The organism is Mesorhizobium sp. BH1-1-5 (genome assembly GCF_020165615.1).
Classification (GTDB): Bacteria; Pseudomonadota; Alphaproteobacteria; order Rhizobiales; family Rhizobiaceae; genus Mesorhizobium.
This window is the reverse complement of the sequence record NZ_JAIUIM010000009.1, coordinates 1-57,671: the sequence shown is the minus strand read 5'-3', so window position 1 is coordinate 57,671 and position 57,671 is coordinate 1. Positions and strand designations below refer to the sequence as shown.

General features: G+C 62.3%; 49 protein-coding genes and 2 pseudogenes (1 of these 51 running past the window's edge). 33 read left to right on the top strand and 18 right to left on the bottom strand.

The features are described from left to right. The 3 genes in view from LB572_RS13975 to LB572_RS13965 are tightly spaced (at most 18 nt apart) and all read right to left on the bottom strand, a layout consistent with a single transcriptional unit that may run on beyond the window. On the bottom strand, nucleotides 1–40 hold the start of the coding sequence (locus LB572_RS13975) for a mandelate racemase/muconate lactonizing enzyme family protein (protein ID WP_140804590.1). 1,100 nt of this gene lie to the left of the window's left edge; only the first 40 of its 1,140 coding nucleotides appear in the window; its start codon is at nucleotides 38–40; the stop codon falls past the left edge of the window. Between the two features lie 11 nt (nucleotides 41–51). After that, nucleotides 52–930, bottom strand: coding sequence for an SMP-30/gluconolactonase/LRE family protein (locus LB572_RS13970; RefSeq protein ID WP_140804588.1), 879 nt, complete (start codon nucleotides 928–930; stop codon nucleotides 52–54). An 18-nt stretch (nucleotides 931–948) separates the two neighbouring features. Continuing rightward, complete coding sequence (locus tag LB572_RS13965) at nucleotides 949–1,698, bottom strand: SDR family NAD(P)-dependent oxidoreductase (RefSeq protein ID WP_224668114.1); 750 nt, start codon at nucleotides 1,696–1,698, stop codon at nucleotides 949–951. 425 nt (nucleotides 1,699–2,123) lie between these two features. Here LB572_RS13965 and LB572_RS13960 point away from each other — a divergent pair, with 425 nt between their 5' ends. From LB572_RS13960 to LB572_RS13910, 11 genes are read left to right on the top strand one after another with little or no spacing between them, the layout of a single operon-like run. After that, nucleotides 2,124–3,206, top strand: a complete 1,083-nt coding sequence (locus LB572_RS13960; protein WP_224668113.1) for a tartrate dehydrogenase — start codon at nucleotides 2,124–2,126, stop codon at nucleotides 3,204–3,206. Beyond that, nucleotides 3,199–4,068, top strand: a complete 870-nt coding sequence (locus LB572_RS13955) for an amidohydrolase family protein (protein WP_224668112.1) — start codon at nucleotides 3,199–3,201, stop codon at nucleotides 4,066–4,068. Before LB572_RS13960 ends, LB572_RS13955 begins: the two co-directional genes overlap by 8 nt. Nucleotides 4,069–4,071: 3 nt before the next feature. Beyond that, complete coding sequence (locus LB572_RS13950; RefSeq protein WP_224668111.1) at nucleotides 4,072–4,560, top strand: VOC family protein; 489 nt, start codon at nucleotides 4,072–4,074, stop codon at nucleotides 4,558–4,560. Continuing rightward, nucleotides 4,557–4,889: an EthD domain-containing protein gene (locus LB572_RS13945; RefSeq protein ID WP_224668110.1), complete on the top strand. Its 333-nt coding sequence runs from the start codon at nucleotides 4,557–4,559 to the stop codon at nucleotides 4,887–4,889. The genes LB572_RS13950 and LB572_RS13945 overlap by 4 nt, the downstream gene beginning before the upstream one ends. Nucleotides 4,890–4,899: 10 nt before the next feature. Further along, entirely contained in the window at nucleotides 4,900–5,667 is a 768-nt protein-coding gene (locus LB572_RS13940; RefSeq protein ID WP_224668109.1) for an SDR family NAD(P)-dependent oxidoreductase, read from the top strand. An 11-nt stretch (nucleotides 5,668–5,678) separates the two neighbouring features. Then, nucleotides 5,679–6,449: an SDR family NAD(P)-dependent oxidoreductase gene (locus LB572_RS13935; protein WP_181179431.1), complete on the top strand. Its 771-nt coding sequence runs from the start codon at nucleotides 5,679–5,681 to the stop codon at nucleotides 6,447–6,449. Then, nucleotides 6,446–7,975 carry an acyl-CoA synthetase gene (locus LB572_RS13930; RefSeq protein WP_140804572.1) on the top strand — a complete coding sequence of 510 codons (1,530 nt, stop codon included), beginning with the start codon at nucleotides 6,446–6,448 and terminating at the stop codon, nucleotides 7,973–7,975. The genes LB572_RS13935 and LB572_RS13930 overlap by 4 nt, the downstream gene beginning before the upstream one ends. Nucleotides 7,976–7,985: 10 nt before the next feature. Then, nucleotides 7,986–8,222: a biotin/lipoyl-containing protein gene (locus LB572_RS13925; RefSeq protein WP_073988804.1), complete on the top strand. Its 237-nt coding sequence runs from the start codon at nucleotides 7,986–7,988 to the stop codon at nucleotides 8,220–8,222. 51 nt (nucleotides 8,223–8,273) lie between these two features. Next, nucleotides 8,274–9,281 (top strand): alpha-ketoacid dehydrogenase subunit beta, encoded by a 1,008-nt coding sequence (locus LB572_RS13920; RefSeq protein WP_140804570.1) that lies wholly within the window; start codon nucleotides 8,274–8,276, stop codon nucleotides 9,279–9,281. After that, a complete protein-coding gene (locus LB572_RS13915) occupies nucleotides 9,278–10,312 on the top strand; it encodes a thiamine pyrophosphate-dependent dehydrogenase E1 component subunit alpha (RefSeq protein WP_140804568.1) in 1,035 nt (344 codons plus the stop codon). Before LB572_RS13920 ends, LB572_RS13915 begins: the two co-directional genes overlap by 4 nt. Continuing rightward, nucleotides 10,309–11,517, top strand: coding sequence for a CoA transferase (locus LB572_RS13910; RefSeq protein WP_224668108.1), 1,209 nt, complete (start codon nucleotides 10,309–10,311; stop codon nucleotides 11,515–11,517). Before LB572_RS13915 ends, LB572_RS13910 begins: the two co-directional genes overlap by 4 nt. 6 nt (nucleotides 11,518–11,523) lie before the next feature. Here the strand turns inward: LB572_RS13910 and LB572_RS13905 are convergent, their stop codons facing one another. Beyond that, on the bottom strand, nucleotides 11,524–13,908 hold the full coding sequence (locus LB572_RS13905) for a transketolase-like TK C-terminal-containing protein (RefSeq protein WP_224668107.1): 2,385 nt from the start codon (nucleotides 13,906–13,908) through the stop codon (nucleotides 11,524–11,526). A 118-nt stretch (nucleotides 13,909–14,026) separates the two neighbouring features. Here LB572_RS13905 and LB572_RS13900 point away from each other — a divergent pair, with 118 nt between their 5' ends. Continuing rightward, a complete protein-coding gene (locus tag LB572_RS13900; RefSeq protein ID WP_140804564.1) occupies nucleotides 14,027–14,494 on the top strand; it encodes an Lrp/AsnC family transcriptional regulator in 468 nt (155 codons plus the stop codon). Between the two features lie 71 nt (nucleotides 14,495–14,565). Here LB572_RS13900 and LB572_RS13895 read toward each other — a convergent pair whose 3' ends face one another. After that, on the bottom strand, nucleotides 14,566–15,327 hold the full coding sequence (locus LB572_RS13895; protein WP_181179427.1) for an SDR family NAD(P)-dependent oxidoreductase: 762 nt from the start codon (nucleotides 15,325–15,327) through the stop codon (nucleotides 14,566–14,568). 223 nt (nucleotides 15,328–15,550) lie between these two features. On the opposite strand from LB572_RS13895, the gene LB572_RS13890 reads away from it, so the two are divergent. From LB572_RS13890 to LB572_RS13850, 9 genes are all read left to right on the top strand, one after another. Then, nucleotides 15,551–16,336, top strand: a complete 786-nt coding sequence (locus LB572_RS13890) for an acetoacetate decarboxylase (protein WP_224668106.1) — start codon at nucleotides 15,551–15,553, stop codon at nucleotides 16,334–16,336. Continuing rightward, nucleotides 16,333–17,295, top strand: coding sequence for a C-terminal binding protein (locus LB572_RS13885; RefSeq protein ID WP_224668105.1), 963 nt, complete (start codon nucleotides 16,333–16,335; stop codon nucleotides 17,293–17,295). Before LB572_RS13890 ends, LB572_RS13885 begins: the two co-directional genes overlap by 4 nt. Nucleotides 17,296–17,453: 158 nt before the next feature. After that, nucleotides 17,454–18,497: a rhamnose ABC transporter substrate-binding protein gene (locus LB572_RS13880; RefSeq protein WP_224668104.1), complete on the top strand. Its 1,044-nt coding sequence runs from the start codon at nucleotides 17,454–17,456 to the stop codon at nucleotides 18,495–18,497. 61 nt (nucleotides 18,498–18,558) lie between these two features. Further along, entirely contained in the window at nucleotides 18,559–20,067 is a 1,509-nt protein-coding gene (locus LB572_RS13875; RefSeq protein WP_224668103.1) for a sugar ABC transporter ATP-binding protein, read from the top strand. Continuing rightward, a complete protein-coding gene (locus LB572_RS13870) occupies nucleotides 20,067–21,140 on the top strand; it encodes an ABC transporter permease (protein WP_140810178.1) in 1,074 nt (357 codons plus the stop codon). The genes LB572_RS13875 and LB572_RS13870 overlap by 1 nt, the downstream gene beginning before the upstream one ends. Next, the gene (locus tag LB572_RS13865) at nucleotides 21,137–22,129 is read left to right on the top strand and encodes an ABC transporter permease (RefSeq protein WP_140810185.1); all 993 of its coding nucleotides are present in this window, start codon (nucleotides 21,137–21,139) and stop codon (nucleotides 22,127–22,129) included. The genes LB572_RS13870 and LB572_RS13865 overlap by 4 nt, the downstream gene beginning before the upstream one ends. After that, nucleotides 22,126–22,863, top strand: coding sequence for a FadR/GntR family transcriptional regulator (locus LB572_RS13860; RefSeq protein WP_140810193.1), 738 nt, complete (start codon nucleotides 22,126–22,128; stop codon nucleotides 22,861–22,863). The genes LB572_RS13865 and LB572_RS13860 overlap by 4 nt, the downstream gene beginning before the upstream one ends. Beyond that, nucleotides 22,860–23,906, top strand: a complete 1,047-nt coding sequence (locus tag LB572_RS13855) for a Gfo/Idh/MocA family protein (RefSeq protein WP_224668102.1) — start codon at nucleotides 22,860–22,862, stop codon at nucleotides 23,904–23,906. The genes LB572_RS13860 and LB572_RS13855 overlap by 4 nt, the downstream gene beginning before the upstream one ends. A gap of 215 nt (nucleotides 23,907–24,121) precedes the next feature. Next, the gene (locus LB572_RS13850) at nucleotides 24,122–24,436 is read left to right on the top strand and encodes an L-rhamnose mutarotase (RefSeq protein ID WP_224668101.1); all 315 of its coding nucleotides are present in this window, start codon (nucleotides 24,122–24,124) and stop codon (nucleotides 24,434–24,436) included. Between the two features lie 41 nt (nucleotides 24,437–24,477). Here LB572_RS13850 and LB572_RS13845 read toward each other — a convergent pair whose 3' ends face one another. From LB572_RS13845 to LB572_RS13835, 3 genes are all read right to left on the bottom strand, one after another. After that, complete coding sequence (locus LB572_RS13845; protein ID WP_224668100.1) at nucleotides 24,478–26,337, bottom strand: recombinase family protein; 1,860 nt, start codon at nucleotides 26,335–26,337, stop codon at nucleotides 24,478–24,480. Beyond that, a complete protein-coding gene (locus LB572_RS13840) occupies nucleotides 26,334–26,609 on the bottom strand; it encodes a hypothetical protein (RefSeq protein ID WP_224668099.1) in 276 nt (91 codons plus the stop codon). Before LB572_RS13840 ends, LB572_RS13845 begins: the two co-directional genes overlap by 4 nt. Before the next feature lie 168 nt (nucleotides 26,610–26,777). Continuing rightward, a complete protein-coding gene (locus LB572_RS13835) occupies nucleotides 26,778–27,215 on the bottom strand; it encodes a hypothetical protein (protein WP_224668098.1) in 438 nt (145 codons plus the stop codon). Between the two features lie 244 nt (nucleotides 27,216–27,459). On the opposite strand from LB572_RS13835, the gene LB572_RS13830 reads away from it, so the two are divergent. Beyond that, nucleotides 27,460–27,687, top strand: a complete 228-nt coding sequence (locus tag LB572_RS13830) for a helix-turn-helix domain-containing protein (protein ID WP_224668234.1) — start codon at nucleotides 27,460–27,462, stop codon at nucleotides 27,685–27,687. A 328-nt stretch (nucleotides 27,688–28,015) separates the two neighbouring features. Here LB572_RS13830 and LB572_RS13825 read toward each other — a convergent pair whose 3' ends face one another. The 5 genes from LB572_RS13825 to LB572_RS13805 all read right to left on the bottom strand — a co-directional run bounded on the left by LB572_RS13825 (nucleotide 28,016) and on the right by LB572_RS13805 (nucleotide 33,033). Next, nucleotides 28,016–29,368, bottom strand: coding sequence for a Dyp-type peroxidase (locus LB572_RS13825; protein WP_224668097.1), 1,353 nt, complete (start codon nucleotides 29,366–29,368; stop codon nucleotides 28,016–28,018). After that, nucleotides 29,352–29,870 carry a hypothetical protein gene (locus LB572_RS13820; RefSeq protein ID WP_224668096.1) on the bottom strand — a complete coding sequence of 173 codons (519 nt, stop codon included), beginning with the start codon at nucleotides 29,868–29,870 and terminating at the stop codon, nucleotides 29,352–29,354. Before LB572_RS13820 ends, LB572_RS13825 begins: the two co-directional genes overlap by 17 nt. Beyond that, nucleotides 29,870–30,286, bottom strand: a complete 417-nt coding sequence (locus tag LB572_RS13815; protein WP_224668095.1) for a nuclear transport factor 2 family protein — start codon at nucleotides 30,284–30,286, stop codon at nucleotides 29,870–29,872. The genes LB572_RS13820 and LB572_RS13815 overlap by 1 nt, the downstream gene beginning before the upstream one ends. Before the next feature lie 2 nt (nucleotides 30,287–30,288). Then, on the bottom strand, nucleotides 30,289–31,257 hold the full coding sequence (locus LB572_RS13810; protein WP_224668094.1) for a catalase: 969 nt from the start codon (nucleotides 31,255–31,257) through the stop codon (nucleotides 30,289–30,291). Between the two features lie 99 nt (nucleotides 31,258–31,356). Next, nucleotides 31,357–33,033 (bottom strand): hypothetical protein, encoded by a 1,677-nt coding sequence (locus LB572_RS13805; RefSeq protein WP_224668093.1) that lies wholly within the window; start codon nucleotides 33,031–33,033, stop codon nucleotides 31,357–31,359. A gap of 288 nt (nucleotides 33,034–33,321) precedes the next feature. Between LB572_RS13805 and LB572_RS13800 the strand changes: the two genes are divergently transcribed. From LB572_RS13800 to LB572_RS13780, 5 genes are read left to right on the top strand one after another with little or no spacing between them, the layout of a single operon-like run. Next, nucleotides 33,322–34,191 (top strand): SDR family NAD(P)-dependent oxidoreductase, encoded by an 870-nt coding sequence (locus LB572_RS13800; protein ID WP_224668092.1) that lies wholly within the window; start codon nucleotides 33,322–33,324, stop codon nucleotides 34,189–34,191. A gap of 17 nt (nucleotides 34,192–34,208) precedes the next feature. Further along, a complete protein-coding gene (locus tag LB572_RS13795) occupies nucleotides 34,209–35,189 on the top strand; it encodes an HlyD family secretion protein (protein ID WP_224668091.1) in 981 nt (326 codons plus the stop codon). A 1-nt stretch (nucleotide 35,190) separates the two neighbouring features. Then, on the top strand, nucleotides 35,191–36,408 hold the full coding sequence (locus LB572_RS13790; RefSeq protein WP_224668090.1) for an ABC transporter permease: 1,218 nt from the start codon (nucleotides 35,191–35,193) through the stop codon (nucleotides 36,406–36,408). After that, a complete protein-coding gene (locus tag LB572_RS13785) occupies nucleotides 36,405–37,568 on the top strand; it encodes an ABC transporter permease (RefSeq protein WP_224668089.1) in 1,164 nt (387 codons plus the stop codon). The genes LB572_RS13790 and LB572_RS13785 overlap by 4 nt, the downstream gene beginning before the upstream one ends. Further along, nucleotides 37,555–38,808, top strand: a complete 1,254-nt coding sequence (locus LB572_RS13780) for an NAD(P)/FAD-dependent oxidoreductase (RefSeq protein ID WP_224668088.1) — start codon at nucleotides 37,555–37,557, stop codon at nucleotides 38,806–38,808. Before LB572_RS13785 ends, LB572_RS13780 begins: the two co-directional genes overlap by 14 nt. A 683-nt stretch (nucleotides 38,809–39,491) precedes the next feature. Here LB572_RS13780 and LB572_RS13775 read toward each other — a convergent pair. After that, nucleotides 39,492–40,145: pseudogene (locus LB572_RS13775) on the bottom strand (transposase); the annotation flags it as partial. A gap of 93 nt (nucleotides 40,146–40,238) precedes the next feature. Between LB572_RS13775 and LB572_RS13770 the strand changes: the two are divergent. From LB572_RS13770 to LB572_RS13760, 3 genes are all read left to right on the top strand, one after another. After that, a complete protein-coding gene (locus tag LB572_RS13770) occupies nucleotides 40,239–40,913 on the top strand; it encodes a hypothetical protein (RefSeq protein ID WP_224668087.1) in 675 nt (224 codons plus the stop codon). A gap of 28 nt (nucleotides 40,914–40,941) precedes the next feature. Beyond that, nucleotides 40,942–42,858: a hypothetical protein gene (locus LB572_RS13765; protein WP_224668086.1), complete on the top strand. Its 1,917-nt coding sequence runs from the start codon at nucleotides 40,942–40,944 to the stop codon at nucleotides 42,856–42,858. Between the two features lie 134 nt (nucleotides 42,859–42,992). Continuing rightward, a complete protein-coding gene (locus LB572_RS13760; protein ID WP_224668085.1) occupies nucleotides 42,993–47,846 on the top strand; it encodes a hypothetical protein in 4,854 nt (1,617 codons plus the stop codon). 85 nt (nucleotides 47,847–47,931) lie between these two features. Here the strand turns inward: LB572_RS13760 and LB572_RS13755 are convergent, their stop codons facing one another. Beyond that, entirely contained in the window at nucleotides 47,932–48,630 is a 699-nt protein-coding gene (locus LB572_RS13755) for a poly-gamma-glutamate hydrolase family protein (protein WP_224668084.1), read from the bottom strand. Between LB572_RS13755 and LB572_RS13750 the strand changes: the two genes are divergently transcribed. Continuing rightward, complete coding sequence (locus LB572_RS13750; protein WP_224668083.1) at nucleotides 48,629–52,498, top strand: hypothetical protein; 3,870 nt, start codon at nucleotides 48,629–48,631, stop codon at nucleotides 52,496–52,498. The two genes, LB572_RS13755 and LB572_RS13750, sit on opposite strands and share 2 nt — an antisense overlap. Before the next feature lie 133 nt (nucleotides 52,499–52,631). On the opposite strand, the gene LB572_RS13745 is transcribed toward LB572_RS13750, so the two are convergent. Beyond that, the gene (locus LB572_RS13745; protein WP_224668082.1) at nucleotides 52,632–53,468 is read right to left on the bottom strand and encodes an NYN domain-containing protein; all 837 of its coding nucleotides are present in this window, start codon (nucleotides 53,466–53,468) and stop codon (nucleotides 52,632–52,634) included. A 190-nt stretch (nucleotides 53,469–53,658) separates the two neighbouring features. Between LB572_RS13745 and LB572_RS13740 the strand changes: the two are divergent. Beyond that, a pseudogene (locus LB572_RS13740) lies at nucleotides 53,659–54,536 on the top strand (toll/interleukin-1 receptor domain-containing protein). On the opposite strand, the gene LB572_RS13735 reads toward LB572_RS13740, so the two are convergent. Next, nucleotides 54,533–55,285, bottom strand: coding sequence for a helix-turn-helix domain-containing protein (locus LB572_RS13735; protein ID WP_224668081.1), 753 nt, complete (start codon nucleotides 55,283–55,285; stop codon nucleotides 54,533–54,535). The pseudogene LB572_RS13740 and the gene LB572_RS13735 overlap by 4 nt on opposite strands. Nucleotides 55,286–55,407: 122 nt before the next feature. Further along, complete coding sequence (locus tag LB572_RS13730; protein ID WP_224668080.1) at nucleotides 55,408–56,718, bottom strand: Shedu immune nuclease family protein; 1,311 nt, start codon at nucleotides 56,716–56,718, stop codon at nucleotides 55,408–55,410. Nucleotides 56,719–56,863: 145 nt separating this feature from the next. On the opposite strand from LB572_RS13730, the gene LB572_RS13725 reads away from it, so the two are divergent. Then, entirely contained in the window at nucleotides 56,864–57,373 is a 510-nt protein-coding gene (locus tag LB572_RS13725; RefSeq protein ID WP_224668079.1) for a hypothetical protein, read from the top strand. Nucleotides 57,374–57,671: the final 298 nt, after the last annotated feature.

Below are 57,671 nucleotides of genomic sequence, written 5' to 3'. Positions count from 1 at the left end.
GATAGCTGACCGGGATGGCTTCGACTTTGGCGATTTTCATGCTGATGATTCCTATCCGATCGCACCGCGATAGAGCGGCATGCCTTCGACGCCGAGATCGACCTCGATCAGATAGCCGGTCATCGCCGCTCCCGTCGTGTCGAACGGCCCCATGTCGCAGCAGAACAGCTTGCCGCCCTTGCCGAACACACAGTTGAGGATGGTGCCGCCGGTTTCGAGGAAACCGACCAGCTTGCCGTCCTTCGTGAAATGGTCGACGCCGCCGGCCGCGACCGCCGTGATCCAGAGATCGCCGTTCGCGTCGATCTTGAGTCCGTCCGGAATGTGGCCCTCCGGCATACGGCAGAGCACCGACTTGCTGCCGTCCGGCTTTCGGCGGACGACGTTGAGCGTATAGGACTCCACCCAAACGAGAGATCCGTCCGGCTCGGCGACGATGCCGTTGGGGTAGACGTAATCGAGTTCTTCGAGAATATGCGCGATGCCGTTCTTCTCGATCACGCAGATGCGGCCGGGATGCGGCTTCTCCGCCATGTTCCAGTCGCCGGAATCGGTGAAATAGAGCCGGCCGTCCGGGCCGAACGTCAGATCGTTGGGACCGTCGAACTTGACCCCGTCCGCCTCGGTGACGAGGATTTCGGCCTTGCCGCCGGGCGAGGTTTTCTGGATCGACGGCGGCCTGTGCTCGGGAGCGACCCATTGGCCGACATTCGGCGTCTGCGTCGAATAGACGGCGCCGTCGCTGCCCAGCATGCAGGCATTGGGTCCGCCGCCCACATAGGCGTATTGCCCCTGCTTGCCGCTCTTCGGGTCCCAATAACCGATCTCGCTCGCATAGGTATTGGCGAAGATCACACGCCCATCGTCGAGCTCATAAGGACCCTCAGGATGGCCAAGGCCGGTGGCGCGTATCACTTGCGGTCTTTTCATCGTTCTCCTCCCTTGCGGCTACCACGTGACCAGTCCGCCGGTGAAATTCACCGCCTGGCCGGTCATGTAGCCTGCCTCGTCCGACAGCAGGAACCAGATGGCGCCCGCGCATTCTTCCGACCGTGCCGGCCGGCCGAGCGGCACGGTCTTGTTGCGCGCCTCGTCCATCGCTGAAAGCTCCATGCCCCGCAGCCTGGCCATGCCGGCCAGCACCATGTCCTGCATCGGCGTGTCGACGATGCCCGGGCAGATGGCATTGACGCGCACCGGCCGCGAGGCAAGCGCTTGGGCAAAGGAGCGGGTGATGGAGAGGATCGTCGTCTTCGACGCGGCGTAGGCCGCGACTTCGGTCGTCGTCGCAAGCTTGGCCGAACTGGAAGACAGGTTGACGACCGCTCCGCCCGGCTTCAGCCGCGGACCGATCTGCTGGCACAGGAAGAAGATGGACTCGGCATTTATGGTATGGATCCGGCGCCAGTCGTCGAGCGTGACGTCGAAGATCGACTTCACCACCAGCACGCCGTGCGAGTTGACCAGGTAGTCGGCGCCGTCCGCTGCCTCCGCCACGCGCGCCCGGCCGGCCGGCTCCGAAAGATCGGCGACAAGCGGCTCGCAATCGCCGCCGGCGACCTCGCCAAGCTTCTCCCCATCTATGTCGACGGCAAGCACGCGGACCCCTTCTTGCAGCAGCCGCCGCACGACGGCGCGACCGATGCCGCTGCCGGCTCCCGTCACGATGGCGCGACGCGCATGCACTGCCGAACTCATCCGCTTCGAGCCTCCCAACGCGATCGCACCACAAACAGCAACCTTGCCTTTGCGGCACACGCATAAGCGCGAATGTATTGGTCCGGAGGGCCCCAGCCCTTCCGTAATGGCTATATTGAAACGTTATCAGAAGAATGCAAGCACTTTTTCGCACTGTGGCCAGCGCCGGAAGCCGCTTGCTGTCTTTCCGGCCGTTTCTGACGTCGCTTCGCTGGAAGCCTGGAAACAAATGGAAAAAAACCCGAAAAAGGCCGGATATGCGGTTATCCGGCTCTTTTCCTGAGCAACAACCCTCGCAAATCCAACCGAGCAGCGCCGGCATTTCGAAACTTCATGCGAGACAGCCTTGCAATGACTTTGGTTGCCGATATAATTGAAACGATATTATCCCTGTTCCCGTCAAACTTTCCCGGAGTTCAAGGCGAATGCGCTCAACGAAGATTGCGGTGATCCAGGGAGACGGGATCGGCAAGGAAGTCGTGCCGCAGGGTATCAAGGTCGTGAACGAAGCCGCGCGCCTTTTCGGTCTCGACATCCGCTGGGAGGATTTCGAGTGGGGTTGCGACCACCATGCCCGTACCGGCCGGATGATGCCTGAAAACGGGCTGGACCAGATCGCGGGCCATGACGCGATCTTCCTTGGCGCCATCGGCTGGCCGACCGTGTCTGACGTGGAGTCGTTGTGGACGTTGCTGATGCCGATCCGGCGCAATTTCCAGCAATATGTGAATCTGCGTCCTGTGCGTCTCTTCGACGGCGTGTCCTCGCCGCTCGTCAATCCGGGCAACATAGATTTCTACATCGTGCGCGAGAACAACGAAGGCGAATATTCCGAGATCGGCGGACGCATGTTCCCGGGCATGGACCAGGAAATGGTCAGCCAGGAAACCGTGCTGACGCGCTTCGGGTGCGATCGGGTGATGCGCTTCGCCTTCGAACTCGCCCGCAAGCGCAAAAAGAAGCTGACCTCCGCGACCAAGTCCAACGGCATCATCCATACGATGCCTTTCTGGGACGAGCGCTTCCGCGCCATCGCCCAGGAGTTTCCGGACGTCGCGACGGAACAGTATCACATCGACATCCTCACCGCCCATTTCGTTCGCCGCCCCGCCAGCTTCGATGTCGTCGTGGCGGGCAATCTGTTCGGCGACATCCTTTCCGATCTCGGTCCCGCCGTCACCGGCACCATCGGCATCGCGCCGTCCGGTAATCTCAATCCCGAACGACGCTTCCCGTCGATGTTCGAGCCGGTGCATGGTTCGGCGCCCGACATTGCGGGCCAGAACATTGCCAATCCGATCGGCCAGATCTGGTCGGGAGCGATGATGCTGGAGCATCTGGGCGCCCCCGAGGCGGCCAATGCCATCGTCGACGCCATTGCCAAGGTGCTCGCCTCGGGCGAAAACCTGACCCGTGACATGGGCGGCACTGCTTCGACCGACGCGTTGGGACAGGCGGTCGCCGACGCCCTGTCCATTCACCCGCTGGAGGCTCGGCGCCATGGCTGAACTGCCCTTCGTCGACACCCATTTCCATTTGCACGACATGAAGCATCCAAAGCTGCGCTACGGCTGGCTGGAGCCGGATGCCGTCCATGGCTTCCTCCCGGACACCGATCCGCTGAAGTCGCAGCATTATTTCATCAAGGACTACATCGCCGAAATCCGCTTCGCCAACGTGCCGAAGGCGGTGCATGTGCAGGCCGCGGTCAACACGCCCGACCCCGTCGACGAAACCGAATGGCTGCAGGCCTTCGCCGACAAGACCGGCTACCCGCAGGCCATCGTCGCCGAATGCCATCTGGCGCGCCCGGACGCCGCGCAGGTGCTTGACCGGCACCTGAAATATCCGAACGTGCGCGGCATCCGCAATTTCGGCGAAGGCCGCTATCTGATCGACAAAGCCTGGCGGCGCGGCTTTGCCGAACTCGGGCCGCGCAGCCTGGTTTCCTGCATTGACACGCGCGTCGAGCTCGCCGGCGATATCCTCGATCTCGCGCGCGCCTTTCCCGAAACCCAGATGTGCATCGACCACTGCGCCGTTCCGATGCGACGCGATCCGGCAAGCTTCCGGCAGTGGCGCGCGGCAATGGACGTCATGGCCGCGGCGCCGAATGTGTGGATGAAGATTTCGGGACTCGGGATGGGTGACCCGATGTGGACGGTGGACTCGATCCGGCCCTACGTGCTTGGCAGCATCGAGGCGTTTGGTCCGGACCGGGTCGTCTTTGGCACCAACTGGCCGGTCGATCGCATGTTCAGTTCCTATCCCGACGTCATCAATGCCTATGCCGAGATCATTTCCGGTTTCCCGCATCACGAGCGGGTGGCGATGTTCTCGGGCAACGCCGAGAAGCTTTTCAGGATTTGACCGGTGGGCGAAGAAACGAACGTCGCCGGCGCTGCCGCCACCGCCACTGCGGTCCACCATATCGGCATGAGCGTCGCCGGCATCGACGATGCGCTTGCCTTCTGGGAGGCCTTCCTCGGCGTGCCGGCCCGCTGGCGCACCATGCTCGACCGGCCCTATCTCGGCCGGCATGTCGGCTATCCCGGGATTCGGATCGCAGCGGCCTTCATCGACCTGCCGGGAGGCGGCACGCTGGAGTTGCTCGACTACCAGACCGGCAAGCAGACGCTGCCGGACGCCACCGCCAATGCGGGCAACGTGCATCTGTGCCTGAAGGTCGAGGACGCCGACACGGCCTGGCGGCACGCGGTGTCTTGCGGCGCAAGGCCGATCGTGCCGGACGGCCCTGTCGACATAGACGGCGGGCCGAACATCGGTGCGAAGGTCGCCTATCTTCGCATCCATGACGGCATCACGCTGGAGCTTTTCCAGCCGGCAAGGAGCGGTGCATGATCAAGCGCGTGAGCCTTATTCGCCGCAAGGCCGGCATGAGCCGGGAGGAATTCTTCGCCCACTGGACCGGCCCGCATGCCGCCATCGTGCGGCAGATGCCGGGCGTGCGGGGCCTGCGGTTCGGCAAGGTGCAGAGCTGGAATCCGGAAGAGGCGGCCTGGGACGGGGTCGGCGAGGTCTGGTTCGACAGCATGGAGGATGCGGTCAGGGCCTTCGCCGCGGAGCCTTATGCCAGCCGGCTTGTCGAGGACCGCAAGAAGTTCATGGGCGAGGCGCAATCCTGTTTCGTCACCGAGCATACCGCGGTCGCGCCACCGGAAGGGCGTTGAGGAGGAGACCATGGCATTCAATCTCGCCTCCGGGCTGGAAGGCAAAAAGGTCGTCGTCACCGGCGGCACGGGCGGGATCGGCCGCGAGGTGTGCCTGGGCTTCGCTGCCGCCGGATCGCAGGTCGCCGTGGTCGATCTCGATCAGGCGCGCGCCGATGCCGTCGTCGCCGAATTGGACGGCGGGCCACATATCGCCGTCGGCCATGACCTGCGCCCGGTCGGCGACCAGCATGTAGCGCTCGACAGGATCTTGGCCGCCTTCGGCCGGATCGACGTGCTGGTGCAGACGGCCGCCGTGCTGGTCCGCCGCCACAGCGTCTTCGATGTGACGGAGGCCGACTGGGATGTCCAGCACGACGTCAACCTCAAGGCCTCCTTCTTCCTGGCGCAGTCGGTGGCGAGGATCATGCGCGACCAGGGCCAGGGCGGACGGATCACCAATTTCACGTCGCAAGGCTGGATGAGCGGCGGTTTTGGCGGCTCGGTCGCCTATGCGGCGACCAAGGGCGGCATCGTGTCGATGACGCGCGGGCTCGCCCGCTCGCTCGCCAAGGACAAGATCACCGTCAACGCCGTCTCGCCGGGCGCCGCCGATACGGCGATGATGCGCAGCGGCATGGACGACGCCGCGCTCGCGGCCACCGTGGCGCAGATTCCGCTGGGCTATATGGCCGCCCCCTCGGAGCTTGCCGGCGCCGTGCTGTTCCTGGCTTCCGACCATGCGAGCTATGTGACCGGCGCCACCATCAATGTCAGCGGCGGCTGGCTGATGTATTGAGGAGGAGACACGTGACACAATCTTTCTCTGGCAAGGTCGCCGTAATCACCGGCGCGGCTCGCGGCATCGGCGATGCGATCGCCATGCGCTTCCTGGAAGAAGGGGCAAGAGTGTTCTCCCTCGATCTGGGCGAACCGGACGACGCACGCGAAGGCGTGACTTACCTCAAGGCCGACGTGTCGAATGTCGAAAGCGTCGCTGAAGCATTCGGACGCATCGACGATGCCGCCGGCCAGATCGACGTCCTCGTCAACAATGCCGGCGTGCAGCGGGTCGGGCTCGCCGAGAACATATCGCCGGCGGATTGGCATCTGGTCCTGAACACTCACCTTACCGGCATGCATCTGTGCTGCGCCCAGGCCATCCGCCGCATGCGCGAGCGTGGCAAGGGCGGCGCCATCGTCAGCATCGCCTCGGCGGCCGGCATCGTCGGAATTCCCGGGCGCGGCCCCTACGGCGCGGCCAAGGCCGGCATCGAGGGCCTGACACGGGTCTATGCCACGGAGACGGCCGCCGCCAACATCCGGGTCAATGCCGTCGCACCCGGCTCGACCCGTACCAAGCTGATCGAGCAAGGGCTGAAGGACGGCTCGATCCGCGGCGAATGGCAGCTCGAACGCATTCCCATGGGCCGGCTGGCCGAACCGCGGGAGATCGCCGACCCGGTCGTCTATCTGGCAAGCGACCAGGCGAGCTACATCACCGGACAGACCCTGGTCGTCGATGGAGGTTGGACGGTGCAGGGCATGGTGCACGTCGCCGATTGGCTCCGGGCTTCATGAGCGACGACCTGTTCAATCTGGCGCGGCATTGCATCGCCCGTGCGGCCGCCTCGACGCCGCACAAGACGGCATTGATCGTGGTCGGCGATGCCGACCGGCCGGAAACAGCGGAGCGCTGGACCTATGCCGCCCTCGACCGGGCGGTGCGCAGCGTCGCGGCCGGCCTGCTCGCAGAGGGGCTGAGACCCGGCGACCGGATCATGCTGCGGATGCCGAACAGCAGCGACTATGCACTGATGTTCTACGGCGCAATCGCCGCCGGCATGGTGCCTATTCCCGTCTCGGCCATGCTGACCGAGGGCGAGACGACGTTCCTGCTCGAGGATTCCGAAGCTGCCGCGATCGTGCACGACAGCGAACCCGTCCTGCACGCGCCGGCTGGCTGCAAGACACTCGACAGAACCGCTGTCGACAAGCTCAAGGCGTCCGTGCCGCTCGATGCCTATGCGCGCACTCCCGGGGAGGCGCCGGCCTATATGATCTATACCTCAGGAACCGCCAGCAAGCCGAAAGGTGTGGTTCATGCCCATCGCGTCGCGCTCGGCCGCGTGCCGATGTATGCGGACTGGATGGGGCTGACGGCGGCCGACATCATGTTGCATGCCGGCGCGTTCAACTGGAGCTACACACTGGGTGTGGGCCTGCTCGATCCCTGGGCGACCGGCGCCACGGCGGTGCTCTACAGCGGCCCCAAGGATGTCGAGGTCTGGCCGAAGTTGATCGATGTCTTCGGGGCCACCCTGTTCGCGGCCGTGCCTTCGCTTTACCGGCAGATCCTCAAATACTGCCGCCTGACGCGCGAAAGCCTGCCGACGCTGCGGCGCGCGCTTGCCGCCGGCGAGGCGCTGAGCCCGGCGACCCTCTCGCAATGGCAGGCGACGACCGGCAAGCCGCTGCTGGAAGCCTTCGGCATGAGCGAGATTTCCACCTTCGTCTCCAATCGCGACGGCATGCCGGTCAGGGCCGGCAGTCCCGGAAAACCGCAGACCGGACGGCCCGTTGCGATTCTCGCCGCCGATGGCCGTCCCGCGCCGGCCGGCGAGGTCGGGCTGCTTGCCGTCCATCGCGGCGATCCCGGCCTGATGCTCGGCTACTGGCGGCGGCCGGAAGAGGAGGAACGGGTCTTCCACGGCGACTGGTTCGCCGGCGGCGACCTCGCCTCGTTCGATGCGGACGGCTATCTCTGGCATCACGGCCGCGCGGACGACATCATGAATGCCGGCGGTTTCCGCGTTTCCCCGCTCGAGGTCGAGGCGGCATTGGCCCCCTGCCCCGGTATCGCCGAGCTTGCGGTGGCCGAGCACGAAGTGCGCGCCGGGGTCAGCGTCATTGCCGCCTTCGTGGTGACAAGCGAGGATGCTGCGTTGCGCGCCGAAGATATTGCCACTTTCGCCGAGCAGCGGCTTGCCGCCTACAAGCGCCCGAGAGTGATTTTCTTCGTGCCGACCCTGCCGCGCAGCGCCAACGGCAAGCTGCTCAGGCGAAAACTGACAGGCACTGTCCAAGCTTTGCAAACGATGCCGTAAGGAGAGAGCAATGCGTTCGACACTCAAGATGCCGAAGGTCGGCGACGCGGTGGACGAGGTGGTGATCAGCGAGATCCAGGTGCAAAAGGGCGCCGCGGTCTCCGAGGGCCAGACGCTGTTTGTCGTCGAGACCGACAAGACCACGGTGGAAGTTCCCGCGCCCTTCGCCGGAACGGTAGCCGAGATCCTGATCGCGGCTGGCGACGACGTGAAGACCGGCGCGCCCACCATCGTGCTCGAAGTGTGATCATAGAGCCGTCCTTCCCCGGGCGGCGAAGCTTTTATGTGAGGAGGAGATATGGCCAAGATCTGGGTAAGGCAGGCGGTGCTGCGGGCACTGGACGACGCGATGAAGGAGGACCCGGACGTCATCGTGATGGGTGAGGACGTCGCCGCCGCCGGCGGCCCGTTCAAGGTCACCGAAGGCCTTCTCGCCGAACACGGCCCCAGCCGCGTCATCGACACGCCGATTTCGGAAATGGGCTTTCTTGGCGCCGCTGTCGGGGCAGCCGTCTGCGGGCTGAAGCCGGTCGTCGAGATCATGTTCATCGAATTCATCGGCGTGGCGCTCGATCAGCTGTCCACCCAGGCCGCCACCATGCGCTATCTGTCGCGCGGACGGTTGACGACACCGCTTGTCGTGCGTGCATCCGCCGGAGCCGGCCAGGGCTTCGGCTGCCAGCACTCGCAGATGCTGGATCACTGGTTCCGCGGCACGCCGGGCCTGAAAGTCTGCGTCACCAGCAACGCCCGCACCACCTACGGCCTGCTCCGTTCGGCAATCGACGATCCGGACCCCGTCGTGGTGCTCGAACCACGCATCCTCTATTCCGAGCGCGAGGAGTTCGAGCACGATCCAGCCTACCGTATCCCTCTCGGCCAGGCGGAGATCGTCAGGCCCGGCACGGACGCCACCGTGGTGACGTGTGGCGCGCTGGTCCGCACCGCGCTGGAAGCGGCCGCCAGCAGCCGCGCCAATGTCGAAGTCATCGACCTGCTGACGCTGTGGCCATGGGACAGGAAGACGGTCGCCGAATCCGTCGCCCGCACCGGCCGGCTGGTGACGGTGGAAGAATCGACCGCCACCGCGGGCTGGGGAGCCGACATCGTCTCCACGATCGCGGTCGAGCATTTCGGCAAGCTGAAAGCGGCGCCGCACCGCATCACCCTGCCGGACGCGCCGGTGCCTTACAGCGGCGTGCTCGAAGCCCGTTATCTGCCGAGCGCAACCTACATCGCCGAACAGGTCGACGCGCTTGTCTCGACCAACCAACCGCCCCTGCCCTGGTGGAGGAACGCAGCATGACCAGCCTTTCCAATTCCAATTCGCCGCTCGCCCGCCGCGAGGCGCTGGAGAGCCGGCTCGAGCAGCTCACCCGCATGATCGAGATCCGTTCGGTCGAGGAGCGCATCCAGAAACTGTTCGGGGAAGGCCACATCCGCGGCTCGACGCATCTGGCCAACGGCCAGGAGGCGGTGTCGGTCGGCATCGCCCGTTCGATCGATCCGGATGACATCGTCACCTGCACCTATCGCGGCCACGGCCACGCGCTGGCGCTCGGCGTCACCACCGTCGGCGTGCTGGGCGAAATCTGCGGCCGCACCGTGGGCTGCGCCGGCGGGCTCGGCGGCTCGATGCATCTGGTCGAGCCCGCCGTCGGCCTGCTGCCGACAGCCGCCATCATCGGCGCCGGCCTGCCCATCGCCTGCGGCGCCGGCCTTGCCGCGCGCACGCGTGGCAAGGACCGCATCGCGGTGTCGATCTTCGGCGACGGTTCGAGCAACATCGGCGCCTTCCATGAGGCGCTAAATTTCGCCGCCATCCTCAAGCTGCCGGTGGTTTTCGTCTGCGAGAACAATCTCTACGGCGAATATTCCCGGATCGATCTGACGACGGCGGTCGAGGACATCGCGTTGCGGGCCACGAGCTACAACATGCCGGGCGTGATGGTCGACGGTCAGGATGTCGACGCCGTGGCGGCCGCCATGGAAACCGCCGTCGCCCGTGCCCGCCGCGGCGAAGGTCCGTCGCTGCTCGAAATGAAGACCTATCGCTATTCCGGCCATTCCCGCTCCGATCCGGCAACCTATCGCCGGCCGGGCGAGCTCGACCAATGGCTCAAGCGCGATCCGATCGACATCCTCGCAAGGAAGCTGGTCGAGGAAAAGCTGCTGGCTGCCGATGGCCTCGAGCCCCTCAAGGCGGAGGTGCGGGATGCGGTCGAACGGGCGGCACAGGAGGTGCTGGCGTCCCCGCATCCCGATCTCGGCGAGATCATGTCGCATGTCAGCGCCGCCTCGGCCGATGGCGACCGGAGGTTTGCCTTCTGGCAATGATGACGGAGGGCATCCTTTCCGGCATGAGCATCGTCGAGGGGTCGGCCTTCGTGGCTGCGCCCCTCGGCGGCATGACGCTGGCGCAACTGGGCGCCGACGTCATTCGCTTCGATCCCATCGGCGGTGGTCCCGACCGCAACCGCTGGCCGCTGACGGAAGACGGAAGGAGCCTGTTCTGGGCCGGGCTCAACAAGGGCAAGCGCTCGATCCAGGTCGACGTGAAATCGTCCGAAGGACAGGAGATCGTCGCCCGGCTCATTGCAAGGCCAGGCGCCGACCGTGGCTTCTTCCTCACCAACCTGCCGCAATACGGACTGCTTTCCTACGAAGCGCTGAAAAGCCGCCGCGCCGATTTGGTCATGGTGCAGCTTACCGGCAACGCGGACGGCACCAGCGAGGTCGATTACACGGTCAACGTCGCCACCGGCTTCCCCGAGATCACCGGCCCGCGCAGCGCCCCCGAACCGGTCAACAGCGTGCTGCCAGCCTGGGATATCGCAATGGGCGAGATGGCGGCCATCGGCCTGCTTGCCGCCGACCGGCACCGTAGCCGCACCGGCAAGGGCTCGCTGGTGAAGCTCGCGCTTTCCGACGTCGCCTTTGCCACGGTCGCCCATCTCGGCCGGCTGGCGCAGGCGGAGACGGGCGGCACCGCCGAGAAGGAAGGCAACTATCTCTATGGCGCTTTCGGCAAGGATTTTACGACCGCCGACGGCCGCCGGGTGATGGTCGTGGCGCTGACGCAGCGCCAATGGCGCGCGCTGCAGAAGGCGACGGGATTGGATCCGCAAACGATCTCGGACGCGACTGGCGCGGATCTCGACGGCGAGGGCGGCCGCTTCGCCGCCCGCGAGGCGATCGCCAAGGCGCTGGCACCCTGGATCGGCGCCCGCGGCCTCGACGAGGTGTGCCGCCTCTTCGCCGCCGCAGGCGTCTCATGGGGACCATACCAGACCTTCCGGCAGCTTCTCGACGAGGACCCACGCGCCTCCATTGCCAATCCAATGTTCCAGCGCATCGACCATCCGGGCATCGGCACGTTGATGACGCCGGCCTCGCCGCTGGATTTTTCGTCGGCGCCCCGGCTCGCTGCACGACCCACGCCGCGGCTTGGCGAGCATACCGACGAAATCCTCGGCGAAATCGGCTATGGCGGAAGCGAGATCGGCGCGTTGCATGACCGCGGGATCGTGGCGGGAGCTTAGACCAGCCTACCCTAGCGCCCGCAGATACCGTATCGGCCTTCCCCTCGTGAGGCTTCCCGCCGCCGCCGCGATCGAATTCGCATCGATGCCGAAATGCCGGTAGAGGTCGTCGATAGTGCCCGACTGGCCGAAATGCTCGACGCCGAGACTGCGGGTGCGATGGCCGCAGACCGAGCCCAGCCAGCCCAATCCGGCCGGGTGTCCATCCGCAACCGTGACTATGGCGCAATGTGGCGGCAAGGCCTCGAACAGCCGCTCGACATGGCTCCTGGCATGCACCAGCCCCCGCTCGCGCGCCCTGCTCGCCGCCGTCCAGCCGGCGTTCAACCGATCGGCCGAGGTGACCGCGAGCAGGCCGATGTCGCGCCGATCCTCGGCCGTCATCCCCACCGCCTCGATCGCCTCGGGCGCGACCGCGCCGGTATAGGCGACGACCACCTCGCAATTCGGCCCCGGCGGCCGCAGCCAATAGGCCCCATCGATGACCTGCTGCTCGAGCCCCGGCGTCATGGTGCGGGCGATCTGCTCGACCGGGCGGGTCGATAGCCGCAGATACACCGAGCCGCCGGTTTCCTCGCGCAGCCAGGTGCGCTCCGATTGCACCGACTCGCCGTCGCGCTGCATGTAGTCGAAGGCGAAGCGCATGATCACCGCCAGCTCGTCGACGAAGGCCGGCTCATAGGCCGCCAGCCCGTCCTGCGCCATGCCGATCAACTGGGTCGCGATCGATTGATGCGCGCCTCCCTCCGGCGCCAGCGTGATGCCGGAAGGCGTCGCGGCCAGCAGGAAGCGGGCATCCTGGTAGCAGGCATAGTTCAGCGCATCGAGCCCGCGCTGGATGAACGGATCGTAGAGCGTGCCGACCGGCAGGAGACGCCGGCCGAACAGCGAATGCGACAGGCCGAGCGCCGAGAGCAGGATGAAGAGGTTGTTCTCGGCGATGCCAAGCTCGACGTGTTGGCCGCTCGCGCCGAATTCCCATTTCTGCGCCGAAGCGATGCGCTCGCTGCGGAAGGTGTCGGCAAGGGATTCCTTTGCGAACAGACCGCGGCGATTGACCCAACCGCCGAGATTGGTCGAAACGGTGACGTCGGGCGATGTCGTGACGATCGCGTCGGCCAGCGGACCGCCCAGGCGCGCCACTTCGTCGAGGATGCGGCCGAAGCCGGCCTGCGTCGACATCGTGCCCTTGGTCTCGACCGCCAGCCGCTCGGGTACGGGCACGCGCTGCGCGTGGTGGCGCCGCGGACCGCTTGCGTTGAAGGGCACCGCGGCAAGGAAGCGCTTCAGATCCGGCGTCTTGATGCCCATGCCCTCGAACGGCTCCCACTCGCGGCCCTCGGCGATCCCCATCAGGGCGCGCAGCGCCGCCATCTGGTCGCGGGTCATCAGGCCGGAATGGTTGTCCTTGTGACCGGCGAGCGGCAGGCCGAACCCCTTGATCGTATAGGCGATGAAACAGGTCGGCCGATCGTGCCGGCGCGCCGCTTCGAACGCGTCCAGCAGGGAGGGCAGGTCATGGCCGCCGAGATTGGTCATCAGCGCCGCCAGCTCGTCGTCCGAGCGCCGCGCCAAAAGCGGCCCGACCGCGTCGCCGAGATCGGCCTCCAGCCGCCTGCGCCAAGCCGCTCCACCCTGGAAGGTCAGCGCCGAATAGAGCTGGTTGGGGCAGGCGTCGATCCAGGCCCGCAGCGCCTCGCCGCCGTGCTCGGCGAAGGCCGCCTGCTGCAGCGACCCGTGTTTCAGGATCACCACATCCCAGCCGAAATTTCGGAAAATGCTTTCGAACCGCTCCCAGAGGCCCTCGCGGACAACCGCGTCCAGGCTCTGGCGGTTGTAATCGACGACCCACCAGCAATTCCGCAGGCCATGTTTCCAGCCTTCGAGAAGCGCCTCGAAAATGTTGCCCTCGTCCATCTCGGCATCGCCGACAAGCGCGATCATCCTCCCTTCGACGAGGTTCTCGTCACGCGCCTTGAGGTAGTCCTGCACCAGGGAGGCGAACAACGTCTGGGCCACTCCCAATCCCACCGAGCCGGTGGAGAAATCGACATCGTCACCGTCCTTGGTGCGCGACGGATAGCTCTGGGCGCCGCCGAGCGCCCGGAAGTTCCGGAGGCTCTCCAGGCTCTGGTTGCCGAGCAGGTACTGGATGGCATGGAAGACGGGCGAGGCATGCGGCTTGACGGCCACGCGATCCTGTGGCCGCAGCGCCGAGAAATAGAGCGCCGTCATGATGGTTGCGACTGAGGCCGACGAGGCCTGGTGCCCGCCGACCTTCAACCCGTCGGCATTGTCGCGCAGATGATTGGCATTGTGGATCATCCAGGCGGCAAGCCAGAGGATCTTTCTTTCCAGCGCTGCCAGTATCGTCAGTTCGGCTTGGTTCATGGAAGCCCTCCGGTCGCCCAATCTATTTCAGCTCACTTGACGGACGCAGCTAAACTTGCATACGGAAACGATATTATTTGGGTGATATCGATAGGCATCGATCGAAAATTGGTGGATTATGCCAAAAATGGAACTGGACCCTATCGACCGGCGCATCATCGCCGCGCTGCAGTCCGATGGGCGCATGACGGCCCAGGAGCTTGCCGACCGCGTCGGCCTGTCTTCCTCCCCCTGCGCGCGGCGCGTCCGGCTGCTGGAGGAGCGCGGCGTCATCACGGGGTACACCGCGGTCATCGACCAGGATCTGGTTGACCTGCCGATTTCGGTCTTCGCTTCGATCAAGCTGGAACGCCAGCGAGAGGAGGAACTGGAGCGCTTCAACACCGCCATTTCCCGCTGGCCGGAGGTCGTCGACTGCTATCTGATGACCGGGCAGCGCGATTACCTGCTGCGCATCGTGGTGCGCGACCTGCATGCCTATGATCGCTTCCTGAAGGAGAAGCTGACCCGTCTCGACGGGGTGGCGTCGATCGAATCGAGCTTCGCGCTGTCGCAGATCAAGAGGTCGAACCAGTTGCCGATATGAGCCGGGACCCGGCGCCGGAATGACCGGAATGGCGCTGGAAGCCGCCCGCCCGGCGGCGCCTCATACCGGCATCAGCGCATCATCTGCCTGAAGCGCTCATCGCGCACGTCGAGCACCACCTCTTCAAGCAGCCGCGCGTCCGGGCCGCAAAGCCAGGCCATCACCGTGGCCGGCACGCGCACCGGCACGAGGTCGGCCTGGGCGATCCGGCTCACCGGATTGAGGCCGGACTGGCGGATGGCGGCCTGCATGGCCGTGTCGGTCGGCGGCACACCGAGAAAGAAACTCTTGATCCCGCCTCCGGATAGTTCCAGGTCGAACATCCGCGTCAGCATCAGGGCGGCCGCCTTGGACGTGCAATAGGCTGTCCAGCCCTCCATCGGCGTCGTCGCGGCCCCGGTCCCCGCATTGATGATCACCCCTTTGCTTTCCCTGAGCAGAGGCGCGGCCGCCACCGTCATGCGGTGGACGCCGGCGACATTGACGGCGAAGGACGGGAGGAGATCGTCGCTCGAAAGCGTCGCGAGCCGGCCGATCGGATCGATGACGCCGGCATTGTTGATAAGCACGTCGAGCCGGCCGGCCTTGTCCGCGATCGTGCGGATGGCGGCGTCGGTCTCCCGCTGCGAGGTGACGTCGAGGTCCACCAGCTCCGTCTCCGGCGGCAGGGTTTCGCTGCCGCGCCGGCCAAGCTGATGGATGCCGGCAAATACCTTTGCCCCATGCTCCACGAGAACACGCAGCAGCTCCGCGCCGATGCCTCTGCCGGCCCCCGTTACAAGGACGATCTTGCCCGACAGATCGGGAACCGGAACCGGCGAGAGATTGAACACGGTGCTTGACTCCTCCCCGTTCAGCGTAGTTAATTGGCCTGACCAATTCGGAGTAGCGCAGGGAGAGAATCCTGTCAAAGGATTTGCGCTGGAGGAGGAGCATGGCGATGGGTAGCGCCCCGGCCGCCGAGCCAGCGGCAATCGGATATTGCGGCTCCCACGGGCCCGGACCGTCGACGTCCGGCTCGAAGCTCCCGATCATGTCGCCGACAGGGTTTGCGTGATGGTGAACGAAGCCAGGTACGGCGTGAAGCGCCCATCGATCGCGGATATCTGCGCCGGCGGATTTTCGACGCCCTGGGATGCGCCGATGATCCCGCCCTTCCCATTCCGCTTCCGCAACGCCGAGATCCTGACGCTCTACTGGCGCACCGATCCCGATGCGATGGCTTTCCTGCTGCCGCCGCCGCTGGAGCCTATTGGCGATATCGCCTGCGTCCACATCTACCGGATGAACGATACCGACTGGATCGGGCCCTATTGCGAGGCGAACGTCATGTTCGGCGCCAGGCTGCCCGGCAAGGCGGAGGGCGGCTACTCTCCCTACCTGGTGCTTTCGACGGATATAGGGGTCGCGCATGGGCGTGAATTGCACGGCCAGCCGAAGAAGTTCGGTCAACCCTCCGTGGACTTCCGCGGCGACCTGATCGTGGGCCGCGTCGAGCGCAACGGCATCGACGTCATCACGGGGACGCTGCCATACAAGCAGAAGCCCGCCGCGCCGGGCGACCTCAAGCCCTATTTCGATTTCGCGACCAACCTTAACCTCAAGGCGATCGACCACATCGACGGCCGTCCCGCCATCCGGCAACTGACGTCGCGGCGCCTTGCCGAGGTGACGATCCACGAGGTCTGGCGCGGACCAGGCACGGTCGAGCTGCGGGCCAACGCCCAGTTGCCGGTCGTCCGCCTGCCGGTTCTCGAGCCCTTGGAAGGCTTCTATTGGCGCGCCGACTTCACGCTCGTCGCCGGCGACATCATCCACGACTATCTGGATGGCAGCGCATGACACGCAAGGTGGTGATCACCGATTACACGTTTCCCGAGGTGTCGCGGGAAGAACAGGCCGCGCGCGCGGCGGGGGCCGCCTTCGAGGCGCTTCAGTGCAGCACAGCGCAGGACGTTGTCGCGGCGGTTGCCGGCGCCGACGTCGTGGCCGTGCAGTTCGCCCCTTTCACGGCGGCGGCGGCACGCGCCGTGGCGCCGGGCGCCACGATCATCCGCTATGGCGTCGGCTACGACAATATCGATCTGGCCGCGGCGCGCACCGCCGGACTCAAGGTCGGTTACGTTCCCGATTATTGCGCGGATGAGGTTGCCGACCATACCGCCGCAGCCGCGCTGGCGCTGCTGCGCAAGCTCGTGCCGCTGGACCGCTCCGTGCGGGCCGGCGAGTGGGCGGCGGTGCGCCATGCCCGCCCGATGAAGCCGTTCGACGAGACGGTCTTCGGCTTTTTCGGCATGGGGCAGATCGGCCGGGCGGTGCACGCCAGGCTCAGGGGTCTTGGCTTCCGCTTCATCGTAGCGGATCCCGCCATGTCGTCCTCGGACGCGGCCGCGCTCGATGTGGAGCGGGTGGACTCCGACACACTTCTGAGGCGCGCCGACATCGTTTCGCTGCATGCGCCCTCGACGCCTGAAACCGTGGGATTCCTGAATGCGGACCGGCTGGCGCGCATGCAACCGCATGCGATGATCGTCAACAGCGCCCGGGGGCAATTGATCGTCGAAGCCGACCTGGCGGCGGCGCTCAAGGAAGGCAGGCTCGCCGGCGCGGCGCTGGATGTCTTCGCGGTCGAGCCGCTGCCCCTCGATTCACCCCTGCGCGATGCACCGAACCTTCTGCTGACGCCGCATGCCGCGTGGTACTCGGACGGGGCGATCGGCCGTCTGCAGAAGCTTGTGGCGCAGGACATATCTCGGGCCTTGAACGGTGAGCCGCCCCGCAAGCCCGTCCGGACCGACTAGGGGCGAGAGCGGCAACGGCATTCGCTTCGAACCGACCGCGGATGACGACGAACGGGTTCGAGGCCGAGAGGAGCAATGAGGACGGGATCGCGCATGCGATCCCGGAATCGAAGCCTGGCGCGAACAGCGCCGAAACCGCAAACTGGGAGGATTTGACAATGAAATGGAAGATGCTTGCGACGCTGGCGGCAGCGACAATGCTTGCGACCGCCTGGATGGCTCATGCCGGGCCAAAGGTGCTGGAACCCGGCAAGGAGGCGAACCTCGTGCTTCTGCCCAAATTCCTTGGAATCCTGGTTTTCGACCAGGCCCATGACGGAGCGGAGGAAGCGCACAAGGAACTGAAGAATTCCGGCAAGCTGCTCTTCGAGGGCCCGACGCCGGAAAACTCCGTCGCCGGCCAGATCGAAATGGTGACGACGGCCGCCACGCAGAAGCAAGGCGCCGTCATGATCTCCAACAATGCCGGCGACCAGATCGTGCCGTCCGCCAAGGCGGCGCAGGCCGCGGGCACCAAGGTCGTGACGTGGGACAGCCCTATTCCGTCGGGAACGGCCGAGGACGTGTTCGTGGCGCAAGTCGACTTCGGTTCGATCGGCAAGGTTATGGCCGACATGGCCCATTCGATTCTCGGCGGCAAGGGCAAGATGGCCATCCTGTCCGCTTCTCCGGACGCAGCGAACCAGAACGCCTGGATCGCCAGCCTCAAGGAGGTCATGTCCAAGGACGAGAAGTACAAGGACATCCAGATCGTCGACACCGTCTACGGCGACGACCAGTCCGAGGTCAGCTACAATCGGGCGCTGGCGCTGGTCGACAAATATCCGGATCTCGGCCTGATCATGTCGCCCACCACCGTCGGCATCCAGGCGACCGCCAAAGCGATGCAGGACGAGAACCTGTGCGACAAAGTGAAGGTCTCGGGTCTCGGCCTGCCTTCCGAGATGGTTTCCTACACCATGAAGGGCTGCGCGCCGCAGTTCGCACTCTGGGATTTCCGCGACCTCGGTTACCTCACCTACTACACCGCCTACGGCCTCGCCACCGGCCAGCTCAAGGGCGAGATCGGCGAGAGCTTCAAGGCCGGCCGCATGGGCGACTACACGATCGAGGCGGATCCGGGCCGCAACGGCGCCAAGCGCATTCTGATGGGACCGTTCACCATCTACACCAAGGACAACGTGGAAGCAGCCGCGAAGTAGCGCATCTTCATGGCGGGTGGCATTTCGGCGCCGCCCGCCGTCAACGGCAAGGAGTTTGATCATGACGGCCCCGGTGCTCGCGCTGCGCTCGGTCTCGAAGCGTTTCGGCATGACGCTGGCGCTGGATGACATGACCATGGAACTCCATGCCGGCGAGGTTCACGCCATCGTCGGCGAGAATGGCGCCGGCAAGTCGACGATGATCAAGATCATGACCGGCATCCATCAGCCGACGTCGGGCGTGCTGGAGATCGGTGGTCGGCCGGCCTTGGTCAACGGCCCCCAGGCCGCGCGTGCGGCCGGCCTTGCCGCCATGTACCAGGAGCCGATGGTTTTTCCCGACCTCGACGTGGCCGAGAACATCTTCATCAGCTCAACCCGCGAGGGCTGGCTGCAGAACCGCGGCAAGCTGCGCCGCAAGGCGCGCGAACTCATAGAGCGCATCGGGATGCATGTCGACGTCGACCGCGTCGCCAGCGGGCTGACGCTGGCCGAACAGCAGGCCGTCGAAATAGCGCGGTCGCTCAGCCAGGATGTGCGTGTGCTGATCATGGACGAGCCGACGGCATCGCTTTCGGCGCATGAGGCGGCCCAGCTCCGGGCCGTCGCCGCCAATCTCGCGCGCCAGGGCGTCGCCGTGGTCTATATCTCGCACCGCCTGGAAGAGGTCTTCGAGATCGCCCACAGGGTGACCGTCATTCGCGACGGCAGGCACATCTCGACCCGGCCGATCGCCGAGGTGACGTCGCAATCGATGATTGCCGAAATGGTCGGCCGCGACGTCAGCAACTATTTTGAAAAGGCTCCGTCGCACGCCACCTCCGAGGTCGTGCTTTCGGTCCGGGATTTCGGCCGTGAAGGCGTTTTCGAAGACATCAGCTTCGATCTGCGTCGCGGCGAGATCATGTGCATGGCCGGGCTCATCGGCGCGCGCCGCACGGATGTCGGACTGGCCATCTTCGGCATCGCGCCGGCAACCTCTGGCACCATGACCTACAAGGGGGCGCCCATAAGCGTGACCAAGGCAGCGCAGGCCATCGATCTGGGGATCGCCTACGTTTCGGAAGACCGCCGCAAGCTTGGACTGGCGATGTCGATGTCGATCCGCTCGAACATCTCGCTCGCCACGCTCGCCCAGTATCTTTCCCCGGCCGGCATGCTCGACCGCAAGCGCGAACGCGAGACCGCCGAAGCCTACCGCAAGCGGCTGAACATCCGCACGCCGGACGTCGAACTGGCCGTGGGGCTGCTGTCAGGCGGCAACCAGCAGAAGGTCATGCTTGCAAAATGGCTGAACCTGAGGCCCGACCTCCTGATCTTCGACGAACCGACACGCGGCATCGACGTCGGCGCCAAGGCCGAGGTCCACGATCTGATCCGCGAATTCGTGGCAAAAGGCGGTGCGGCACTGGTGATCTCTTCGGATCTCCCGGAGGTGCTGGCATTGGGCGATCGCATACTGGTCATGCGTGAAGGACGGCAGATGGCGATCGTCGACAACGCCGGTGCCACCCAGCATGGCATCATCGCGCTCGCGACCGGCCAGTCGGGCATGAGGATGGCAGGGTGATGTCGACGCTGCTCAGCCGTATCAGCCCGCAGACCCTGCGCATCGTCGCGCTTCTGACAGTGCTGCTGCTCGTGGTCCTGTTCTTCTCCACCCAGATCGACGGCTATCTGAGCGGCCGCATGTTCAACCGGATCACGAGCTCGGTGGCGATCATGGCGCTGGTCGCCACCGGGCAGACACTGGTCATCCTGACGCGCAACATCGATCTCTCCGTCGGATCGATCGTGGGCTTCGCGGCTTTCGCGGCCGGATTGCTCGTTTCGCGACACCCCGATCTCAACCCGCTGCTGCTGGTGGCCTACTCGGCGCTTGTCGGCACTGCGCTGGGCGCGGTGAACGGCTTTCTCGTCGCCTATGCACGCGTGCCCTCGATCATCGTCACGCTGGCGACGATGGCGATCTTCCGCTCGGCGCTGGTCGAATATTCGGGCGCCCAGTCGATAACCTCGCAAGAGCTGCCGCAATGGCTGGTCGACTTCCCGAACCTGCAGCTCTTCTCGATCGGCAGCTTCGATTTCCGGGCCGGTTTCGCGATGGCGCTCGCGGTCGTGGTTCTGGTCCACATCGCGCTCAACAGGCTGAGGCCGGCGCGCCGCTTCTACGCGGTGGGCTCCAACCCGGAAGCGGCCGAGATGGCCGGCGTCAACGTCGCCGGCACCGTGTTTGCGGCGTTCCTGCTTTGCGGCGCTCTTGCGGGGTTGGCCGGCTTCATGTTCCTTGCCCGCTTCGGCAACATCACCGTGGTCGCCGGCCTCGGCTTTGAACTGAAATCAGTCGCGGCGGCGGTGCTGGGCGGCGTCAATATTTTCGGGGGCTCGGGCACGGTGATCGGCGCATTCATCGGCGCGATCCTCGTCGACCTTATCGAGGCAAGTCTGGTGCGCTGGCATCTCGTCAGCGAATTCTGGCGCGAGGCTGTGCTCGGCGCCCTGATATTGTTGTCCGTCGCCATGGACGCCGTGGTGATGCGGCGCCTCGTCCGGCTTCGGATCGGCAGGGAAGCAGCCAGGAAGAAGACGGACAAGGAGAGCTCAGGCGAGGGTCCGAAACTGCGTGCGGAGACGGCGCCATGAGCATCCGGAACGGGTTCGGTCGTTTCCGCATCCAAGGCTGGGAGCTTTTCCTGCTCACCGCTCTCGTCGTCATCATGGCGACCAACAGCGCGCTGTCGCCCGACTACCTGCGCGTTTCGAACCAGATCAATCTGCTGCAGCTTTCCATCGAGAAGGTCATCGTGGCCCTCGTCATGACCTTCGTCATCATCAACGGCGAAATCGATCTCTCGGTCGGCTCGATGATGGGCCTCGCAGCCTGCAGTTTCGGCTGGCTGTTCCAAAGCGGCGTCCCGGCCTCGCTCGCGATCGTCATTGTGCTGTTCATCGGGGTGGCCGGGGGAGCGTTCAACGCGCTTTTCGTGACCCGGTTCGGCCTGCCTTCGCTGGTCGTGACGCTTGCGACGCTGATCGGTTATCGGGGACTGGCGCGCGTCCTGGTGGAGGATCGCGGCATCTCCGGCTTCCCGGAATGGTTCAACGCGCTGGGGCAGCAAGGCCTCGTAGGGCCGGTTCCCTTCGCGCTGATCGCTTTCGCGATCCTCTTTGCAATCAGTTGGGTCATCCTCCATCGGACCGGATTCGGCCGCAAGACCTACGTGATCGGCACCAATCGCAGCGTGGCGGACTTCGCGGGCATTGACACGGCTCGGCACAAGGCGATGCTGTTCATCGCATCCGGCACGATTTCCGCCTTTGCCGGCCTGCTTTACACGGCTCGCGTCGGCGCGGTGCGCGGTGACATCGCCTTCGGTTTCGAACTCGACATCATCACCATCGTGCTTCTGGGCGGGGTGAGCATCTTCGGCGGGGCGGGCACGCTGGTTGGAACGCTGCTTTCCATCCTCATCGTCCTCAACCTGCGCAACGGCATGGCTCTGATGAACATTACCGGTCATATCCAGACTGGCGTCATCGGCGTCCTGCTGATCGCCTCGGTCCTGGCACCGCGCATCGACATCGCACGGCTGTTTGGCCGGCGCGCACCTCTGAAGGAGGACGTCTCGTGAACCGGACAGCCGCCGCGGACGAATTCGACAAGCCCATCGTTCGTGAATCGATAGCGGAAATGGTGGCTCGCCGGGTGCTCGACATGGTCAAGGCCGGCGTTCTCAAGCCCGGCGACCAACTGCCCCCGGAGCGCGACCTGGCGCAGTCGCTGAACGTATCGCGCCCCAGTGTCCGCGAAGCAATGCGGGGATTGTCGATCCTCGGCGTCGTGCGCACCCGCCAAGGCGGCGGCGCCTACATCAGCGAGCTTGATGCGGATGCCCTTCTGGGACCGATCCAGTTCTTCCTGTCGCTGGAGGAGATGAACATCCGCGAGCTTTACGACGCCCGCAGCCTGGTCGAAAGCGCCGTTGCGAGCCGAGCGGCGGAGCAGCTGACCGACGACGAATTGCGCCAGCTCGAAACCATCCTCGACGAGCAGGCCGGCGTGCTCCACGACGCGCTGGCGTTCCGCATGTCGGACTACAGGTTCCACGAGCTTTTGTGGACGGGCGCCCGCAACGCCTTCCTCAGGCGCATCGGCCAGAGCCTCAACGTCATCGGACTGGAGTTCCGCAAGCGTGCTTCGGAGACCGAGGGAGTGCTGCAGCAGAGCTTTCGGGATCACAAGAGGCTCCTCGACGCGCTGAAGGCCCGCGATCCCGAGGCGGCGGCAACGGCCGCTGCGCGCCACATGCGCAACGTCTACAAATCGACAATCGGCCAGGGCAGCAAAGGCGGATACGAGCCATGACGACGAGGATCGGTGTGGTCGGTATCGGCTGGTGGGCGACCACCAACCACATACCGACCGTCCAGTCATGCCCCGATGCGGAGGTGGCCGCGATCTGCGACCTCAACGCGGATCGGCTGCGGGTGGTCGGCGAGAAATTCTCGATTGCGGGCCGCTATACGAATCTCGGTGAAATGCTCGCCAGGGAAGCACTCGATGGCGTCGTGGTTTCGACGCCGCACGTCGCCCATGCCGGCCCGGCGATTGCCGCGCTCGAGGCAGGCTGCCACGTGCTGGTGGAGAAGCCGATGGCGACCACGGCCGCTGACGGTCGCGCTATCGCGGCTGCGGCGAAAAAGTCCGGGCGCGAGGTGCTCGTGCCTTGCAGCCTCAACTTCACCGACTTTTCCGCCAAGGCCGCGAGCATGGTGCGCGCCGGACGCATCGGCACGGTCCGTCACGCAGTCTGCCAGATGGGATCGGCGCTGGACGATCTGTTTGCCGGCGAGCCGATGCTGGAAACCGCGGATCACCTCTTCCGTCCGCCAGCTTCGACCTGGGCCGATCCCGCCAAGGCAGGCGGCTATGGATGGGGACAGATGTCGCATTCGCTCGCGTGGCTGTGCTACGTCGCAGATATTCGTTTCGAAAGCATCTTCTGCATGGACGGCAAGTCCAAGACGGGGGTCGATCTCTACGATGCTGCAGTGGGGCGCGCGATCAATGGCGCGACCGTGTCGCTATCGGGATCGGCGACCGTGCCGAAGCACGTCGGCATGCATGTCGACGTGCGCATCTACGGCACCGAGGGGTGTCTGTTCTTCGACACCGAACGTGCGCGGCTCGAGTTGCGGCGGCTCGACGGCGGCGACGAGACCGTCGCGCTGACGCAGGAGCAAACCACCTATGACGGCGCGCTTCCGGTCCGCAAGTTCGTCGCGCTGTGCTCGGGTCGGCCTATCGTCAACGGCGCCGACGGCGAGAATGGCGCCCGCGTCGCCGAGGCGCTCGATGCCCTCTATCGTTCGGCCCGCAGCGGCCGGCTGGAGCAGACAGGAGGCTGAACGTGGGATGTCCCGATCGCCTGGAGCAATCCCAGGAAAAGTGTGAGCGGTTGGGCTCGGCGACTTCGCCGTAGCCTGCCGTTCGGAATTGCGTAAAAACAAAGAGATAGGGCGTTTGACCGTTGCGGTGAAACGGTGAACGCACTGGCCTCGCCGCCCCGAGACACCGGAACCTCGCCAGGTGCTGAACCGCTTCATGCAAGGGAGTAGATCGGATGACAGGATATGCGTGGGTGCTCGAAGTCCGGCCCGGCTACGAGGAAGAATACAAGAGGCGTCATGACGAGATCTGGCCCGAAATGCTGACGGCGCTGCGGGTGGCTGGCATCCGCAACTACAGCATCTTCCGCCACGGCTTGACCTTGTTCGGCTATTTCGAGACCGACGATCTGGAAGCAACCAAGGCCAGGCTTGCCAGGGATCCCGACAACGCCAGGTGGGGCGAATGGATGGGACCCATCATGCGTATCGAGATCGATCCGGCGACTGAGTTTCCCTATCTTCTGCCCAAGCAGTTCCATATGGATTGAGCGACCGCCTGCGGCAGGTGCGGCAGACGCCATCTGCAGCCTCATCGAAAAGATCGAGAGACGAATGGCGGGTTACAAAAAACAACACCTCCGGAGCTGGCTCTCTGGTGTTGTTTGTGAATGGTTTTGGGGGGAGGATTTGGCTTGTTTTTCGGGGGCGTGGGCTTCGCCTGGCTGCGGGCGGCTGATGGCAGCTCCAATTGGCTGACCCCTGGAGCCAGATACGAAGACGCCCGCGCGAGGCGGGCGTTTTTTGTTTGGTTGCGGGGACCCGCAACCCCTTTTGTCATAACATCGTCGGACGCTTGATTTTGGTCGGGTTTGGCGAGTTCGAGGATGCCGAACAGCTCGCCGCGTAGCTCGGCATGCACCTCGCCGCGCTTGTCGCCGGGCATGAGCACGATCTCTCCTATCAACGAGCGCAGCGCCTCGGCGGCTCGGCGTCCGTCCTCGCGGTCGGCAAGCGCTTGCGTCAACTGCTCGACCCGCTTCTTATAAAGAGTGGCGATGTTGGGATGCAGGTCGGGCACGTCAGTGGGCGCCATTGCCAGGCGCGCGGTGATCTCCGCCTTCTGCCTCTCCAGGTCTTCCATTCTCGCTTTCATCGAAGGTTGGTACAGGCCATCCTCAATCGCGGCCATGATGCCGGCGATGGCTCGCTCGATCTTGTCGAGTGCTTTGCGGTCCTGTTCGCCTTGCGCGCGACGCTCCTGATTCAAGCGGTTGGTCTCCTGGGCATAGGCTCGGATCGCCTCGGCCACGGCATCAGCCGAGACGAGCCTTTCCTTCAGGCCCGCGAGGACGCGCTGCTCGATCTTCTCGCGGGTGATGGTGCGGGCGTTGTCGCAGATGCCCCGGCGCTGGTGGTTGAGGCAGGCAAACCGATCGCGCGTGAACAAGCCGTAGCGCCCGCCACAGGAGCCGCAGGTGAGCAGGCCGGAAAGGAGAGAAACCGGACGCTTCATGGTGTGCAGCATCCTTGCCCGGGCCTTGCGCGTGGCGACGGCAACCGCCTCGAACTGGCTGGCGATGGATTTCTGTCTCTCCTTCACGGCTTGCCACAATTCGTCCTCGACGATCCTGAGGTGCGGCACCTCGATGCGAATCCATTTGGCTGGTGGATTGGCGCGCGACACGCGCTTGCCGGTGGCGGGATCCTTGACAAAATGCAGGCGGTTCCAAACCAGCACACCGGTATAGAGTTCGTTGTTGATGATCCCGGTGCCCCGGATGACATGCCCGCGCACGCTGGTATCGCCCCAGTGTCGGCCAAGCGGACCAGGAACACCCTCCTTGTTGAGGTCGACGGCGATCGCCTTCGGGCTCTTGCCGGCAGCAAATTCGCGGAAGATGCGGCGCACGATGGTCGCTTCCTCCGGTACGATCTCGCGATCGCCCCGGACGGGCTCGCCTGCGGCGTCCAGTTTCTTCACCACTCGGTAGCCATAGCAAAGCCCGCCCCCGGCCTTGCCCTTCTCCACCCTCCCCCGCAGGCCGCGATGGGTCTTGAGGGCAAGGTCCTTGAGGAACAGAGCGTTCATCGTGCCCTTGAGGCCGACATGTAGTTCGCTGATCTCGCCCTCGGCCAGAGTGACGATGGCAACGCCAGCGAATTTGAGATGCTTGAAGAGGGTGGCGACGTCTGCCTGGTCGCGGCTGATGCGATCGAGCGCCTCGGCCAGCACCACCTCGAAGCGGCCGCGCTGGGCATCGCGTACCAAATGCTGGATGCCCGGCCGCAGCACTGTGCTGGCACCGGAGATCGCCGCATCCTCATAGGTTCCCGCCACGCCCCAGCCCTCGCGCGCCGCGTGCTCACGGCACAGCTTTAACTGGTCCTCGATAGAGGCGTCCCGCTGGCTATCGGAAGAATACCGGGCATAGAGCGCGACACGGGTCATGGCGGCGGATCCTCTCTCCTGTTCTGAGCGGGTTTGCCATCCGGCTCCCTGCCCTCTCCCTTTCGGCCGCCCGGACGATTGTCGTTGGCCGCCGACCCTGCCTCGAATGCCTCCCGCGCCAGCCCCCGGCCGATCAGCCGGGCGATATCCAGCACCACCCGATCGAGCCTGGCCGCCGACGTGAGTTCGGGGCAACGCTTCGGGCTGCCGAGGTCGCCGTTGTCGTTCGCCGGAACCAAAGCCTGTGGGCCGGTCCTGGTTTCCTCTGCCATTGCGGTCGCTCTCCCAATGGTGGATCGACCCACCATCAGAGGCCCCCGGATGACGAAGAAAAGAACGAAGTTCATGGCGTAGGGCCGCAGCGTGCAATGACTTGCGCCCTGCGGTTTCGTCTTAGTCGTCAAGGTCGGGCTGCAGGCGATAAGTGGTGAGGGAACGGGTTACAAGACCGCTACGTCGCCACGGTGCTCCGCCGCGCCTTCCTCTTCCAGCGCCTCGACCAGCTTGACTGCGGACTCCCAATGTTTGGCAACATCGCTCCGCGTCGTTTCCCGGCTCCGGCGACCAGCCGGCAAGTCTCCCGCGATCGCCTTTAAGTCACGCAGTACGGATGCGATATGCGGCCACGGAAAGTCGGTAGGGTCACCAATATCCCGATCGGCGCCGACGATCATTTCTAACTTAGCCACAATGCCGGCAAGGGAGGAGGCAGCGTGCTCCGGGATTGCGTCCTGAAGTCTGAGGGCCTCGGTCATGGCGAAGACTTCAGCTTCACAAGCTACTGCATGCCTTAAGTCGACATCAAATTGATCAACTGCCATTCGCGCCGGGCGGGATCGACCTGCAGTCAATACCTGGATTCCGGTATTGGCGATCATTCGTGCCTCTAACCGCTGCTGCACCCGACACAGCAGCAGCGAGGTATATCGAGCCTGTAGCCAGTCGACCCATAAGACAAAAGCGGGATCTAGGGAGCTACTGCTACCGGCTGAAATCTCAGAGGTGCCCTTCATTTTCAATCACCGTGTGCTGACGACGGGGTGTCGTTCTATAGCATACTCAATGACGAATAGGAACTATCGTTCCTGGAATGATCGTTCCATTCACGAGTTATCTCTCGGGATGGATCTCAGAGAGAATCTTGCTCTTAATTTGCGCCAAGCCAGAAACAGCCGGCACATGACGCAAGAGGAATTGGCAGAGCGCTCCGGTCTGAGCGCCCGCTACATAGGTGCCATTGAACGCGCTGATGTTTCGGCAAGCGTCACGGTTCTTGGGCGCATCGCCGACGCGCTAGGAATGGAGCCGGAAGCACTCATTCGCAAAGCGAAAAGCAGTCGTTCAGAATAGGTCCGCGCGAAGCCGCTCGCGAGCGCGCCATAAACAGCGCCGTAGCGAGCGAGCGGCGGGTTTGCGCCTGTTCTCCGCCGTTGAAATGAGTTCGGTTGGTTCCCGAAAGCTGATATCGCGCTGGTGGGCCGTGAATACCCACTACGTCGGCCCAATCGCGGCAAGACCGTTTGGCTTATTGCAAACTGTGCTCCCGCACGCCTTTTCAGCCGGCAGGTGGACCCACCGACCGAAATCTCACCCAGGCACCTCGATGCAAGGTTGTAACTGGCGGTTACAACGTGAATGACACTTTTGGGATGACCCTGCCGGCTCTGGCGGCGGCCTCTCAGGAAGGCTGATTTGCTAGCCAGCGCAACCCCGTCAGGCTGGGCAGGAACACGTGTTCGCCACCCCTGACGGCGGTGAATTCTGGAAGGCCGGCGACTCGCTTTCGCACGGGCCGCGCCGGAAATTGGTAGTCGTCGGCTTTATCCCTGCGGCCGACGATAGGATCGGTCCGCGCGCCCTGCGAAACGAAGTCACCGTCGTTAATCCACTGGGCTTGGACAAACTCGAACTGACGGCCGGGATTGGCGTTTATCAGGGCCAGCACGATGCCACGGTCGATGCCGTCGTCCGTCGTGGCGCCGGCGGGCAGCGAAGGCCCATAAGAAAAGCCGCGGCGGAGAACACGGTGAAGGCGGATATCGGTGAGGGATTCCTTCAGGGCATCTCGTGGATTCACACGCCGGATATGACTTCCGACCGGGGTCCTTTTCCCGTCCGGGTCGGCAGCGTGGTACTTGAAATCATTATTGCGTTGCGGGTCTTTGGCCAGTTCCAGATCATCGCGGTCGGGTGTCAGTGCGAGTGGCGCGCCGCTTCGCCATCGCCCCATCATCTTGGCGGCAAGAAATTCCTCGCCTCCGTCCATGCCGCTTCCATTGGCACGCAGAAAACCGCGGAAGTTCGAGACGTCCTGCCAGATTTTCCTGATCGCGATGAACGTCCCGTTTCTCCAGAGCGCTTTCGGCGCTTCGAGGGCTGCGGTTATCCCAAGCTCGTTTTCATAGCCGAGCACGAACTCACCCGGTTTGACGATGTCCTGCCCCGGAAAGGGCGCGCCGCCCTGTCCCTCGATAAACGGCCGACTGATACCGTCGGTAAATCCGAAATGCTCGCGCAATGTTGGAGGCACGCCGACATCCAACTGCTTGATCAATTGCACGCCGGCGATGCCCTGAAGAGCCGATTGGCCGAGCGCTAACTTGGCCTCTTTGAGAACAAGGCTTCCAGCCATGACCAAAAGACCGATGTCGAATCCATTGCCTCCATGCGGGAGATCCCAGTTCTCGGGCGAGCTTTGACCAACGTCCCCCAGATAGCCGGCACGCGCGGCCATGCCCTGGCGAAATTCGGGAGGAAAGGCGTCAAGCACCGCGCTATCCGCGACAAGCTTCGCTAGGCCGGAATGCGTAAAGACCACGTTGATCCATGCATTCTCGGGTGGATCATCCCAGTCTGCAGCAGATGTGACATGCGGCACGAGCCGTTCCAAAAGCATGCGTGCATCGGACGCGTCATGGATGGTGAACATGAGGTATGAGCCGAAATACGGCATGGGACGGTTCCTTAGAACCGTACCTTGAATGTCGGCGAGTTCGAGCAAAGCAGCCATCGCTTCAACCAGCTGCGTCAAGCATGTCGCCGACGGCTTTGGACAGTTTCTCCATCCTTTTGATGTCGCGTACTGTTGAATCTGGCGCGCCGACGTAGAAGAACTCGGCGGGGATAAGCAGGCTTTTGACCCATTCGGCGGCCTTGGGGCTGCTCATGCCTGGATACCCCTCGAGCACCCCCGTGCCGATTGCGTCCAACCACGGCCCCGCTTGCGTGGTGATGTCGACCAGATAGGGTTCGAAGTCGCCATCATATACGAGCGAGAGAATGAAACGCGTATCGTTGTCGAACAACAGAATGCGGAAATCCTGAACCGTTCCGACCCGGCCCTCCCAATAGCCGGCCTCGGCCTGGAACTGCGGCAAGCGCTCGCGGAACAATGCGGCCCCTCCCGGAACGACATTGCCGATCATCGTCAATTCACCGCGCTTCCCGATACGCCTGCCTGGGCCGTCGGGCTGATTGGTAACGGTCTGCGCCATGACCAAACGCTCTTCGACGGGTGCAATATCTGTAGTCATCAGTGGTCTCCTTTGGCTTCGCGTGGAAGTGTAAGTTGTCTTTCGAACAGCTCACGGTCGAAATACTCTCGCTGCTCTACGATCCGGCCGTCTCGCCACTTGCAAATGACAGCAAAGGATACATCGAAGCTCCGCCCATCCGATGGCGCGCTTCCTGTAAGCCGCGCAATGGAGCAGGTCTTTTTGCCGTCCAGGCTCAGAAAGATGTCGACATAGGATTCGCTTACCAGGCAATCCGGGAACATCGCGCAGAAACGCTGCGCTCTCAGCACATGCTCGGCCTTGTCGTGTGGATCGACATCGCCGGACATCCAGGCAATCAGGTCATCGTCCAGAAGAGCTGCATAGTCCGCCCATTGCCGGCGATTCCAAGCGGCGTCTATGGAGCGCATGCTTTCAAGGTTGCGCCTGCCCACGATCAGCCTCCGGTTTGCGCGCCTTTGGCAGCTTGCGCTTGCCAACCGCCACTTCGCTGTGCCGCCGACGCCTCGTAGACGCCTCGCCTGATCTGCAGGATGGGATCGTCGGTGGCTTCGATCCCATCGACGAGCATCGTTGGATCATGGTTCATAAGCAGGTCGCCGATCTCGGCTTCCGTGGTAGGAGTGGTCACTGTCAGGCGCCCGATACGCACACGATCGCGACCGTCTGGCCAAAGCGCAGTCGCATCGTTCAGTGGATCGCCGTCCTGGCCAATCTCTAGCTCGAGTTCGAACTCGGCGGATGCAGACTTGAGCCGCTCGCTCATTTCGTCGAACAGCACATCCACGCTCTCATGAGTGAGGCTTTCGGGATCTTGCCCCTTCACACCGTCGAGCGGAATCCAATGACATCGGACATGGGTCACTTCCCCGCTGGCGTTGATGTAACGGAAAACGTGGACGGCGTGGAACTCGGTGTTACCGAAGCTCACTGGCGCCTGTGCGGCGGCCCGCATTTTAAAGACGTTCATCACATTGGGGTTTGCGGCAAGGAAAGCATCTAATCCCGCCTTGTTGATGCCGCCCCCGGGCTCGCTCGGCTGGGCGGAATTCACCAAGCCCACGAACTGTTCGATCGTATTGGCGAAGAATAGCTTCTGACTGAGCATCACGATATTCGTGACGCGTCCATCAGGAAGGTAGAAACGTGTGGCCATCCCGACCGTGGCATTGAAAAAGGCATGTGGATTGCCGCCGCCTTTGGAGAAGCGCACGGTAATCGGGATTTCCTGCCCTTGCAGATGGATCGCGCGAGTAAAGCGTTTCGCAGCGTCGTAAGCCCTGAACACACCCTTATAGAGCCGTCCGTCGGCGTGGAGTGTCCGATAGCCCGGATAGTGACCAAGCACTCCGTGAATGCGATCGACTATGGTATCGGCGCTGCGGTACTGGCTGTTCTGGCTCACGTCGAGGTTCCCTGTGTTCGATGGAACCATAGAGACGCCAAACCTGCGGCGGGAAGTGAGCGCTGCTTCCGCTAACTGTTAGCGGGTGAGGCGAGGCGGTTAAGAAATACGCATCGCCTCCAGCCGGTCCAGCAACGACTTGTATTCCCTGGCATTCCGCACAAAGTCGAACCGTACGTCGGTCCGCATCCAGACAGTTGCAAGCTCTCGCCGATCCAATGCTGACGTCAGATGTTCGAATACGGATGCTTCGTCCGCGACGGAAGCAGCTAGCGAGGCGTGCGCAAAGTGGCTGGCCTTGTGATTTCCCGACCTCAACAAACTGACCGCGCGATCCGGCCTGCCGAGCCAGGCTTCAATCTCGACGTCCGCAAATACGATCTGCGGGTGACTCGCCAGAACGTGGCTCAACGGCTTGGCGCATTCTCGTGCCCCTTCATCGTTCTTGCCGAAATGGTTGCCAAGCGCCAGATAGAACAAGGCTTCGATCGGAGCATTGCGCAACGCGACCGTCTGGCCTTGGATGCGCATGCTGTCGAAACGCCTCGACTGGAATCGGCTCACGGCTTCCGCAATGTCTTGCTGCTGGGAGAATGGTTCGATCCGTCGCGCCTCGCGAAACATGCGCTCGGCGTCGTCCGCCAAGCCGAGTGCGGCGAGATAGGACCCATATACGCGCGCCGTTCGAGAGCTGTAGCCAAACTGAAGCGCTGCCTCGAAACTTGCTTCGGCGGCCTTGCGGTCGCGTTCAAGCCAAGCTTGGACGGTGGCAAGAGCAGTCAGTGCCTCCGTGGATTGAGGGTCGATTTCCAAGGCGCGCGTCGCGGCGGGTCTAGCCCGGGCAAGGGCGGACTTCGCGTCCAGGATGCCGATCCGGAACATGTCACAATGGCAATCGGCAATTCCCGAGTGTCCGCGTGCGTAGTCGGGCGCGGTCTCGGCAACATCGGTAAAAATCGCCAGGGCCTCGCGCAAGGATTCAGGCACCTGCCTGTCGAGCAATTGGCGGGCGCGGTAAACCTTGGCGTGCGATTGAATCGCGACAGGCCCCGGGCTGATCTCCCGAGCCCGCATCTTGGAACTGTCGAAGCGGAGGCGGCTGACCAAGGTCGTCGCGATACGCTCCGGCAGGACGATTCGATCCTCAGAGGCGCCCTCGAACCGGTCGGACGTGACGACGAATCCCCGTGGATCCGCCACTTCGATCGTAACCCTGATTGCACCCGCCTGATCCCGCACGGTGCCCTGCACCACGGCATTCACCCCCAACTCGGTCGCCAGTTCTGGAATTGACAGCTGCTTGTCCTTAAAGGCAAACGTCACTGACCGCGACTGGATGCTGATGCCGGGTTCAGACCCCAAGGCATACATCAGTTCATCGGTTAGACTGTCGGCAAATTCCATCGTCGAGGGGTCGGGAGAGATGGGCCGCATCGGCATGACTGCCACCAAAGTGCCGGGACCGCGACGAAAAATCGCTTTCGGGCTCTGATCCGAATCGGCCGGCCCGGGTCCCTCGAGGCCATCGTTCCAGCGGAATACAGGCGTGTAGCTTCCGGTCGGAATCGATATGGTCAAGCTGTCAGACTGGCCATAGTTCGAGATATGCTCCAGGAGCTTGCGCCTCAGACGTCTGGCCTCGACCCTTACCGTTGAATCGACCCGAGGATCGTAGGGCGGCTCACGCCGGTACACTGTATTACCAATCACGGCTTCTTTCAGCTCGCGGCCGCGCCCAGCCAATGTCTCCTCGACGACATAGGTAAGCAATGCCACAAGCCGCTCCGATCCAAGGAAAGCGGGACTTTTTTGCAGGACACTTAGCTGTTCTCGGACAACTGAAGCCGAAGGCTCAGTTTTCATTTCCGCCAACCCCCGATTTGCTCCTCAAAGTGCGTCTCCTGTCGCCGATCGTCAATGCGTCCCGGCGCGTCAGAGCAAAGCATCACCGAACGGACTAACGTCGCACAGCTGTTAGACCCGCCCAACTAACATGCGGCTAACTTCCATCAGTGCAGTAACAGTCTACGCTCCCCCAGCAATTGAAGCAGCACGGAACGGAGCATGACGGACCAATCAGAAATCGACCTCGCTGGCAAGGTGGCGGTGATCACCGGCGGCGCCAGTGGAATTGGGCTTGCGCTTGCAGTTGCTGCGGCCCGCAAAGGAATGAAAGTCGCACTAGCCGATCTGAGTGAGGAAAGGCTCAAAGTCGCCAAGGAGACGGTAGAGGCAGCGGGCGCACGGACCATCACTGTGCGAACCGACGTCAGCAAACTTGACGACGTCGTCGCGCTTCGGGACGCTGCGTCGCAGGCGCTCGGCGATCCCTGGCTGGTCGCCAACAATGCCGGCATCACCAAGCTTGCGCTTAGCTGGGATCACAGTGAAGCGGACTGGAAGCGGATGTTCGACATCAATGTCGGCGGTGTCGTCAACGGCCTTCTCGCCTTTCTTCCGGGTCTGCGGGAGCGCAAGTCCGGCCACATCCTCAACACCGCATCGGCCGCCGGACTGATCACCATCCCGGCCGCGTCCGCCTATGTTGCGAGCAAGCATGCCGTGGTCGGCCTGTCGGAGACGCTCTATCGCGAATTGCTGGCGAGCCATTCGGGCGTCGGGGTCTCCGTGCTCTGCCCTGCGCTGGTCAAGACCAACATCATGAAATCGGAGACGACAGGCGCGGCGCCGTCAGCGGATGCAATGAATTCCTCACATGCGATGGAGCCAGGCGATGTCGCCAATCAGGTCTTCGACGCAATAGCCACCCGACAATTCTGGATTTTGACGCATGCGGCCCATATGGAGCCTTATATCCGCTCGCGGACGATCGAGATTGTGAGCCAGCTCAATCCCAGCCGCGCCAGCATCGACCCCGATGTCGCCCGTTCCTCGACCGCGATCACGGGCGTCGATTTCCTCGCGTCGACTTAGACAGCTGGGATATCGATATGGCCAGGGTTCTAAGGATACTTATCGGCCTTGGCTGCCTCGGCGGTCTTGGCGTCCTCTTGTGGTTTGCGACGCTGCCCCCGCCACTCGTCATCCAAGGCGAGGTGTCCGCCGACCGTGTCGATGTGAGTCCGCGTGTATCGGGCCGTGTAGTTCAGTTGAATTTTGATGTCGGCGATATCGTAAAGCGTGGCGACATCCTCACGATGCTCGAAAGTCCGGAACTGCTCGCGGCCATGCACTCGACGGAAGCGGCACTTTCGGTGGCAGAAGCGGATCTCATGCGGGTGAACAGCACTCGTTTCGAGGTGATCGCTGCGCGCAAGGCTGAGGTCAAGGCGGCTTCGGCCGATGTCCTCCTTTATCAGGCGGATCAGGAACGACAGGCAAAGCTCGTCGCGACAGGGGCCTCTCCTCAGGCTCGCGCCGATGAGTCCAACCGCAATCTCGAAGCGGCACTCCGGTCACGTGAGGCCGCGCAGGCAAATCTGGACCTCGCGACGGCCGGGGCCAGCAAGGAGGAGCGTTCGCTTGCCGCGGCAAAGGTCGAGCAGGCCAAGGCTACGCTCAATCAACAGCAGACCGATCTGAAGGAATTGACTGTTTTCGCCCCGATTGACGGACAGGTGACCACTCGCGTCGCGGAAATGGGCGAGAATTTCAGCGCCGGATCGCCGCTCTTCTCGATCATCGACGTCGATCATCCCTGGTTCACGTTCAATATGCGCGAGGACCTGCTCAAGGGCCTCCACGTGGGCGAAACCTTCCAGGTCACGGTCCCCGCGCTCAAGAATGCAGCGATCGACGTCAAGGTCACCGTAATAAACGCCCAAGGCCAGTATGCGACCTGGCGCGCCACGCGGGCCACCGGAGATTTTGACCTCAGGACCTTCGAGGTCAGAGCGAGTCCCGTCTCTGCAGTCGTGGGACTTCGACCCGGAATGAGCGCTATCGCTTCCTGGCCCAGGGCGGAACAATGACATGTCGGCGACAGCTCATTTCAAGCCGAGCTTGCTTCTCGTGTTTGTTCGAGAGGCGGCGCAGTTCAAGAAACAGCCTTTCTTGCCGTTTCTGACAATCCTCCTACCGCTGATCCTGATGGGTGTGCTGGCTTTGGTGTTCAGCCAGGGCTTGGCAACACGACTGCCTGTCGCGGTTCTGAATCTCGATGGCAGCGACCTGTCGCGCACGATCGTAAGAACCGTGGATGCCACGCCCGACACTGCCACGGCGATCAATGTCAGTAATTTGGCGGAAGGCCGACGGCTGATCCTGTCCGGGAGCGTGCATGGCCTGCTCATGATCCCGCAAAACCTCGAACGCGATGTCCTTGCGGGTCGGCGGCCTGAAGTCGTGTTCTTCTACAACACCCAGACCATGACGACCGGCAATCTCACGCTTCGCGGCGTCAACGCCGCACTGGCAAGCGTCGAGGGGTCAATAAGGCTGTCGCTGCGGACGTCTAACGGGCAGCCCGCCGATATCGCGCAGGCATCGCTCTCGCCTATACCCGTCCAAGTCAACCCGCTATTCAATCCAACTCTGAACTACAGCCATTTCCTGCTCGCCGCCTTGTTGCCCGCGGTCCTCCAGATAGTGATCGTGACGACAACGGCGTATTCAGTCGGCCATGATGCCGAAACGCTGCATCGGTTGCGTGTCTTGCGCCGTCTCGGGGGTGGCCTGTGGTCGGCCATGCTAGGCAAGCTTTTGCCCTACACCCTTGTCTTCCTGTTCGTTCTGGGCGTTGCCGATGCCTTCATGTTCATGGTCTATCACCTGCCGCTACGGGGCGACCGAACGGTGTTCCTCTGCGCGGGTGTCCTCTTCATCCTCGCCAACCAGCTCTTTGGCGCGCTGCTCGCTCTAGTCCTGCGCCCAATGCCGATGGCCATCAGCATCGGTACGCTGATCACTGCCCCTGCGTTCGGCTTCATGGGCGTCGGCTTTCCCCGCATCGGCATGAACTCCTTCGCCTATCACTGGAGTGAAATCTTGCCGGGCACCTGGTACCTGATGGCCCGCGTGGACCAGACGCTTCGTGGTGCGCCGCTCGATCTTTCCCTCAGGCCGTTGGCGATCCTGCTGTTCATGGTGGTGTCGCTCGCGTCACTCACGGCTCTTCGTCTCGAAGCGATCCGGCGCCGTCGGGAGCGATCGTCAATGGCGGCTTCCGCTGAAGCAAAGGTCTCTTCATGACTGGGGTGTTCGCGGTCTGGATAATCGAACTCAAACGCATCTTCTCTCTGCGCCCCGCCTTTTCGGTGCTGATCCTTGCGATCATTCTTTATTCGATCTTCTATCCTCAGCCCTATCGCAACGAGGCGTTGCGGGATGTGCCGATCGTATTGGTAGACTTGGACGGAACGGAGAGCAGCCGCCAGTTCGCACGTCGGCTGGACGCCTCCGCCGACGTCGCGATCGCCTCCGTCCTCCCGGATGAAGCAAGCGCGGAACGCGAAGTGTTCGCCCGAAATCTCTACGGCATTCTCATCATCCCGCACTATTTCGAGCGCGACCTGCTTCACGGCCGGGCATCTCCCATCGCGCTTTACGCCGATGCAAGCTACTTTCTCATTTATTCCAGGATTTCGGGTGCGGTCACCGCGCTTGCCAAGACGGTAGGCGCGGAAGTGGAAACCGGCCGATTGATGGCTGCCCATGTTGATCCGGCGATCGCCATGGCCGCGTCCGATCCGATGCCTTTGGTTGCCATCCCTCTCTTCAACCCGCAGGGTGGATATGCAACCTATATCCTGCCGGCAGCCTTCGTGTTGCTGCTTCAGCAGATACTTCTGATCGGTGTCGGCTTGCTCGGCACCTATCCCAATCCGGAGCTTGCCAGGCTTCCGGCGGAAGGCGCCGGGCCAGGCTCACGAGTGGTCGGAAAACTGCTCGCCTATTTGACCCTTCAACTCGCAGTGTTCGGGTTCTACTTGATCGTCCTGCCTTACCTCTACGGGATACCGAGGCTCGGCTCTGTGGGGAGTGTCGCTGTCGTGTCGTTGCCATTCATCGTAGCTGTGGCAAGCCTTGCCATGGTGATAGCGAAACTTTTCCGAAGCCCTGTCGTGGTGCAACTCGTGGCCGCCGCGATCGGCATGCCGTTTCTGTTCCTCGCCGGCTTTTCTTGGCCCACGGAGGCGATCCCGGAACCCATCAGATCGGCCGCGCTGGTCATTCCCAGCACAAGCGCAATCAACGCGCTGGTGAATGTCGGCCAACTCGGCGCGACGCTTTCCGACGTCCGGTCACAAACACTGACCCTGGGAGGCCTGGCGGTGGGTTATCTGCTGCTGGCGATCCTGCTTGAAGCACTCCCGGGGCGTAAGAGGAGAACACCCCATGTCACGGCATAGGATAGTGGTGATCGGATCTGGCTTTGGCGGCGCGACCCTGGTGGATTCGCTCAGAGGGCTCGACGTCGAAATAACCCTGATCGACCGCAGGAACCATCATTTATTCCAGCCTCTGCTTTACCAAGTCGCCACTGCCGTCCTGTCGCCCGCCGACATAGCCTGGCCGATCCGACGGCTATTCCGCGACCGCGGGAATGTGACGACGATCCTCGGTGAAGTCGCGAATGTCGATACCTTGAACCAGAATGTGATATTGGCCGACGGAAACGAACTACCTTACGACACCTTGGTTCTGGCCACTGGGGCCACCCACGCCTATTTCGGCCACGAGGACTGGGCAAGCGCGGCCCCAGGGCTGAAGACGGTGGAGGATGCGCTGGAAATCCGCAGCCGCATACTCGAAGCGTTCGAGGCAGCCGAAAAGACCGGCGATCCCGACGAACAGGATGCATTCTTGACCTTTGCCGTGATCGGTGGCGGTCCCACTGGCGTCGAGCTCGCCGGCATGATCGCGGAGATCAGAAGCGGGCCAATGAGGCGTGAGTTTCGACGCATCGACACGCGACGGGCAAGAGTGTTGCTTGTCGAGGCGGGTCCGCGGCTGCTTGCGGCTTTTCCGCCGAAGCTCAGCGACTACGCCCGGCACGCCTTAGAGAGGTGTCGGGTCGAAGTCAGAACGGGTCAGCCGGTGACGGACTGCAATCGCGATCATATCGTCGTCAACCAGTCGCGGATCGCGTGTAGAACGACGATCTGGGCGGCTGGCGTGAAGGCGTCGTCTGCGGCGCTCTGGCTTGGCACAACGGCCGACAAGGCGGGGCGCGTGATCGTCGACGAGCAGCTGAGCGTGCCGGGCCGGCCCGGGATTTTCGCCATCGGCGACACCGCCTCGGTGAAGCAGAAAGACGGAAGCTCGGTCCCAGGTGTCGCGCCAGCCGCCAAGCAACAGGCAAAATATCTGGCGAAACTGATCCGCGGCCGCCTACGGGGGAAGCCTGGAAACGAACCAGCCTTCGTCTACCGCAACCAAGGCAGTCTGGCCACGATCGGCAAGCACGCGGCCGTCGTCGATTTCGGGTGGCTGACGGCGAAGGGTTGGATTGCCTGGTGGTTATGGGGGGTGGCGCATATCTTCTTTCTGATCGGCGTGCGGAGCCGGTTTTCCGTCGCGTGGAACTGGCTTTGGGTCGATCTGAAAGGCCAGAGAAACGCGAGGCTTATCACCGGCGGTCCTCGATAGGGAATTGCATCCGCGCCGTCGGAAAATCATCCTCCGATGTCTGCTTCAGCCTCCATCCCGTATGAGCTGTCAGTCCACTTAGGCCCCAGTGCAGACGTTAGAAGGACAACGGCAAACCCGCTATTGGCCAGCGGATGCACGTCGCACCTTGCAGATTCCCGCACCGAATCAAACGCTTAATGTGAGATCGCACATTGCAGCAAAAGCTAGCAATGTCCGAGAAATGGCTAAAACATGAGCAAAAACAGCCCACCGACCGCCGCGCAATGTGCGCCTTTTATCTTGCCGTCTTAATCGGTCGTACTTTCTGTGAATTGCTTGCAATCGTCGCTCATACTCTAATCTACGATAATACACTATTATATACTCCATGCAACGATTCCCTATTCTGACGTCGAGTTCCGATGCGCCGTGCAGTCTTCCGCGCTCTGCGACGGGGTAGCAGCGCTGCTTATTTGCAGCACGGGAACCGTCGTGGCGCACTTTTCCATCGGGCTGACGGAGCAGCATCACAGGCAATCCGGCGCGGCCCGGCCGTCTCGTGATCAGCCGGCCGCAGGCAGGATAATGAGCGTTTCGTCGTTCCTGGTCTGCATCGGTTCCCATCCGCCGGAGCGGGACTCTTGTGTCAGATGGCACCCGTCCGCGCGCCGTCGCCATGCATTTTGACTTCCGTCGCGCGCTCATCGATGCGCTCCCAAGAGCATTCGATCCCTGCGATGAGCGCGCCGGGCGGTATCGCTTCGGCTCGCCCCAGAATCGCCAACATAGAACGTACCGTCGGCCCGCATGGCGTGCCTGGCCCACGGCGACACGGGCCCTCTGGTGGCAGGAACGTTTGGCGAGCGCCTGGCCCCCCAATTCTTGAACTGTCGGGGCCCTTGAAGCACGTCATCAGCCCGAAGCCGCCTCGTAAAGCGAGCATCGCACGTCAGCATCGTCGACCTTCGATAAGCGGCCCTGAACGTCGATTGAGGTGGCCGACTGCCAACGCCGCGACGTCAGACGGAGGTACGCCGCGACGTCGCGTGAGCGGCGAAAGCGCGACGGATCATCGCTCGCCGTCATGAACGAAAGTGCTGTGACCGGACCGACGCCGGGAGTCGCCGTGAAACGTCTGCAGAGTTCGCTGTGTGCCACCATTTTGACGACGAGATTGTGCAGCCGGCAGTACTTTAGCCACAGCGCTGCACGCGCCGACAGCATGGTGTCCATCAACTCAGATGACAGAGGATCTTCCGCTACCGCGGTGTGCACCGGCTGCTCTAAGGCCCCTCGCCCGACCTTGCTCAGCTAGAGGCGAATGCCTTCAGCGAATGGCGATGGGCGTTTTCAAGTCAAAGAACTTGGCCCTCAGATTGCGAGAAACTGACCGATCTTTGGCCAGAGTTCGCCGATCGGCGGGACTCAGATAAGATGAGACAGGACGAATGAAGGGCGCTCCAAACATGGTTTCTGCAGAGCTGGTCGAAGCGCGCGAGTTTGCAAACAGGCTGCGCGAAAATCTGCCGGCTCGTATCGACGCTGCCGCTTTAGGGGTTTGGTCCAAAGCGCCGTTCCAATTGCTGTGCGCACGCGAAGCGCTGATCTGGCGGAGCGAAGAGCTGGCGCGCAATGCGTGCGATGCTCTTGAACGAGAGGATCTGAGCGTTGCCGCTCTCTTGACCCGGGCGCTTACCGAGAATGCAGCCTTGGTGTGGAAACTATGGGAGATTCTCGATGCGCGGCATAGCCATTCACCGCAAGAGCTGAACGATCTGCTGATACGGCTGCTCGTGGGCTCACGCAAATGGCCGGATGGCCCACAGGCCATGCAAATCCTGAGCTCTATCGACCGCATGGACAAAGCTGTACCGGGGGTGCGCGCCAGCTACGATAGCCTGAGTGAAATCGCACATCCGAATTGGTCCGGCGTTGCCGGACTATATTCCAAGCCCGACCCTCCACGGTATTTGACAGATTTCGGACGCGGATTGAGGGATACAAAGGGCACCGCCGACATGATCGCTAATGCGTTGCTTGGCTCGCTCGGCTTGTTCGAACTTGCCTACAATCGAATATCCGAAGCGATGCCGGAATTCCTGGCGGAACTTGAACCCATTTGATCGAATGAAACGCTCCCAGGTCGCAAGCATGGATCACGAGCAAGTGCAGAAGTCCTACGGCATCGATCAAGCGCAACTCGTCTATGGAAAGCGCCCCGACGGGACATTCGCACGTATAGGCGAGGTCGCGCGCGGGCTGGCTTGCGGCTGCGTCTGCCCAGCCTGCGATGGGCAACTGGTGGCCCGGCTGAAGGACGATCACCGGGTGGCGCATTTCGCCCACCACGATGTTGAGGCCTGTGGAGGCGGTCCGGAAACGGTTTTGCATTTGCTGGCAAAGGAAGCTTTTCGCAGCAATCCGAAGCTGATCCTGCCAGAGCGGCTTGGGCTCGATAACAAACGCGTGGTGAGGAAGCCCAGCCTAGAGGTCGAAACCGAATTCCTTCGCATTGAGTACACAGACCCCAAGAAGGTCATTCCAGACCTATACGTGCGCGCGCTCGGCTACGATCTGTTCGTTGAGGTAGCCGTCACCCACTTTGCGGACGCCGCCAAAATCCAGCTCCTCAGGGAACATAAGATCCCCGCCGTCGAAATCGATCTGTCCAAGCTTCCGCGTGACTCGCTAAGGGATGCCATCAACGAGGCGGTGCTGAAAACCGCAACTCGTCGGTGGCTTTATCATCCAGGCATCGAAGCTGCGCGGGCCAAGCAAGACGCAGACGAGCTCAAATGGCAGCAAGAACGGGGCAGGCGCGAGGCTGCGGCGACGGCCAAATACCGAAGCCGGGTCGAGCAAACAGAGGCAGCATACAGAAAGGCATTGGCGAACCCGGTCAGCCGAGACTTTGTCATCCCACGCGAGGGCGAGCTTCAAGCGATCGGTCTTGCAAAGTTTGTCGGCCGCGACGTCCCGGGCTTTGCCTGTTTTTCCGAACCGCCGGCGGTATGGCAAGCCATCATCCTGGCCGAGGTCTTTCATGATCGCTGCCTCGGCAACGCCCAGTGCAAAGCCGTGCCGATCGTCAACCATTTGGAAAAACGCCGGCTGATCCAAAAGGCCTTTCTGCGTGTGTCTGGCGAGGTGGCAGACGATGTCACCGCGATCGATGCCCGCTTCGCTCCGGCGTGGAAAGCGGTCGACAATTATCTGAAGTATCTGCTCGGCGAGGGTGTTCTTGCCCCGCAAGGCTTCGGCGTCATACTCGCCCCGGCGTTCGCCAAACCATGGAACGCGAGGACCCTAGCTGAAAACCAAAGAACCGCGTTGATTCAGGAGACCGTGCGGCGGGTAGGGTGGATACTTGGCGAGCTTCGCGAAGACGAACGCGCCGGCACAACGGTCGAGCGGTGGCTGCAATCGATCCACCAGGAATCCGGTTTGACCTATGACAAGGCACTGCGCTCAGAGGTCGAGGCGCCCAAGATCATCGGCGAAATCGAAACCATTGTGGCGATGCTGGAAGGAAACGGCCCTCTTTTCTATGGGAGCGCAGGGCTACCTATCGGCAATGCGATTTCCCGCCGCAAAGCCAAGATGGAAGAACAGGCCGAAATACGGCGCCAACGGCAGCTACTGGAAGCAAGTCGCCTTCGTCACTCGCGGCGTGATCGTTTATGTGTCGATGCGGAAACGGAGTTGAACGGCGCGGATCGAAGCGCGTTCCTGCACACCAAACGCGCGGACATGAACGATATGACGCCTGTCGAACTGGCGGAAGACAGCGAGTCTGGATTGACCCGCGCGCGGGAGGCTCTGTCGGTCTTTGTGAATCAGCGCCGCAGGGAAACCTCGGCTGCGGCCGAGAAGGCGGAATATCGAGACAAGATCACCGCTCGGGCAAACAGCTGTCTTCCTCCCAAACACGCATTGGCGTTTTTGAATGCCCCTGACGACGAGTTCGATCGAAAGTCGCCACTGCTCTATGTCAAGGACGAAACCACCTTCCAAAAAGCCTGCACGATACTCAAGCAATGGGAGAATGACGTCCCAAGCCCGTTCTGAGATTGCCTTCGCACTAGGCATAGAAATGTTGCCTCCCGGCGCGGGTCTCGCAATCATTCCACTCACTAGCGAGTCGCAAGGATGCTATGAGATCGCATGCCCGTTTTGGGGCGGTTAAGGGCTGACCCGATATCATGGAGTTTCTCCAAAAGCAGATTACACCTCCGGCAAATTGGGGAACCTTCGAGGATCTGGCTCGGGCGTTGTTCGCGGCAGTTTGGAACAACCCTCTAACTCAGAAGAACGGCCGCACTGGGCAGGCGCAACACGGGGTCGACATCTACGGCGAACCAAACGGCACGCCGGGCAAATGGCACGGGGTCCAGTGCAAAGGGAAGATGCGATCCTACGGTGCGAGGGCGACCAGAAGAGAATTCGACGCGGAATTGAAGAAGGCCGACGAGTTCTCGCCGGGGCTTAGCTACTGGGTCTTTGCGACCACCGCGCCGATTGACGCTCCGCTGCAAGAACATGCCAGGGAAGTATCGGTGACGCGTATCGCGGCCGGCAAGTTTCCCGTCGATGTCCTAGGTTGGGATTCGCTACTCGCACTGCTTGCGCAACACCCAAAGGTCCTACGACAATTCTACCCAGAGCTGGTCTCCACCCTTCCCGACGATCTTGGAAAGCTTGACGCCGCCGGCGCCGCCGCACTCGCGTCAATCGACGACAGCCTTCGCCATGGCGACACGGCTTTAACCTTGGTCCGGCCCGACCTTTGGCTCGCGATGCAAGAGGCATTGTCTCAGTCGACAATCGTGCGGATCACCGGCGATGGCGGTGCGGGCAAATCAGGCCTACTCAAGCGGTTGGGCTCAACCTTCGACGGCCCCTGTCTGATCCTCAAGGACAACCGCATCACGGCGACGAGCCTTCAGCAACATCTCGCCCAGCTCGGTATCGCCGGTAGTGTCGAGAGCTTATTGCAAGATCTGGCCGACGCTCGCCGCGCCCTGTGCCTAATAGACGGCGCAGACCGCCTGCTAATGTCCGATCGTCGCGGCGTGGTTACCGATCTCTTCGCTAGCATTGCGCGCAGCGCCGCGCGCGCAAATTGGACGATAGTGACGACCGCACGTTCGTTTCAGGACCAGGATCTGGTCACGACTGCACTCAGGGAGGTCGGCTTCGAACATGCCGGCACCACGCTCGAAGTCGGAGCGATCGATGATGCGGACGCGGACGTGCTTGCCGCCGCCTTCCCGGCTTTCACGCGCCTCGTCGAGCGCAACGATCTCGCCGGCCAGAATCGCTCGCTTTTTCTGCTGCGCGAACTCCTCAAGTACGATAAGTCGGCTGCCCGTTCCTTCACCGAAGTCGACATTGCCGGCACTTGGGCCACTGCGCCGACCGCCGATCCTTCCCTTTCCCCCAGACGCAGCAAGGCGCTATCGGAACTCGGCCAAAAACTGCTGTCGGCTCCTAGTCAGCGGCCCGCGCGGGCCGATTTCGACCCGCTAGGGCTACAAGCGCTAATCGAAGAAGGTTCGGTTCTCATCCTCCCGGCGCGCGATACCGTGGCGCTTGCCTATGACGTGCATGAAGATTGGCTACTGGCACGTAGCCTGGACCGTGAGCGCAGCAGGCTAGCCGAGGTTTTGAGAACTGCTGGCGAGCCTCTCTGGTGGCAGCGCGCAGTACGGCTGGTTGGCCAAATCCTCCTCGAGGCCGAAGACCGCACGGGGTGGCGGAAGGTCTTAGCGGTGATTGATAGTGCGGGCGACCTAGATCCAGCCTGGGCGCGCGCGCTGCTCATCGCCCCGCTCTATTCGGAACGGGTCGCAGACATCCTGCCTAGGTTGGAGGAGGCTTGGCTTGCTGACGAAGCAGCCCTGCTCAAGCGGCTGATAGACACGTTGATTGTCTTTGAGACCGGTATCGACCAGGAATTTTTAGCGTCGCCAGCTCTAGCGCATCTCGACGAAGCACAGCGCTACACGCTGGCTGCACATTGGAAACAACCGATCCTGCGGAGCTGGGTCGCCTTCCTGCGCTGGTCGCTCCCGCTTTGGGAGACATGGCCCGCCAATCTCATCCCGCTGCTGGCTGAAATGGCTGCCATTTTCACGCGCGCTACGGCGCGTGTGCCGAATGTCCATAGCCGCGCCATCGCTCGCATCTGTGCCGCTTGGCTCAATGAGATCGAGGACGCCCAATATGGCGAGAACAGGGCCGATCGGCGCGCGCCCTTCGGACTCGACTTGGCGCGTGATCGCTGGCGCGATGTAGAGAAGCGGCTACGCGAGGCATTGTCCTATACGGTCGATTCCGCGCCCCGCACGGTCGGGGCCTATGTCGAGCGGCTTGGACGCTCACAGCGGCTGGCCGAGCCGCGCGGAAAGCTCATCGAGGCGCCGCAACGCATTCCAACGCTGCTTCCGGGTCCATGGGTCGATATGTGCTTATCACATTTTGTTCCCCATCGCCGTGTCCACCGTCCCAGCCCCGATTCCTTGTTCGGCCTCGAACTGTTTCCATTCCACAGCTATCAAAACGCCGGGATCAATGATGCGCACGGATTCTTTCCGTCATCACCGCTCCGCGGAGGTTTCGCTGACCTTTTCGAAGCTGATGAGCGCGAGGCACTTCGTCTCCTGCACCGGGTGGAAATGCGGGCGGCGGTGTACTGGCGATGGCGTAATAAGTGTCAGGATCGGCGACGGCCGATCCCCACGATCTTGTACCTGCCTTGGGGCAAAGTGACATTGTGGGGGGACGAAGCCGTCTACCGCTGGTCGCGCGGGGTGCTCGGCTCGCACGTTCTGGGATCCGCTTATCTCGCCCTCGACCAGTGGATGAGTGATCAGGCCGCCAAGGGACGTTCGCCTCAGGAACTTGTGCGCTTAGCACTCCAGAACAACGGTCTTGTCGCGTCGGCTGCCGTTTGCATTGGCATGCTTTCGGAACATGTGAACACCAAGGGCACAATTGATTTGGCCGGCCCGTTTCTGGCCGAGCCGAGGCTGTGGCAATTTGATATCAAGCGCCATATCGACGATCGAGGCAGTGCCCATCGAATTGGTTTCTGGTCGCCAGAGGACGTCCATTACCAAGCTGTCGAACGCCTGCACCAGCGCCGCCGAGCGCAGCAGCCGCTGTCACATGCCTTGTTGCTGCCGTTTCGGCTCATGGCCGAGAGCGACGTGCAGCACCAGTTTGATGCTCGGCGCGTCCAATGGCATGCCCGCGACGCTGCAGTCTACGAAGACGAACTGAACGACGCGGCAACGCTTACCGAACTCGACCGACGTATCGAGCGTTGTCGTTCCGACGGCGACCCCTCGCAGATCGAAATGATTCGCGGAGCTGAAGATGGGCAGATCATAGCGAGCATCGCGCCGCCTATCGCAGCAGCTGAGCAGATTGCCGCGGTCTCGGCACGGCAACAACGCCTTGAGCGTGCCAGCCTTCTGGCGAACTGGGTAAATGCCACACGCGAGAGAGGCCAGTTGAGTGATGCACTGTCCATCCCAGACGCGATTGCACAAGCCAAGGCCCTGTTTGCCGAGGTCGAAGCGGGGCAAGATATGTCTGATGATGGCCTGTCGGAGCGTATTGCCAGCGCGGGAATCGTCGGCACGGCTGCGGTCACGGTGCTCTACGGGATAGATGAGCTCGTGCAAGCAGAGCGTACTTGGGTGGAGCATTGGCTGTTTCAGGGCGCACGCCTGAGCCGTACAGGTTGGGAGTTAGCGGTCACAGTGGATGAGGCCATTCTCCCCTATGATGCCCAAGTGCTCGCAGCCTGGGGTCTCGCTGGCCTGGCCTGCCGCTATCCGGACTCACCGCATGTGGACGGAATGGTATTTACCTTGACAGTGCAGCGCCTGCACGCCGTGACGGAGGCGGTGATTGAGGGGCTGCGTTGGGACCAAAGAGCTGAGTTTGCTCGGAACGTCGTTGTGACAGCGCTGGACAGCTGCGTGATCGACGTCGGGCACTGGTGGTGGGGCGACAAGGAGAAACGACGCGCCGCCGCGCGTACCGAGCGGCTCCGCAAGCGCGCAATCAGGCGAGCCCGCCGCTCTGGCGCAGCGGACAGAGCTCCACTGTTCCCTCCCGCTCCGTTCGAGCGGCGATGGATCTGGTCGTGGCGGAAACTTGAGTTGCCGCAATGGCTCAAACTTAAGTCTCGCACGGTCCTCGACTGGAACAAGGCGAAAACCGTTCTGCAGCGAATCGATTGGGCTGGACTGACCAAAGACGAAGATGGAGTTCGCCGATTTGCAGCCTATCTCAGGAGGCTTGTCGAGTGGACCCAAGCCTATTCGGAAGAAGAAGCGCAGCGCTACGACAGCCAGTTCCCTTATGAATGGGGACACGCGCTGGCACGTGTGCTTGGCCGCTTCGCCGCCAAACATGGTCGGAGCAACGACTGGCAGGCCTTGCGAAATTTTACCTACCGCGATCGCGCCGAGGAACTGATCGGCGAGTATCTGGAGGCGATCGCGCATGAGCTCGTCGAGAGCGGACGGGAGCCCGACGGACGCTTTTGGGACGCCTGGAGGCCGGCAGCAGAGTGGATTATGCAGACGTCGGTACCCCGCCGCCGCGATAGAAACGCCCCCCTTTCGCAGTTTGTGCAGGCCGCCGGCTTTGTGGGGCCATATATGACACCCCTTCCTCCCGATTGGCCCTATCTCGAAACACTACTGGACTGGATCGACGGCTGGGTCTTAGCAACTTGCCATCTACCAAGCGCGGCATATGCCGTTCTTGCTATAGGTGAGCGCATGACGCCCGATCAGCGCCTACGCTGGTTTCTGCCTTGGTTGCTGCTCTTCGTCGAGCGGCATGGCGCGGACGAGAGTTTCTGGTCCTATGACGGCCTAGGCAACAAAGCGGCCGCATTGATCAAGCCGCTGTCTAGTGCCGATCCAGACCGACGCCTGCAGGCTCGCCAGTGCTTAGCGATTATCGCCGATGCGGGCTCGCCGGTCGCCCGGGAGCTGCTGCCCCTATTCGCGGCTCCCCGACCAGCTGCTTGAACGATAGAGGGGAGATGCGTCCTCGCAAGCGATGATGTCGGATAGTCGGCTAACAGGCGAGATAAATTGTCAGATGCTCCGGCAGTTACGGGCGGTTAGGAGGTAGCCCCTCGCGTCGTACCAAGTCGAGCGCGCTAATGGCGCCCCGAACGGCACTGCTAAACGTCTCCAACAGCTCCGGCTCCTTGGCGAGCCGATTGCGCAAAGATTGGGGCAATTCCAGTTGTGCCCCTCTGCCCGTCGATCCACGATTGACGATGTTCGAATCTTTCATGCCGGGGAACCGATGTCCGCTGCCTTTTGTCTTCAATCCCGCAGCGCGCAGACCCTCATCGATGGCCGCTACCAGATCGGCATCCTTGCCGCCAAGATAGATCGTATCCACGTCACCCTCGTCGGCACGGCCGTGGATTGCGACGACGGTGCTTTTTGTTCTCAGCAGCTCGATCGCGCGATCCTCGTCAAAATTCTCTGACGTAATGTGCAATTCTGCATTTCCGTCACCCATCGTCCCCTCGAAGCAATACATATCGAGGTCGCCGCCTGCGACAGCTGCGGTGACCATCGAAACGTGACGCTCGATCCCGCCGCCATGCGGTGTCATCACCAGGGCGCCGCCAGTATTTGATCCCGATCGGACCACGACACGATAGTCCTTGTTTTCTTTCTTTGCGCCTTTTAGCGCGGCGAAGTTCGGAACCTCTTTTTCCATAAGCCTATCCAATGGGTTATATAAATCGGCGCGTTGCGCGCATGCTTGTCCCTGCTGGTAGTAGAAGCGCATGATATTCGAAGCCGACCCAGATTTCATCAAGACGCTCGACAGCACGAAGCTTGTCGAGCTGATGAAGCGCTTGCTGCTCGCCGAATGCCGTCTCACAGGATTGCCATTGCGAGCCGCCTCTGTTCCCCTTCAGGTGACCGTGGCTGACGGGGGCGAAGATGGCCGCGTCGAATGGACGGACGGCCCCGCCGCGACCGCCTACTTTCCACACCGCTTTACACTGTTTCAAGCCAAAGCAACCAATCTCACGGCGACCAAACTTCGTAGCGAAATTTTGAAGAAAAAGAAGGACGGCCCGGTTGTACTCAACGAGGCTATATCGGACGTCCTCGCGCAAGGCGGGGCCTATGTCGTCTTCTGCTCCCACCCCTTTGTCGAAGTAACGAAGAAAAAATTTGTAGCCGCCATAAGGGCGGCGATTAAGGACGGTGGCGCCGATCCGGCGGAAGCTGTCGCGATCGAATTCTTCGATGCGAACAAGATTGTCGACTGGGCAAACTCACATCCAGCAGTCGCCCTCTGGCTGATGGCGCAGCAGCGCGGACGCTCCCTCGCCGGTTTTCAAACCCATGATGGTTGGGGCAAGCAACCTGCCATAGCAACCGTTCCGTGGGTTGCTTCGGAGGCGCCGCGCTACGTCCCCGTCGATCGAACTATCCCAGATGCTCAGCGCAAGAACATTGCCATCAATGCCTGGAATTTTGACCAGGCAGTGCGTGCCTGCCGCGCAGGCATGGACGGCAAGGACCGCGTCGTCCGTGTTGTCGGTCCTTCCGGATTCGGAAAGTCGCGGTTCGTTTACGAACTGCTGAAGGATGGGCTGACGGTAGCAGATCAGAGTGCGATGCGGTCGGTCATTTTTGCCGATTTCCTCGTCGTCGGAGACGAACTCCTGAAAGTCGCGCTAGAGATCGCTGATTCAGGCTCGACTGTTACGCTGGTGTCAGACGAGTGTCCCGATGATGTTCATCGCAAGCTCGCTGAATTCGCCGGTCGCGAAGGATCGCAACTTCGGCTGATCACTGTGAATGTCGAGACCAAGTTTACACAAGTGAAAGGAACCTTGACGATCCGCCTTGACCGGGCGGACGACGCGACCATCGAAGCGATTGCAAAAAGCGCGGCTCCCGCCCTCCGTCAGACGGACGTGCATTTCGTCGCGGAATTGGCCAATGGCTTCCCGCAAATGGCCGTACTAGGGGCGCAGCAAAACGGTGACGGACGCGACACGATCCGGTCCGCCGACCAGGTTCTGGACCGTGTCATCTGGGGGGACCGGCCCCACAACGACGAAGCGCAAAAGGCGCTGGAGGTGCTCAGCCTTTTTGAATTGGTTGGCTTCAAGGGCCAGCCGATAAGCGAGGCAGCGTTTGTTGCTGGCAAACTGGCCGGTATGACAACAGACCAATTTATCGACCAGATCTTGAGCTTCAAACAGCGCGGCATTATCGAAACTCGCGGCAGCTACTTTCAAGTTCTACCCATTCCGCTGGCAGCGCGGCTTAGCGCGCCACGGCTCGGTCGCCTTTCATCGGACGCCCTTGTTCGAATTTTTTCCGATGCGCCGGAGGGATTAAAGGCAAGCCTCCTGGGACGCATGCGTTGGTTGGATACTTCCCCAACGGCAAAGGCGTTTGCGTTGGCGTTGCTCTTGCCCGAAGGTATCGGCAATCTCGCTGCGCTCAATACGGAATTCGGGGCAAAGTGCTTCGACCGACTGGTGCATGTAGATCCCGATCGCGCCGCTGCAACGATCGACCGGGTCTTGTCCCCCTTAAGCCACGGCGAATTGCAAGCCATCCGGGATGGCCGCAACTATCTCGTATGGGCGCTGCAAAAGCTGGCATTCCGCAAGGAGAGCTTTGATCGCTCGGCCGTACTCCTACGGCGTCTGGCTGCCACCGAGATCGACAACGGTCATTCGACCGGCGCCGGAGAAACGTTCAAGCAATTGTATCAACTTCATCTCTCCGGCACCGAAGCCGAACCGGCAGCGAGATTGCGGGTACTAGATGAAGGGCTCTCGTCGCTCGATGCTGGGGAACGCCAAGTCTCGATCGACGCATTGGAACAGATGATTGCGACGAGCCATTTCTCCAGAGGGGGCGGAGCCGAAGAAATCGGGAGCGCCCAGCCACTTCAAGATTGGTCCCCCAAAACCTACAGCGAGATTTGGGACTTTCACCGCGCTGGCATGGAGCGCATGACGGATTTCGCGGTATCCAGCGGTCCGTATGCCGAGCAGGCTAAGACGGCGATTGCTCGGCATATACGCGGGCTAATCAGCTCAGTTCCCTTCGAGGACGTCAGTGCCATGATCGATCGGATTGTCGCCCATTCTGGCCTTTGGCCGGATGCGATCGAGGCGGTGACCGAATGGCTTTACTTTGATGCACGTGGGACCAAGCAGGAACACGTCGCCAAGGTTCGTGCCTATTTTGACGAACTCATGCCGGATGATCCCGTCGACAAGGTTATCGTATACACTCATGGCTGGCCCGCGGACTTTCACGCTCCCGACACACGCTACGATCGGGACTCGAATAGTAACCATGATTTCGAGTATTCAGGCCGGGAAGCCGTGAAAATCGCGCCGGTCATTGCCGCAGACCCCGATGCCCTCGATCGAACACTGGCTGCCCTTTGTTGCGGTGAAGCTAACAACGTTTTTGCCTTCGGGCGCGCGCTGGCCGTCTCCGCAGCCGATCCGGTTGGGCTTTTCGAGCACGCGCTCACAAAGCTCGATGGGGTTCCCGCAGCGGTCAACCGACAGCTCTTTCGCGGACTGATCGCTGGAACCGATGCGCGCGATCCCGTTGCCGCGCGCGAGTGCATTCGCGCGGCGTTGCGCGCGCCGAAGCTCAAAAACGATGCCATCTCGATGATCGGATCCGGCAAACTCCAGCCGGGCGACTTGGAAATGGTCATTGCGCTGCTTGAGAGCGGCGACGTGGAGCCGTGGCGCTGTGCGGCGCTTTCCTACGGAAGCGGCCTGGACCATCTCTCCAGCGCCGAGATCATGCCACTCCTCGACGCGCTACGCAAAAAGGGGGCTGCCGGACTATGGGCCGCGCTCGATGTCGTATTCATGTACCTGTTCGGCGGCAAGCGTCCGTCGCCTGGGCTTGTCCGGACAATCAAATCCGTGCTCCTGGCGCCCGACCTCTATAACAAGGTCAATCAAGCGCCGATGGACGGATATCATTTTCATGAATCGGTTGAGCTGCTGGCCAAGCACGGCGCCGTCGATGCCAAATTCGCGCGCGCCATGACAGCTCAGATCGTCAAGCTTTCCCGGGCCCCCAATAGCGACGTATTCTTTGCACTGGACGATCCGGCACGCGTGGCATTGTTGCAGCTTCTGAAAAGCCATCCCTCTGAGGCATGGGAGGTACTCTCAAGCGAACTGGAAAATGAAGACCCGCTCCTCCGTCACCGCCTGAACCGTCTAATCGAGCAGGATCGCGAAGATTGGCTTGGAGCTGGCATTTTGTTTGAGCTCCCGCGCGATCTCTACCTTGGCTGGGTGCGAGCGGAGCCGACCAAGCGCGCTTCAATCATGGTGCCGTGGCTGCCACTAGCCGTAAAGCAGAATGACAGCTCATTGGTCTGGCATCCGGCGATGGCTTCATTTGTCGAAGAATTTGGCTCACAGCCGGATGTGTTGCGTGGCTTGTCAAGCCGGCTTCGCCCAAAGATGTGGTCTGATTCACTGGCCTCGTATCTTGAGCCGCTTATACCGATGGTTTCCACATGGCAAAATCATCCCGCCCCAGCGATCCGAGCATGGGCCAACTCTGCGATCGATAATCTACGTCGCTGGGTCGATGAGGAGCGTGAGGAAGACGACGACGATACCCATAGGTAGATACATCCGCCAAGTTATCCTAACCGCCTCGTCCGCGGCCGTCCCCGGAGGGCGGCAGCTAGTCTAGCGCACGTTTGTGAGTAGGCACCGCCGGCGCTTTTGCCATCAACGGCAACGATGGAATTCCTTGTCCCTATCGGCTCGGCTTTGGCGATCGGTCCTTGTTCCGCTTGTCTGCGACATAGCTCTGTCCACTCTCCATTTTCATTATGTCGAAGAGGCCAGTCGCCGCGAAGAGTGCAGGAAAGTTCTTCACTCCATAGTTTCGTGGGTCGATGGGCGCCTGTCGTTTCGCCGCGCTTCCTGCCGATGACATAGCCGCCCATCCATCGTCTTGCGCCGTGGCTTCCACAGCGCCACGCAGGATCGTCACGAGGGTCGTATCTTGCGACAGAGATTTGCCCGTTCGCTTGTCGGCGGACTTTTCGGCGGGCGTTTTAGATTTGGCCGCCGATTCCGCTTTGGTCTTTGGTTTCTCGCCGGGGGCTTCAGGAGTTGTCGGTGGCTCAGCATCGTCCAGGCTATCGAGATAGAGGAAAGTCGTGCAGGCATTGACAAACGGTGTAGGCGTTTTGCGTTCCCCAAATCCGTAGACGTCGTGTCCGTTGGCCTTTAACTGCATGACTAGTGGCGTGAAATCGGCGTCGCTGGAAGCCAAACAGAAAGCGTCGAGCTTTTGCGTGTAGAGAAGTTCCATTGCATCGATCACAAGCGCGATATCGGTGGCGTTTTTGCCGGCTGAATAGCTGAACTGCTGAATGGGCCGGATTGCAAAATTGTGCAGCTTGTCTTTCCAGTTTCTGAGATTGGCGCTTGCCCAATCGCCATAGGCGCGGCGGATATTGGCCGTGCCGTATTTTGAAAGTTCCGCCAGTATCGCTGCGACGTTGCCGTGGGACACATTGTCCGCATCGATGAGCAAGGCGATTCGCCGATCAGATGTGGTGCGCGACCGGTCCTCGTTTTCCATTCGATTTTTCGCCCTCGCTGCGCATCTCCATTGATAGCATCTATATGCGATGTGCGCACGATTGTGGTTCAAGCAGCGCCGCTCCCGCTGACGTGCCCGTTGGCCGGACCAAAGCCCGAAACGATGACGCCCTCGAACGCACGGCTTCATGCGTGCTATAGGGCCGCGCGATATTCACACGGACGACGCGATGTACAACCTTCTGGTATCCGGCTGGGAAGAGGAATGGCAAGGGGCGCCATGCACCTTCGACCTATCGCGTTGCGTCAGCCAGCACGAATACACCGATCAGAAGGTTGCCGAGAGGTTCGGTAAACTCGACGGGACCGCCCTGGCCGAAATGACGCGGCTGCCCACCATCTTCGCCGACGAAGATGGTGGGCAGCCGACCCCAAGTTCGGGCTAATCCGCGAGGTGACTGTGCGGCGCGGCCAGGTGCGGATCGAATACGAGTTCATCCCGGTACAGCCCTTCCTGACGGCGGCCGACTTCGACGCTCTCGCCTTCGAGCTCGACATCGGGACATGGGAGAGGAATCGCACGCATTGGGCGATCAAGGATGTCAACCTGCCGAAAGAGCTGCACGCTGCGCGGGGCATCATCTTGCCGTCGTGGACGCGGCAGGCCAGCCGCGCCGTCGACATCACCCAACACCATTTCGATGTTGGCCTCTCGTTTCCAGGCGAAGCCCGCGGGCTGGTCGAGCAGGTGGCCCGCGAGCTCGAGGCGCGTCTCGGTCCCGACGCCTATTTCTACGACAACAACTACGTCTCCCAGCTTGCCCGGCCGTCGCTCGACACCCTGTTGCAGGACATCTATCGGAACCGCTCCAAGCTCATCGTCGTGTTCATCGGCGCCGACTATCGGCGCAAGGACTGGTGCGGCGTTGAGTTCCGCGCGATCCGCGAAATCATCATGGCTCGGGACGAACAGCGCATCATGTACGTGCGCGTCGACGACGGCGCCGTCGATGGCGTGTTCCGCACCGACGGCTACGTCGACGCGCGACGTTTCAATCCCGCTGAAATCGCCGAGTTCATCACCGAGCGCCTTGCCCTCATTCCCTAATCGTCGGTGAGCCAGCCCGGCGTCACGGCGACCGCCCGGCGGTCGACCATGACGTGGCGACGCTTCGGCGCGCCGGGATCGGTGAGGCGTGGCGTCACCGAGACAATGGCGACCTTCCAGTCGGGCATGCCCGGCTGCGGCGCGGCCATGACACCGGACAAGACCGTCAGCCCGCGGCGCTCCAGTTCGGACACCGCGGTTAGAATGTCGTTGTAGAGCTGGCGCCGCCCGCGCCCTGACGACAATGGCTCCTCGTCGAGGTCGGAGAGGATGAACGAGGCGAGGTCGAGCCATTCGCCAAGATTGGCGATGTCGTCGTCATAGGTGTCGGGCACGCCGGGACGGTGGATGAGGTAGGCGTCGCACTTCGCGGCATCGCGGATGGCCTTGTGCGTCTTCATCGGCGACACTGCCACCGGTTCGAGATGGCCATACCTCTCGACGAGGTGTTCGGCCGCCTTGTCCGGACCGATCGGCAGGCGCGGCGTGGTGAACGCGCCCGGCTCGTGGCCGAGCGCCTGGGCGATGCGGTCGAGCGCTTCTACGCTGACCTTCTCGGCGCGTTCGACGCGCTCGACCGTCGACAGCGAGACACGCGCAAAGTCGGCAAGCGTGGCGGCTTTCCACTGCTTGAGATGGCGGCCCCAGCGTACCACCATGGCGACGAGCTCGATAGCCGGCGGCGTGGGCACATCGACCGGCTTGTTGGGCAGTTCCTTGATCTTGCCGAGAAGTTCCGAGGCATTCATGAACGAAGTCTCCTTTCGTGCCCACGAACATGCCTCAACTCCGCCGAGCAAAAGAGGTCGAAACGCCCTTCACCACGCATCAGCTCCCGACCCATCCCCGCCGACCCGCACACCTGTTCGGTTCAATCCCGCCGCTCAATGACGCGCTTGTCAGCGCGTTGCCCCAGTTCGGCCGAGCCTGCGCGCGCCGTCAGCGAGTCGATGATTCTGTCGAGGCGGCGGAGCAAATCGTCGTAGGTGACGATGTCCATCATATTCGCATACTTCCGCTTGATGACCTCTAGGTCGAACGATTGGTTCTCGGTGAGCGCGCCTGTGCCGTCCGTTCGGCGATCGCGGCCGAGCAGAAGCAGCGCCTTGGGATTGGTCACCCGGATCTGGAGGCCGGCGGGGAGCGCTGACCCGTATCGCTTCGACAATTCGCGCTCCCCCTCAACGCCCCATTTGGATAGGTGGAACAAGTATTTCTCGGCCTGCATGATGGTGCCTGACAGCTCCTTGGTTGGAACGCTGTTGCCGCGATAGAGGCCTCTGCTCAGCAGAATGTCGTCAAAAGGCTTCTTGATCTCGATGACGTCGATATTGCCGTTGGCGTCGACCACGCACAGGTCGACGTATCGGTTCTTTCGCTTGCCCGGGGTCGAATAGAAGTCGGCGATCCGGACATTCTCCAACACCGCTACATACTTCGGGAACAGCAGCAGGATGACGCCGACAACCATCTTCTGCCACTCCTTCTCGGAGTAGCTAGCCGCCCTGGCGAGCCAGGAGGATAGCGTCGCGCGCAGATAGACGAACTTGTCGATCTCGGCGCGAAGCAGCTCATCCCGTCGCAAGGCGCGGCCGCGCGCACCGGCGTTCCGGCGATTCAGGTAGCTTTCGTAGTGATCGCGCGCGCTGGTCGTGCCGTCGAAGAATTCGCCGAGGATGGTCTCCACGCGCGCCGCGGCATAGCGGTCGACCTCGATGCTGTTCGGGAACCTCTCGAGCAGTTCGCCGAAGGCCTCGATAGCGATGCTGTCGGCCCGGTCGCCGCCAACGACGATTTCGCTGCCGGCCCTCAGCTTTGCAATGCGCCGAAAGATGCTGATGTTGCGCTCGGCGACAAAAACTTTCCGGTCCAGCGCGATCCCCTCCGCGACGATCAGCACATCGCTGTCGATCCCCAGGATCCGCCCGGGAATGCGGTGATATCCGTGTTTCGTAGTCGCGAACCGAAACCGATAGAGCGGGCGCTCGTCTTCCTCCGCCTCATCGTCATGCGTCACACCGTGTGCCATCCCCGCCACGAGGTCGGATTTGCGGAAGAAGAACACTCGGCCCAGCATCACCTTGCCCGCCGCCTTGAGTTCCCGTGTCACCCAGGCATTGCCACCTAACTCCGGTTGGTATTCGAGCGTCACGCCCTTGCTGTCGATCTCAAAAGAAATCACCGCACTTCCTCCTGAACTAGCCGGCACCACGTCGACCGCCCGATCCTTCCTCCGCAGGTCAGCTATCGCGCCGTCATTTCCGTCTGGAACGAAGACACCACAATGCCACCTACCAGCGGTACCGACATTCAGATACAGGGATGGCATGACCGATGTCACCCACTGGCTTCGCGCCAAAGCGCACGGCTTCAATCACCTCTCGAACGAGGAGGTGGACGCCATCTCGGACTTCTCGTTGCTCTGGGCTTTATTCGAGTCGCGCCTGCTCAACAGCGAAGGAAGTTCCCGAGCCATTTGCGATCTGGTCGATGGCTGGCAAAAGGACGGCACGCTCGACGCGACATCGCTGGACCCGGAGCTCGGCTACTTCCGTCAGCGCTACTTCGACAGTGGCGCCTTCACCGATCACTTCGGCCATTTGCATCTGCGCAGGAACGATCAGGAGCCGCTGGTCCGGGCTGTGGTTGACGGCAGCGACAACGACCCACGCAATCGCGTCGCCGCGGTGCTGATCATCATCTTCCGTTACCGCAACAACCTCTTCCATGGCGTGAAGTGGCAGTACCAGCTCGCCGGCCAGCTCGGCAACTTCGCCACAGCGAACGCCGCCCTGATGAAGATGCTTGACAGGCACGGTGCGCTACTTGAGGGCTGAGATCGCTAGCAACGCCTGAGAGGTGCGTACTTCGATCAGACTGTGCTCGAACTCCCTCGAGGCAGAGAACGTGCAGGAGGGTACCCGCGCGCGCTACCGCGAGGCGCCGACTAGCTGCCGGCCACAGCCGCGCACCGAACGTCGATATCGGCGATTGCGTGCCGTTCCAAACGCAAAAACCGCCCCGGTTAGACCGGGACGGTTATTGATTTATGACAAAATTGGTTGCGGGGACAGGATTTGAACCTGTGACCTTCAGGTTATGAGCCTGACGAGCTACCGGGCTGCTCCACCCCGC

Coding starts and splice junctions, on each gene's coding strand:
- LB572_RS13925 (WP_073988804.1), top strand. CDS start 7,986: ATGCGTTCGACACTCAAGATGCCGAAGGTCGGCGACGCGGTGGACGAG.
- LB572_RS13750 (WP_224668083.1), top strand. CDS start 48,629: ATGATATTCGAAGCCGACCCAGATTTCATCAAGACGCTCGACAGCACG.
- LB572_RS13795 (WP_224668091.1), top strand. CDS start 34,209: ATGGCCAGGGTTCTAAGGATACTTATCGGCCTTGGCTGCCTCGGCGGT.
- LB572_RS13940 (WP_224668109.1), top strand. CDS start 4,900: ATGGCATTCAATCTCGCCTCCGGGCTGGAAGGCAAAAAGGTCGTCGTC.
- LB572_RS13870 (WP_140810178.1), top strand. CDS start 20,067: ATGTCGACGCTGCTCAGCCGTATCAGCCCGCAGACCCTGCGCATCGTC.
- LB572_RS13835 (WP_224668098.1), bottom strand. CDS start 27,215: ATGATCGCCAATACCGGAATCCAGGTATTGACTGCAGGTCGATCCCGC.
- LB572_RS13790 (WP_224668090.1), top strand. CDS start 35,191: ATGTCGGCGACAGCTCATTTCAAGCCGAGCTTGCTTCTCGTGTTTGTT.
- LB572_RS13875 (WP_224668103.1), top strand. CDS start 18,559: ATGACGGCCCCGGTGCTCGCGCTGCGCTCGGTCTCGAAGCGTTTCGGC.
- LB572_RS13770 (WP_224668087.1), top strand. CDS start 40,239: ATGAAGGGCGCTCCAAACATGGTTTCTGCAGAGCTGGTCGAAGCGCGC.
- LB572_RS13945 (WP_224668110.1), top strand. CDS start 4,557: ATGATCAAGCGCGTGAGCCTTATTCGCCGCAAGGCCGGCATGAGCCGG.
- LB572_RS13850 (WP_224668101.1), top strand. CDS start 24,122: ATGACAGGATATGCGTGGGTGCTCGAAGTCCGGCCCGGCTACGAGGAA.
- LB572_RS13820 (WP_224668096.1), bottom strand. CDS start 29,870: ATGACTACAGATATTGCACCCGTCGAAGAGCGTTTGGTCATGGCGCAG.
- LB572_RS13910 (WP_224668108.1), top strand. CDS start 10,309: ATGATGACGGAGGGCATCCTTTCCGGCATGAGCATCGTCGAGGGGTCG.
- LB572_RS13755 (WP_224668084.1), bottom strand. CDS start 48,630: ATGCGCTTCTACTACCAGCAGGGACAAGCATGCGCGCAACGCGCCGAT.
- LB572_RS13970 (WP_140804588.1), bottom strand. CDS start 930: ATGAAAAGACCGCAAGTGATACGCGCCACCGGCCTTGGCCATCCTGAG.
- LB572_RS13920 (WP_140804570.1), top strand. CDS start 8,274: ATGGCCAAGATCTGGGTAAGGCAGGCGGTGCTGCGGGCACTGGACGAC.
- LB572_RS13965 (WP_224668114.1), bottom strand. CDS start 1,698: ATGAGTTCGGCAGTGCATGCGCGTCGCGCCATCGTGACGGGAGCCGGC.
- LB572_RS13765 (WP_224668086.1), top strand. CDS start 40,942: ATGGATCACGAGCAAGTGCAGAAGTCCTACGGCATCGATCAAGCGCAA.
- LB572_RS13865 (WP_140810185.1), top strand. CDS start 21,137: ATGAGCATCCGGAACGGGTTCGGTCGTTTCCGCATCCAAGGCTGGGAG.
- LB572_RS13800 (WP_224668092.1), top strand. CDS start 33,322: ATGACGGACCAATCAGAAATCGACCTCGCTGGCAAGGTGGCGGTGATC.
- LB572_RS13735 (WP_224668081.1), bottom strand. CDS start 55,285: ATGAATGCCTCGGAACTTCTCGGCAAGATCAAGGAACTGCCCAACAAG.
- LB572_RS13890 (WP_224668106.1), top strand. CDS start 15,551: ATGGTGAACGAAGCCAGGTACGGCGTGAAGCGCCCATCGATCGCGGAT.
- LB572_RS13915 (WP_140804568.1), top strand. CDS start 9,278: ATGACCAGCCTTTCCAATTCCAATTCGCCGCTCGCCCGCCGCGAGGCG.
- LB572_RS13880 (WP_224668104.1), top strand. CDS start 17,454: ATGAAATGGAAGATGCTTGCGACGCTGGCGGCAGCGACAATGCTTGCG.
- LB572_RS13785 (WP_224668089.1), top strand. CDS start 36,405: ATGACTGGGGTGTTCGCGGTCTGGATAATCGAACTCAAACGCATCTTC.
- LB572_RS13745 (WP_224668082.1), bottom strand. CDS start 53,468: ATGGAAAACGAGGACCGGTCGCGCACCACATCTGATCGGCGAATCGCC.
- LB572_RS13780 (WP_224668088.1), top strand. CDS start 37,555: ATGTCACGGCATAGGATAGTGGTGATCGGATCTGGCTTTGGCGGCGCG.
- LB572_RS13725 (WP_224668079.1), top strand. CDS start 56,864: ATGACCGATGTCACCCACTGGCTTCGCGCCAAAGCGCACGGCTTCAAT.
- LB572_RS13845 (WP_224668100.1), bottom strand. CDS start 26,337: ATGACCCGTGTCGCGCTCTATGCCCGGTATTCTTCCGATAGCCAGCGG.
- LB572_RS13960 (WP_224668113.1), top strand. CDS start 2,124: ATGCGCTCAACGAAGATTGCGGTGATCCAGGGAGACGGGATCGGCAAG.
- LB572_RS13955 (WP_224668112.1), top strand. CDS start 3,199: ATGGCTGAACTGCCCTTCGTCGACACCCATTTCCATTTGCACGACATG.
- LB572_RS13840 (WP_224668099.1), bottom strand. CDS start 26,609: ATGGCAGAGGAAACCAGGACCGGCCCACAGGCTTTGGTTCCGGCGAAC.
- LB572_RS13905 (WP_224668107.1), bottom strand. CDS start 13,908: ATGAACCAAGCCGAACTGACGATACTGGCAGCGCTGGAAAGAAAGATC.
- LB572_RS13855 (WP_224668102.1), top strand. CDS start 22,860: ATGACGACGAGGATCGGTGTGGTCGGTATCGGCTGGTGGGCGACCACC.
- LB572_RS13900 (WP_140804564.1), top strand. CDS start 14,027: ATGCCAAAAATGGAACTGGACCCTATCGACCGGCGCATCATCGCCGCG.
- LB572_RS13930 (WP_140804572.1), top strand. CDS start 6,446: ATGAGCGACGACCTGTTCAATCTGGCGCGGCATTGCATCGCCCGTGCG.
- LB572_RS13830 (WP_224668234.1), top strand. CDS start 27,460: ATGGATCTCAGAGAGAATCTTGCTCTTAATTTGCGCCAAGCCAGAAAC.
- LB572_RS13885 (WP_224668105.1), top strand. CDS start 16,333: ATGACACGCAAGGTGGTGATCACCGATTACACGTTTCCCGAGGTGTCG.
- LB572_RS13760 (WP_224668085.1), top strand. CDS start 42,993: ATGGAGTTTCTCCAAAAGCAGATTACACCTCCGGCAAATTGGGGAACC.